Origin of the sequence: Bombella pollinis (assembly GCF_026385485.1) — a bacterium.
In the GTDB taxonomy this organism is placed as follows: Bacteria; Pseudomonadota; Alphaproteobacteria; order Acetobacterales; family Acetobacteraceae; genus Bombella; species Bombella pollinis.
The window spans coordinates 1-56,885 of record NZ_JANIDX010000004.1; the positions used below are offsets into that span (position 1 = coordinate 1).

Genomic DNA, 56,885 nt, shown 5'->3' on the forward strand with positions numbered 1-56,885 from the left:
TGGGGTGGATAAAATTGCTTTTGTCTCTTGAGAGAGGCATTTTGCTGATTTTCTTCCAGACAAAGGAACAAAGGAATACCTTGTTTAATGATATATCATACCTATTTATGTATGGCTATTATAGAAAATATCTTAGATTGACATAAGCTTTAATACATTCTCTATCTTAGGACAGGGCGTTTTTTAACGGTCTATCTTTATAGCGTTATGGCTTCAGCTTACTAAAAAACATGAGTAGGGGATATAAGATGACAAAAAAGACCATATCAAGGGATGAGGCTCTACATAATTTACGAAAATATATAGGCCATGATTTAGGGCTTTACGCTGAGAAATATAACATTACTATAGAAAAAGATGGAAAGATTAATAAAGGGTGGAAAGGGCAGGTTTTAGAACAGTTAGCGGGCTTGGATAATAACAATATTAGGGCACCAGACGGAGGAGATTTTGAGTTAAAATCTGTAGTGCATACAAGAAAAGGCGATAAATGGGACCCCAAGGAAACAATGGCCATTACGATGATAGATGAAGCGTCCTTAGCGAAAGAGGATGATTTTTATAAAACTCATCTATGGAGCAAGTTAGAAAAATTAATATGCTGCGCTACCTCTTTTGAGGGGAGCGGGGCGAAGACAAGTAAATTATTAAGCGTAACCTCTTTTGAGTTTTTAGATGGTGATGAGACAATAAAGGAGATAAAGAAAGACTATGAGGATATTAGAAAGAAATCTATAAAAGATGGTTTCCATAGTTTAAGTGGAAAAGATGGAACATGGATTCAACCAAGAACAAAAGGTCAAGGAGGGGTTAATCCAAGAACTGGGCAGCCTAACCCTAAGACCCGTGCATTTTATGCGCGCAAAGATTTAGTGAGGAAACTCTTCGAGCCTAATGCCAAGGCTAAGTCTTCCTTACATAAGGTCTCTGGCGCGCAAATAGGTATCCCACTAACAGATGACGAATAAACGCACTGACTCCCCGTTGGGGGAAGGGGCCGCTTAAAGGCGTGTTTAGTCTGTATGACGGGGAGGGTCGCCTTCTAGCGGTGTGAAGCCGAGGCTTTGCAATAAGTGCTTAAGGGCGGCCCCTGCATGGGAGACGGCTTGGTCATCATACCCTTTGGCTACAAGAGCCACGCCGCGTTTTGGGCCGGCATCAAAGGGGTAAGAGCCAATATCTAGCATAGGGTAGTCATGTTGCAGGGCAGTGAGGGGCTCAGCAAGGTCGCCTTCATACACATCATAGCTATACCAGCTTACGCTGGATAAAGGGGAGCCTGCCTCTAATTGCGGGATGAGCCATGAGACCATGGCTTGAAAAATACGCGGCACCCCCGCCATGACATGGACATTGCCTAAAGAGAAACCCGGCGCGGTGGAGACGCTGTTTTTAATAGGCGTTGCTCCTTGGGGGAGCCACGCCATACGCTGGCGGGCTTTATTAAAGCTCCCGGCAGGGAAAAGGGCTTCAAGCTGGCGGAAGCTTTCCTCATGGCATATCAGCGGGACGTTAAACGCCTCGGCAATGCACGCGGCGGTAATATCATCATGGGTGGGGCCAATGCCCCCGCTTGTAAAGAGGAGGTCGAACCGGGCGCGACATTCATTAACCGTTGTGATGATATGAGCAGGAATATCGGGGATGACACGGACCTCTACCAACCGAATCCCTTGATGATTGAGGGCTTGAGCAAGGACGCGCACATTTGCATCTTGTGTGCGGCCGGAGAGAATCTCATTACCAATGACAAGAAAACACGCTGTACGGGAAGCCATAAGCTTAGAATTACCTTATAATAGCCACATCCCCATAGGTTGTAGGGTGTCCTATCAGCCTAGGGACGTGATGAAGGATGTATGAACCACCCTCACTATGGGCCTATTACGGTGGTAAGAAAAGGAGTGTTCGCTATGGAGCTAGAATATCACAAACCTGTTTGTCTCTCGGACCTCCGCGCCATGCTAGGGGAGGGACCAGTTTGGATAGCGGCAGAGCAGTCCTTTTATTTTGTGGATATTCATAGCCATCGTGTCCATCGCTATTGCCTTGCAGATGCTACGCTCAAGAGTTGGAATGCCCCTAATCGGATTGGCTTTCTCCTCCCTGTCAGTGATGGCACATTTTTGGCGGGGTTGCCTGATGGGTTGCATCGGTTTGATGTTAAAACCGGGTATTTTGAACATGCGTGCACGATAGAGGCAGAGGATCCCGATAACCGCCTTAATGATGGCTGTGTGGACCAAAAAGGGCGCATCTGGTTTGGCACGATGGATGAAGGCGAGAGCCGGGAGAGTGGTGCCCTTTACCATGTTGAGCATAAAAAGGGTCAACTTAGCGTGTCTCATTGGGATAGTGGCTATACGGTCTCAAACGGGCCAGCACTCTCACCTTGTGGCAAGGTACTTTATGCTTGCGATAGCCCGCGCCAACGTATTTATGCGTTTGATATTACAGAGGCAGGCGAGCTTAAAAATAAGCGTATCTTCGCAACCCTGACGAAAGGGTATCCCGATGGTGTGGTGACCGATAGTGAAGGTAATCTATGGTGCGGCACATGGGCTGGTGGTCAGATTACGCGTTTCCGGCCTGATGGAACGATGATGGAGCCTATCGCTTTGCCAGTCTCTAATGTAACGAAGGTTGCTTTTGGGGGCGTGGATTATAAGACCGTTTTTGTAACGACCGCACGGAAGGGCTTAGCCCCTGGTATGGCAGAGGCGCAGCCTCAAGCGGGGGGGATTTTTGCCTTCCGTACCGATATTGCTGGTAACCCCCAACATAGCTTCGCGCTGGAGCCGCTATAAGGCGGCGTCTCAGCCATTATGCCCGCTATTAGTGAGTGAGCAATTCTTGGATGTGGGGGATGAGGGGCGCATCCGCCTTTGGCATAGGATACGTCCCTAAATCTTCAGCAGAGACCCAAGCGAGGGTTTGCCCTTCCCGCCCGATAGGGTCGTTCTCCCATTGCCGGACGACATATAGCACCATGAGGAGATGGAAGGTTGCGCAATCCTCACTCACAAAAGTAAGGGGCTTTAGGGCTTCTGGTGCCACAATGAGGCCCAGCTCCTCATGGAGTTCGCGCACTAAGGCGGCCTCTGGTGATTCGGGGACTTCGACCTTCCCACCGGGAAACTCCCATAATCCTGCAAAGCTTTTGCCCTCTGGACGTTGGGCCAGCAGGACCGTGCCATTATCTTTTATGAGAGCGGCTGCTGTGACGAGTAAGGTACGGGGACGGAAGGGTGTCGTCATGCAATATTCCCATTAAGATGGACTGACCAGAGGAAAGATAAGGTTAAAATGCGCCTTTTATGCCACAGGGAAAAGAGGAAAAGTTAAAAAAAGGATAGAATCCTTGGCGTAAGCGCAGTAGGCCGGTAAGGAAACCGGCCTGTTATGAAAGGATAATCATCGGTTATTCTGTAACAGTGTGTGGCTAGTTTATCACCATTGGAATATGCGAGGGATTTGAGCATAGTGCGCCGTCATCTTCTTTTATCGTCTGTTGTGATGTCTGTTGGCTTGGGGGGCGCGTCTGCTTTTGCACAGACAAAGCCGCAGAAGCCTGCTTTAGCACATGGAACAGCAGGCAAGAAGCTGGCGTCCTCTATGGCTGCGCATCCGGCAAAGAAGGGGGCTGCGCCTGCCCAGCAGGCGGGGGTTCATGCTGCTCCAGCTCATCATAAGCCGAAATATGTTTCCGCAAAAGGCGTGCAGACGCTCTCTGTTCATGCAGGGCATGTTAGCCGCGCGGCAGAGATGGTGGTGCCGAAAAGCGTGATGAAGCAATATGTCCCCGGTACCAGCCCCTATAAGGCGTTGGACCGTATGCCGGGGGTTAGTTTTACCTCGACTGACCCTTTCGGTGTGGATAGTTTTGGGGCCAATCTTTACGTCCGTGGTTTCTTTATGAATCAGCTAGGCGTAACGCTTGATGGCATCCCGCTAAATGACCAGACCTATCAATCGGTTAATGGGTTGAGCTTGGCTTCTGCTATTATCCCTGATGATATTGATAGCATCACTATGTCCCAAGGTGGGGGTGGGGTGGATGTCCCCTCGACCAACACGCTGGGCGGGACAATTCGTTTTACCTCAAGCGACCCGGCCGATAAATTGGGGGGGAAGGTTAGCCAAGCTTTTGGGAGCTATGGCTCCTATCGGACTTACGCACGGTTTGATTCTGGACGGCTGAATGAGTCGGGGACGAAGTTTTACACCTCTTATGCGCGTACAGATGAGGGAATGTGGGAAGGGAAGGGTGATCAGTTCCTCCAACAAGTGAATGCGAAGTTAGTACAACCTGTTGGTGAGCGTAGCAAAATCTCTGCTTTTTTTGACTGGACAGACCTGCAACAGCAAAATTACCCAGACCTCTCCTTGGGGATGATTCATAATCTGGGATGGCGTGTGCCTCATCTCTATCCTGATTACAAAAAAGCCTATCAATGGGCGCAGCAATGCAATAATAGCCCGAATAATTTTCTCGCTTATCCGGGGTCTAATGGGCAGGTCAATGCATGCCAAATGCCGTATTATGACGGGGGGCAGCGTGAGACAAACTTTTTAGGTGGGTTGAACTTCGATTTCGCATTAACTGACCATCTCACATGGCACACAACTGTTTATGGGCATGGGCAGTCGGGTAATTATAGCTACACAGCCGCCGCCTCTGCTGCTTCGACCGACCCGGACCTCCAAGTAGCAACACCTAATGGTGTACCGCTTTATCAAGAGGTGTGGAAGAATAGCCAGCAGCGTTTTGGGGTTAATAGTAGCCTGCAATATCGTATTGCTCATCATAAAATTGAGACCGGTATTTGGTATGAGAATAATAACCAAACAGCAGGTTTATATAATTACCTAGAGCCAGAATTAGGGGCGGGGAATCCTGTTAAAGCCGTTGGGCCATATAATGTGTATGGCCCAGCTGACCGGGTATATAACTTCCGCTGGCGTACCAATGTGGTGCAGACGCATCTACAGGATATTTATAGCATCACGCGTAATTTGACGCTGACAGCGGGCTTCCGTTCTCTTATCTCCCAGACATCTGGTGGTGGGCATGAGAATGATAATTCATGGGCTGCGCTGGATGCAGGGGGGCTGCCTTCTGGCTCCTTACATGCGACAGGGGCATTTTTGCCGCATTTCAATCTTGATTGGCGGGTGAATCGCCATCATGAGTTCTATATTGATGTCTCTAAGAATATGCGTGCTTATGAGGTCTCCGGTACAGGGGTGGCAAACTCCCTCTTTTCCGTCCCGAATCAGCAGGAGTTCCTACGGCAAAAGGCGCAGAGCAAGCCTGCAAGAGCATGGACCTATCTAGGGGGGTATCGTTTTACGACCTCCATTGTGCAGCTAGATGCTACCGTTTATCACTCCACCTTAATGCACGAGCTTCTCGCTGGGGCACGCGGGACGATGTTTAACCCGATCTCTGAGGAGTTTGACTTCGGGCGTATCTCTATGACGGGGGCGAATGGGAGTATTGCCATCCGTCCATTGCCGGGCTTGGTGATTACCAATACGCTTAGCTATAATAGGGGGCGATATGAGCGTAATATTACCTCTAGCGCGGGGAATTATTATCCGCTCAAAGGTAAGAGCATCGCTAATTACCCAACATGGATGTATAAAGCCTCTATTGCCTATACATGGCATGGATTGAACGCGCATCTTGATGCGAATTATTTCGGCCGGCGTTATTATAGCTTTATGAATGATACCTCTATTGGTGGTTATTGGCTGGCCAATACAGGGGCTAGCTATACGTTTAAGAAACTGGCTGGCGTGCGTGATGTTACAGTGAGTTTTAACGTCTATAACCTCTTAAATACAAAATATATTGCCATGATGGGTGAGAATAATAACCCACCTGTAGGGGATTATCAGTCCCTAGAGCGTGGGGCCACGCGGGAATATTTCGGGACGATTAGCGCAGCGTTTTAAGGGGAAGGTCCAGCCTGTATTATGAGAGGCTGGACCGATTGTGCTAGCGTTGTGCTGTTGCAAGCTCTGCAGCAAGGGCGGTTATAAACTGAGCGGCGACCCGGCCAGAGCGGCTTCCTCGTTGGATAGCCCATTGGAGGGCACGGCGGTGGAGGTCCTCCTGAGCGATGGGGAGGTGCCTTTCTGCGGCATAAGCATCAATGATGCTGAGATAATGCTCCTGCGTTGCCCCATACAGGCCAATCCAGAGGCCGAAGCGGTCGGAGAGGGAGAGTTTTTCCTCAATCGCTTCCCCCGGATTGATGGCATCTCCGGCTTCATTATCAATCATATGACGCGGCATAAGATGGCGGCGGTTAGAGGTTGCATAGACCAATACATGCTCTGGCCTGCCTGCAATGCCACCATCTAGGATGGATTTGAGCGATTTATAATCGGCATCTTGTGCCTCAAAGGAGAGGTCATCACAAAAGAGGATGACCCGGCGGGTGCTACAGCGCAATAGGGCGAGAAGCTGCGGGAGAGTGTGGAGGTCATCGCGGGGGATTTCGATGAGGGCGAGGGAAGGCTGGCCTGCCTTGCGCTGCTCCTCATTCACCCGGAGAAGGCAAGCTTTGACGAGGGAGGATTTCCCCATCCCGCGTGCGCCCCATAGCATGACATTATTTGCCGCTAAGCCTTGGGCAAAAAAGCGCGTATTGGCCAGCACTTTTTGCATTTGCTGGTCGATCCCTTTTAACAAAGAGAGTGGGACGGTCTGCATAGCTTTAAGTGGTTGTAGGTTGGCTGTTGTGCCTTGCCAGAGGAAGATGTCGCTGCGTTCATCCTCTAATACGGCAGGGTCTGCTGGGGGTGGGGCGATGCGCTCCAAACTCTCGGCGATGCGGGTTAAAAGGGGGAGGAATGCAGCGGAAGGCATGGTCTTTTCCTAGAATGAAGGTTGACGTGTGGTGTCGGCACTATATGGTCGCCAAGCGTTTCTCCCTAAGATGGAACTAAACTGACTTATGAACAATCTTCTTTTCTCTACAGCCTATGCGGCTGATGCAGCAGCTAGCCCGTTTAGTGCAGCGGGATTGGTGCAATTTGCTCCAATCCTTTTGGTGTGTGTTGTGTTCTATTTCTTGCTGATTCGCCCTCAGCAAAAACGCCAGCAGAAGCTGCGTGAGGAGCAAAGCAATTTGCGCCGTGGTGATCGCATCGTGACCTCGGGCGGTATTGTGGGGACTGTGCAAGCAACCCGTGATGATTCGCAGGAAGTGGATGTGGAGATTGCCCCCGGTGTGAAGGTGAAGGTCATCCGCAGCACGATTAACACCGTCCTTTCACGCGAAGGCAAAGCGGCTAACGATTCATAATCGTTATAAACGATGCCCTAAAGAAACCCCGCCACGAGTAATCATGGCGGGGTTTCTTTTATAGATGCCGTGGGGCAGGAGGTTTAGGCCCCTTTAAGGCAGGCCTCGGCATAGTCGTAATTAGCGAGCTTATCGAGGAAGTTTGTCACATAATCAGGGCGGCGATTGCGGAAGTCCAGATAATAGGAATGTTCCCACACATCTAGCCCAAGGAGTGTACGCCCTTCATCCTCGGAGAGGGGGTTGGCGGCATTAGCGGTTTTGGTAACCTTCAGCTTGCCATCAGAGCCTAAAACCAGCCACGCCCAGCCGGAGCCGAACTGCGTTGTTGCGGCTTGTTTAAAGGCGGCCTTAAAAGCATCGACAGAGCCGAAATCCTCAACTAGCTTCTTCTCTAACGCACCGGGGATGCGCCCGCCTTTAGGGCTGAGGCAGTTCCAGAAGATGATGTGGTTCCAATGCTGGCCAGCATTATTAAAGACTGGAGTGAGGGCGGAATCTGTATGGGAGAGGGCGATAATTTCCTCAAGGGATTTACCAGCAAGTTCTGGTTTACTTTCAATAAACCCATTAAGGGCCGTAACATAGGCTTGATGATGTTTACCGTGATGCAGCTCCAGCGTTTCTTGGCACATGCCAGCAGCAGCCAAAGCATTTTCCGCATAGGGGAGTTTGGGGAGCTCAAAAGCCATTGTGAATCTTCCTTACTTATAGGAGAGGGGAGGCACGGAGTACCGACCCCCTCATGACGTCCCTTTAGCTATGGCGGCGGTGCGGGAACGTCAAGGGAGCGAGAGGAGAGATGGGCAAAAAAAGAGTAAAATGGTCCAAATAATCTTATAATTGAGAAATCGTACCAAAAAAGCCCCGCTCTAGCAGGGCGGGGCTTTTAGGGAGGGGAGAATTATTCCCCATCATCATAATCATCATCGACATCAGCAGGATGACGAATAGGCGGGCGGGAGCGGTTATCGGCATTGCGGCGGGTGAAATGATGGGCAATATCCGCTAATTCCACAAAATGGTCGGTCTGGCGGCGGAGGTCATCACCAATCATTGGGGGGGTGGTTTTAACGGAGGAGATGACTGTCACACGGACACCACAAGCTTGCACCGCCTCTACAGCACGGCGAAGGTCGGAATCGCCACTGATGATGACGATGTGGTCCAACCGTGGGGCCTGCTCGATAAGGTCCACAGCCAGCTCGACATTCATATTCCCTTTGATGCGGCGTTGGCCAGATTGGTTGGTGAACTCCCGTGCTGTTTTAGTGACGAGATGGTAGCCATTATAAGCAAGCCAATCTGTCAAGGGGCGTAGGGGGGAGTAATCCTCTGTCTCTGGCATAGCAGCGTAATAAAAGGCGCGTTGAAAGGCTGATTGCTGCTCAAACAAATCCCGCAGTGCTAGGAAGTCCACCTCAAAGCCAAGATTGCGGGCTGCATGGTGGAGGCTGGCCCCGTTGATGAAAAGTGACGTGCGATCGTTTTTGCGTAGCAGAAGGTTAGACATATAGCTCACTATAGGATTTTAAGTTGATGGGGTTATGCTAGGAGGAACGTCCTGTTTGCTCAGGTTTAGACCGTCAAATACTCTTGGCTTATGTGGTGGTAAACACCTTTTTCTTTCCCTGCTCCATAAATGGCTTTTGTGATGATGTAGCATCATCTGTGGTAAAGGCATGCCGCATGGAGGACAGGACAGCCCCTATGCCCCTTCTTACAGCTTTACGTTGCATCAATAAAGAGATTTATGATAGTTGCTCGCACAGATTGTGCGATAGGTGGGTGTGATGCCATTCTTTTCGTGCTAGGCTGGGGCGGTTTTGCGAGAGAGCAAAGTCTGCTCGGTGTGATATTACAGGGGGAGAGCCAGTTTTATGGCACGTGTGACCGTAGAGGATTGCATTGAGAAGGTTTCAAACCGTTTTGACCTCGTATTGCTGGCTGCTCAGCGGGCGCGTGGTCTCTCCCGTGGGGAGGGGTTACAGGTCCCACGCGATAATGATAAAAATACTGTTGTAGCCCTGCGTGAAATTGCGGAGGACCATGTCAGCCTTGAAGGGCTGAAGAATGGGATTGTCCGCTCCATGGGCCATCAGCCAGAAGTTGAGCCTTCGGATGAGGAAGTGCTAGATTTGATCCCAACAGACCAGAATATCTTTGGTTTGCAGGATGTCTCCGCTGAGGAAGAAGCCGCTAATATGGCTGCTGATGAAGCTGGTTCTGGCCGGAGACGTCGCTAATCTTTAAAAGGCCGCCTCCTCTGTAAGCGGGAGAGGGGGTTGTTCTCGCACTGTTCTCCCAATTAGGGGGCTAGCGGGATGGAATGGAGGCGGGGTCGTGGGTGGTGAGTCGTTGCTTTCATCTGGAGGTTCAGAGGGAAAAACGGGTGAGACGGCCAACCCCGCGCCTAAAGACTTTCATCCGCCGATTCATGGTCTGTTAGAGCGTATTCGGCAATATGATGCTTATGCCGACCTTGCCCAGATAGAAAAAGCCTATGACCTAGCGGCAAAAGCACATGAGGGGCAATGCCGTGATAATGGCGACCCTTACATCACGCACCCTATCGCCGTAGCGAATATTTTGGCGGGGTTTCATATGGACCCTGTCTCCATCATGGTGGGTTTGCTCCATGATACGGTGGAGGATACGGGCGTTACGCTGGAGAGCTTAACGCAGCAATTTGGTAAAGATGTTGCTGCTATTGTGGATGGCGTAACCAAGCTTACGCGTTTGGAGCTGCAATCCGACCGGACAAAACAAGCAGAGAACTTCCGTAAGCTCGTTTTGGCGATGTCGCGTGATATTCGTGTCCTCATCGTCAAATTGGCCGATAGGCTGCATAATATGCGGACCTTGCATTATGTGCAGCGGACGGATCGCCGCCAGCGTATTGCGCGTGAGACGTTGGATATTTACGCTCCCCTTGCCGAGCGCATCGGTATGGACCGCGTTAAGACAGAATTGCAGGATGTCGCTTTTGCGAATCTGGAGCCTGATGCTGATGCGACTATTCGCGCCCGGTTGAATTATCTGCGTGGCCAAGGCGCGGATATGATTGAGCAAATACGTTGTGAGTTGCTTACTCTTTGTAAAGAAGCTGGGGTAGAGGGGGCGGAGGTTGTTGGCCGAGAAAAGACGCCTTATTCCATCTGGGAGAAGATGAAGCGGCGTAATGTCGCCTTTGAGCAGCTCTCGGATATCATGGCCTTTCGTATCCTCGTGCCTACGCGGGAGGCATGTTATGCGGCCCTGGGGGCTGTGCATGGGGCTTACCCGATGATTGCCGGGCGGTTTAAGGATTATATCTCCACGCCGAAAACAAACGGTTATCAATCCTTGCATACAGGGGTGACGCTTTACCGCCCTCATAGCCAAAAGATTGAAGTGCAAATCCGCACGCCAGAGATGCACGACCTTGCCGAAAATGGCGTGGCCTCGCATTGGAGCTATAAAGATGGCTCTAACCCGAGTGAATATGAAACGGCTGTCTTGTCTGAGACCTTCGGGGCTTACACGCGTAAGCTGCGTTGGGTGCAAGATTTGTTGGATATTTTGGAGGATAGCCAAGGCCCTGATGAGTTCTTAGAGAATACGAAGTTAGAGCTTTATCAAGACCAAGTCTTTTGCTTTACCCCCAAAGGGCAGCTTATCTCTCTCCCGCGTGGGGCGACCCCGGTGGATTTTGCCTATGCGGTGCATAGCCAGATAGGGGATCGCTGCGTTGGGGCTAAGGTGAATGGTAGGCTCGTCCCGCTAAAGCATATTTTGCAAAATGGGGACCAAATCGACATCATGACCGCACGGGGGGGCACACCTTCACCCTCGTGGGAGCGGTTTGTCGTTACCGGCAAAGCGCGGGCGCGTGTACGGCGGTTTGTTGCTCTCCAACAGCGGCAGAATAATGTAGAAAATGGCCGTGGTGCGGTGGCGCGGGCCTTCCGTCAAAAAGGGGTGGATGGCTCTGAAAAGGTGTTGGAGGGTATTTTAGGCACCTTAAAGCAGAATAGCCTTACAGATTTATACGGGGCTGTTGGGGCGGGTCATATAGACCCGAAAGATGTTGTTGGGGCGGCATATCCCGAGCTTTCCCGCCAAGGGCGCGCCCCGCGGATTGTCCCCGGCTTATCTCCGCGTTTGGAGGAGCGGTTAGGCCAGCGGTCTGCACCACTCAAACCCCTTAATAGCCATGATAGCCCCTTGATTGAGGGCATCGGGAGTGGGATTGAGATTAATTTCGCGGGGTGTTGTCGCCCTCTGCCGGGGGACCGGATTGTCGGGATTATTGCACCCTCAAAAGGGGTGACGGTGCATCGGCGGAAATGTCATAATCTCAGCATGTTCTCCGACATGCCGGAGCGTTTTTTGGAGATTTCGTGGAGCGATGAGGCTATGGGGCGTGTCGGGCGGGATGCCCCCCGCTATATGGCGCGGCTCTCTGTTGTGGCAGGGAGTGACCCGGCTGTTCTTGCGGCTCTTACCAATCTCGCAACGCGGCATGAGGCGAGTGTGGTGAATTTGCGGATTGTGAATCGTCAGCTCGATTTTATGGAGATTTTGGTGGATTTGGAGGTCCGTAATAAAGGCCATCTTGCTACGGTATTAGCGAGTTTCCGCTCCGAGAAAGGCGTCCTCCAAGCAGAGCGGACGAAGGGATAACCCGTATGATTTTGGGTATTGGGGTGGATGTCTGTGCCATAGCGCGGATAGAGGGAGCCTTGGCGCGGCATGGGGAGGCGTTTTTGCAGCGTGTTTTTACGCCAGCGGAGCAATCTTACATACGCAGCCTCGCCCCTACGGCCCAAGCGGGGGCTTGTGCCAAGCGTTGGGCCGCAAAGGAGGCTTGTGCTAAAGCTTTGGGGACAGGCTTTGCCGAGGGCGTGCAGATGCAGGATATAGCCGTGGAGCGTAACGCGAAGGGTGCGCCGCTTATGAGTCTCTCTGGTAAGGCTGCGGCTCTTTTGCAAAAGCGTACGCCAGAGGGTCATTATGCTGAGATTTTGGTGAGTATGAGTGATGATGCCCCTCTCGCAATGGCACAGGTTTTGATACAGCTTGTCCCTATAGGTGATGTAGAGAAAAGCGCAGCACGGTAAATTAACGCATGACCCCACAGGCCAAGCAGGCTATGCCGGGTGGGTTAGATTTAGGATATAGAGAGATATGAGCGCAGAGACATCATTAGAGCCATCAGAGCAGAAGGAGAGCCTTGGGGCCTCTATTCGGCAGATTATCTTATGGATTGTGCTGATTGTGGCTGTGCGGTCTTTATTGGTGGAGCCTTTTAATATTCCCTCCGCCTCGATGGTGCCTACGCTGCAAGTGGGGGATTTTGTTGCTGTCTCTAAGATGAGCTACGGCTATTCCCGCTATTCCTTCCCGATGTCGCCTTCTTTCATCTCTGGGCGTTATTTTGCCAGTATGCCTCATCGTGGGGATGTAGCGGTGTTCCGTTATACGCAGAATACCTCCATTGATTATATCAAGCGTATTGTTGGCTTGCCGGGGGACCGGATTCGTATGGAGGAGGGGCGGCTCTTCATCAATGGGCAGGCCGTGCCAAGGCAGGATAAAGGCCCTTATAGCGTGCAGGATGAGCGCGGCTATGTGCTTTCTGGCACGCGTTATCGTGAGGTGATACCGCGGGAGGATGGTCGCGTTGTTGCGCATGATATTTTGAAAATGCGTGACCATGACCTCGCTAATAATACGCCGGAATATATCGTCCCGCAGGGCTGTCTTTTCGCTATGGGGGATGATCGAGATGATAGCTCTGATAGCCGCTTCCAAGGGGGGCGTGAGACAGGGGCGTGTGCGGCCCCACCGGGGAATGCGTATCTCAGCGATAGTAGCGGGCATGACCTCGGATTCGTCCCTGTAGGAAATCTGGTGGGTAAGGCGAAGATTGTTCTTTTCTCTGTAGAGATGCGCCATCCAGCATGGCAATTTTGGTACTGGCCTGTGGAAATTCGGTGGGGCCGCTTTTTACACGGTATCGACTAATGATGACACGAGAGGACGCCGTTCGCCTTGTGGAAGCTAAGCTGAATCATCATTTTGAGGATTCAGCTCTGTTGCATGAAGCTTTGACCCATCGCTCTGCCGTGCCTCGGCGGGCAGGGCGGAATCGGGGACAGAAGAAGGACCAAAAGGGCGTAAAGAAGCCCCGTGGGCAAGGCTCTAATGAGCGGTTGGAGTTTATAGGTGACCGTGTTTTGGGCTTGCTCATGGCTGAATGGCTGTTTGAGCGGTACCCAGAGGAGCAAGAAGGGGCCTTAGGGGCGCGCCATGCACATTTGGTCTCACGCCCTGTTTTAGCCCGCATTGCGGAGCGGATTGAACTTTCTGAGGCTATACAAATTGCCCAACATGAGGAACATGCCGGGATTCGCGAGTTAGCGAGTGTCCTTGCCGATGGGATGGAGGCCCTTTTAGGGGCGTTATATCTTGATGCTGGGCTGGAGCCTGCACGGCATGTTGTCCGCCGCTTATGGGATAGGGATATTGAGCGGAGCGGCCAGCCGCATAAAGAGCCTAAAACGTTATTACAAGAGTTTTTGCTAGGCCGTGGGGAAGCTTTGCCGCATTATGAGCTGACGTCTGCTGAGGGGCCATCTCATGCGCCTGTATTTTGTGTGGAAGTGCATGCGCTAGGGCAGGTCGGTGTTGGGCAGGCGGGCAATAAACGCGCGGCAGAAAGTGCTGCTGCAAAAGCGTTGTTAAAGCAGTTAGGACGGGAGGTGGACCATGACTGAGGCTTTTACCCATCCAGAGACATTATCCCCCGCTCATGATGGTGTGGCTCGTTGCGGGTTTGTGGCTCTAGTAGGGGCTCCTAATGCTGGTAAATCCACCTTGATGAATTATATCGTGGGGACCAAGCTTTCCATCGTTAGCCCTAAAGCACAGACGACACGCTTTCGGACTTTAGGCATTGTCATGCGTGGGGCAGCGCAGATTGTGTTTGTGGATTTGCCGGGGATTTTTAAACCCCGTCGGCGGTTGGACCGCGCGATGGTAAAAGCGGCTTGGAGCGGTGTGCAAGATGCTGATTTAAGCCTTTTATTGATTGATAGCCGCATTGGTTTGACGGATGAAATCCGCGACATCATCACCACGCTAAAGGAAAGCAAACGTCCTGTCTGGTTGGTGCTGAATAAAACCGACCTCATCGCCCATGATCAGCTTCTCCCCCTGACTAAAGCCGTTACGGATTTGCTGCGGGTGGAGGAGGTGTATATGGTCAGTGCGCGCTCTGGTGACGGGGTGGATGGGTTGTTAGATGGGCTGGCCAAAGTCTTGCCTGCAGGGCCATACCATTATCCAGAGGATGACCTAACGGACCTGCCTGACCGTTTTCTTGCTGCTGAGATTGTGCGGGAGCAGGTGTTTTTACAGACCCATGAGGAGATTCCTTATCATGCCACTGTGGAGACGGAATCGTTTAAAGTGCGGCCTGATGGGTCAATCCGTATTGATGTAACAGTTTATGTCTCGCGGTCTGGTCATAAAGCGATTTTGATTGGCGAGCGCGGCCAGCGCATCCGGGAGATTGGGATGCGGGCGCGGAAGCAGCTATCAGGCTTGCTTGGCGCGCCGTGCCATCTTTTCCTGAATGTGAAGGAACGTGCAGCATGGGATGAAGAAACAGCCCGCCTCCGTGCCCTTGGTCTTGCTGAGCATAGCTGAGGGTTATGAGTTTTTCTTGTTTGCTGAGAGTTGGCTCTGTATGAGAGGGCTGACAAATATCCGGACACCCCTAAGCTAGAGAGCCGCTACGATTATGAGTTCCGCCCCACAAAACCCTTCCTTCCCTTACAAACGTGTTCTCCTCAAAGTGTCTGGTGAGGCCCTCATGGGCAAAGGGACAGCCGGTGTAGACCCGGAGATGGTGGATATGGTCGCGGCCGATATTGCCGCCGTGGTTGCGATGGGAGGGGAGGTGTGCCTTGTTGTTGGGGGCGGCAATATCTTTCGCGGGTTAGCCGCAGCAGCCAAGGGGATGGACCGCGTACAGGGCGATTATGCCGGGATGTTGGCAACGGTTATCAATGCGCTCATGTTGCAAAATGCGTTGGAGAAGCGCGAGGTTGAAACCCGCGTGATGACGGCTATTCATATGGCGTCTATCGCTGAGCCTTACATCCGGCGGCGTGCTTTGCGGCATATGGAGAAGGGGCGAGTTGTTATTTTCGCTGCGGGGACGGGTAATCCTTTCTTCACGACCGACACCGCCGCGGCGTTACGCGCAAATGAGATGGAGTGCGATGCCCTCTTTAAAGGGACGCAGGTTGATGGTGTTTACTCTGACGACCCACGCCGCAATCCTGAAGCCACGCGGTATGAGCAGCTTACCTATATGGATGCTTTAGCACGCAACCTGAAGGTTATGGACGCTGCCGCTGTGAGCCTTGCGCGAGAGAATACGCTGCCCATTATTGTTTTTAACATTCATGCACCGGGTGCCTTTGCTGCGGCGATGAAGGGGGAAGGACCCTTTACGCGCATTGTTGAAGGCTGAGGTAAGACGCGCTAAGCGCGTTTAAAAGAATGGTTTTTGAGGAAGCATGTTATGAGTACAGAATTAAACACCCTGTTAGATGACCTAAAACGCCGCATGGAAGGCGCGATAGAGAGTTTGCGGCGAGACCTCTCCGGCCTGCGTTCTGGTCGGGCTAGCCCTAATTTGTTGGAGCCGGTGCGGGTGGAGGTTTATGGCTCTGTTGTGCCGCTCTCGCAGGTTGGCTCTGTCGCTGTGCCAGAAGCGCGTATGCTAACAGTCTCCGTATGGGATGCTAGCGTTGTGTCCTCTGTTGAGAAAGCGATTCGCGATAGCGGGCTGGGGCTGAACCCTGCCGCTGAGGGTCAGACGATTCGTGTACCCATCCCTCAATTGACGGAAGAACGCCGCAATGAGATGGCCAAAGCCGCGGCACGCTATGCCGAAGGCGGACGTGTTGCTGTGCGTGGTGTCCGCCGTGATGGGATGGATAAAGCCAAAGGGCTAGAGAAGGATGGCGATATCAGCCAAGATGACCTGAAGGTCTGGACAGCTGCCATCCAAAAACTAACCGATGATTATATTGGCCGGGTTGATACGCTGCTTGCTGATAAAGAGCGTGATATTAAGCAGGTCTGATCGCTAGAGTCGTGGTGGCTTCTTCCCTCTCATCATCTGCTAAGGATGTTCCCGCCGTGCCGCGCCATATGGCTGTGATTATGGATGGTAATGGGCGTTGGGCGCAGCAGCGCGGCTTACCTACAGTGCAGGGCCACCGCGCTGGTGGGGAGGCTGTGCAGCGTTGTGTGCGGGCTGCCATACAAAATGGGGTGAAGTATCTCACCCTTTATGCTTTCTCCTCCGAGAATTGGCGGCGCTCTGGTGATGAGATCAAGGACCTTACCGGTCTGATGCAATTTTACTTGCGCCATCGCTTTAAGGAGCTGGATGAGCAAGGGGTACGGCTGCGGATTATTGGTGAGCCTGAGCGTTTTGGGGCAGCTTTTTGTAAAGAGTTACGCCGTGCGGAAGATAAAACCGCACAGAATACGCGGCTAACGCTAATTTTGGCTTTGTCTTACGGGGGGCGTGCAGAAATTGCCGCAAGTGCGCGCGCTTTGGCAGAGCAAGTAAAAGCCGGGACATTACAGCCAGAAGCGATTGATGAGGGCCGCTTTGCCTCCGCTTTGCAGACACATGATGTCCCAGACCCGGATATTGTGGTCCGTACAAGTGGAGAGGCACGCCTGTCCAACTTCCTCTTATGGCAGTCTGCCTATGCGGAACTGATTTTTCTTGATGTGTTCTGGCCGGATTTTAGCGAGGCTGATTTTGCAGAGGTTCTCCAGCATTATAAAAGCCGCCAACGGCGGTTTGGAGGACGGCCATCATGACGGAGCTGCAAAAGCGTATTCTCTCTAGCCTCGTTTTAGTGCCTATCGTGCTGTTTTGCTTATGGTCGGGCGGATGGGTGTACCGGGCATTAGTGCTTCTGGTTATGATAGGTCTGGTCTGGGAGGGTGAAAGCCTGCTCGGCCAACGGATGAAAACTCTGCGTGGTGTCTTGTTGATGTTATGGCCGCTTTGCGCGGGGTTGATCGCGATTAAGGGGCAATGGTTGGCTGTGGCGTCTTTGGTGGGGGCGAGTCTTTTGTTTGGTCTCCCCACTTGCGGGCCGGTGTTGGTCTCCATTTTTGGGGGGATTGCCCTTTTATGGCTGCGTAGTCGCCCAGAAGGCTTGTATGAGACACTCTTTGTCATATTTGCCGTGATTGCGAGTGATAGTTGCGCTTATGCGACAGGCCGTTTGATTGGCGGGCCTAAGCTTGCCCCAGCGATCTCCCCCGGTAAGACCATTTCTGGCTCTATCGGAGGGATTATAGGAGCTGTGGTGATGGGCGGGGTCATTGCTCATGCTGCGGGGGCGGGTTGGTCTGTTAGTGCCTGTCTTATGGGGGGCATTTTAGCCATTGCGGCCCAATGTGGGGACTTGATGGAAAGTGTCTTTAAGCGGCGTTTAGGAGTAAAGGACTCGGGTAAGCTGATTCCCGGTCATGGCGGGTTGCTAGATAGGCTAGATGCGCTGTTACTGGCAGCCCCCATTGCGGCGTTATGTGCTCTATGCAGCGGTCAGGCAGCCTTGTGGACACTATTTTAGACTTATTTCTTTAAGGATTTGGTGGGTGATCTGCTATAGGGCAGAGGCTTTTATGCGAGATGATGGAACAATTAAAGGAGAGGGTGTTTATGGGTGGAGGTTCTGAGCGGCGGCGGGTCAGCGTATTAGGCAGCACGGGCAGTATTGGTGTTTCTACCGTTGACCTTTTAAAAACGCAGGCAGAGTCCATCCAAGTGCGGGCTCTGGTAGGCGGGCGGAATGCGGCTCTTTTGGCAGAGCAAGCGCGTGCGTTAAATGCGGAGCTAGCCGTCTTAAATGATGAGAGCCATTATGCCGAGCTTAAAGAGCGTCTAGCCGGGACATCTACAAAGGTCGCAGCAGGGCGGCAAGCTGTGATTGAGGCAGGCGCGCTAGAGGCAGATTGGACCATGGCCGCCATCACAGGGGCGGCGGGTCTCGCCCCTACATTGGCAGCGGTGCAAAATGGGCATCAGGTCGCTTTAGCCAATAAAGAAGCCCTCGTTTGCGCGGGGGATGTCATGCTCAAGGCCGTGCGCGATGCCGGGGCAGAGTTGCTGCCGGTTGACTCCGAGCATAATGCGATTGTCCAATCCCTCGGCGGGGCGGATATGTCTTTAGTGGAGAAGATCGTCCTTACCGCTTCTGGCGGGCCATTCCGCCGGGCGAGCAAGGAGGAGATGGCCAAAGCCACGCCAGAGCAGGCTTTAAAGCATCCAACATGGTCTATGGGGGCGAAGATTACGATTGACTCAGCCTCTATGGCCAATAAAGGGTTAGAGGTCATTGAGGCCGCACGCCTCTTTTCGCTGCCGGAGCATCAGATAGATGTTCTGGTTCATCCGCAATCGGTCGTGCATGGGATGGTGTGTTTTCGGGATGGGAGCTTCGTAGCCCAGATGGGTACGGCTGATATGCGGATTCCCATCGCTCACACATTAGCGGCCCCTACGCGGATGGAGACAAAATGCGAGCGGTTGGATTTTGTAAAGCTTGGCCGGATGGAGTTTGAGGCCGTTGATGAGGACCGTTTCCGCCCTCTCGGTCTAGCTCGCCAAGTATTGCGAGCAGGCGGTGTGGCCCCAACGGTGTTCTCCGCAGCGAATGAGATTGCCGTTGAGGCGTTTTTAGCAGGGAAGATTCGTTTCCTCGGTATTGGCCAGCTTATTGAGGCAAGTTTGCAGGCTATGCCCGAGAATCCAGAGCCAACCTCTTTGGAGGATATTTATCATTGGGATGAACGTGGTCGCGTCCTCGCCCGTGAGCAAATGGAGCGTATGAGCTGATGATGCATACCGTATATACGGTTATTGCCGGGTTAGTCGTTTTTGGGATTGTCGTGTTCGTTCACGAGATGGGGCATTATTTGGCCGCGCGCTGGCGTGGGGTGCAGGTGGATGTATTCTCCATTGGTTTCGGCCCAGCTCTGACATCATGGCAGGACCGGGTAGGGACAAAATGGCAAATTAGCCTCTTGCCACTGGGGGGATATGTTAAGCTGCATGGCTTTGAGAAGCACCCTGATGCCCCCGCTGAGGAAGGCGATGAGAACGCCTTCAACCGCAAGTCCGTTCTCTCCCGTGCGCTTGTAACTGTCGCAGGGCCGGTGTTCAATTTCTTACTGACCATCATATTATTTGCTGTTTTGCTTTCATGCTTCGGCAAACCAGAGGCAAAGCCCGATATTGGTAGCCTCGCTGCTAATGGTGCCGCTAGCCGTGCGGGCTTAAAGTTGGGGGATGAGATTACCAAGCTGGATGGACATCGTATCCTCAGCATTGGTGATATTCAGACGCAAGTAGCGGCTCATCCGGGGGCAGTGATGCAGGTCAGCGTGATGCGGGAGGGCAAAGAGCTAGAACTCCCCGTGACGTTGGATCGTCTCACACAAGATGGGCATGAGGTCGGCCGTTTAGGCGTGGGCTTTATGTTGAAGCATGGGGCACCTTTGCCTGTTTACAAGGCTATTCCCGCAGCGTTTGGGCAAACATGGGATATGTGCGCTAATATGCTGGAGGGCATTTGGCAGATTGTCAGTGGGCAGCGGAGCGCGAAGCAGCTCTCGGGGACGATAGGCATTATTCATATGTCCGGCCAAGCGGTGGACTATGGGGTGGCGAGCGCAGTTGGGTTTGTGGCACTTTTGTCGCTTAATTTAGGTTTGATTAATCTGTTCCCCGTGCCGATGCTTGATGGCGGGCATTTGCTGTTTTATGCCTGCGAGGCTGTCTTAGGTCGTCCTTTATCAGAACGGACACAAGGTTACGCGCTGCAATTTGGATTATTGCTCGTTGTGGCTCTTTTTGTCTTTTCAACAGTGAATGATCTCAGGGGGTTGGGTGTTTTTCACTGGTTGTTTGCACATGGGGGTTGATTTTTGCCCCCTCAATGAGGGAAAAGACCATACTTGGGTAGCGTATTATAACTAAAATAAGTGGGTCTTTGGTCATTATATGGTTAAAGAGCTGCGGTGGGTTGCGCTATGCGTATAGGACTGTGTTGAGCGGCTTGCATCGGAATGATGTGGGATGGCTGTTCGTAGAACTTTGAGACGAGGAATACCGGTTTTGTCAGGATTGCGTACAAAAAGCTTTCGGCCAATGGCCGTTCGACTGGCTCTGCTGGCGTCTGTCTGTACGGCACCAACCCTGCTTAGTGCTGCACAGGCTGCGCCTCTGGGAGGTCATGGGCGTGGGGGGCATGCTCATCCCGTAGCGAATCAGGCCGAGCCGGGGGGGCTCGCCTTAGGGGGGATGATTCAGTCTATTGATGTTCGTGGGAATACGCGGATTGAGACCAGCACCGTCCTATCATATTTAGTGGTGCAGCCGGGCGATAGCTTTAACCGCGATGCTCTTAATCGCTCCTTAAAAACATTATACGCAACGGGTTTGTTTCGGGACGTTACTTTGCAGCGTCAAGGCAGCACGTTGATTGTCAATTTGGTAGAAAATCCGGTGGTGAATCGGATTGTTTTTGAGGGAAATCATACCCTCAAAGATGCTGATTTGAGAAAAGAGATTAGCTTGCGGACGCGTGCGGTCTTCTCAACACAAATTGTTGCCGCAGACCGTCAGAAGATTTTGAATATGTATGCTGCCCGTGCCCGCTACGGGGCAACGGTGGTCCCGCAAGTGATTCGGCTATCGCATAATCGTGTTGATGTCATTTTTAATATTAACGAAGCGCAGCAGACGCTAGTGCGGAAAATCTCCTTTGTGGGGAATAATACCTATAGTGAGGCTGTATTATCGCATGCGATCTCCTCCAAGGAATCTGCATGGTATCGCTTTTTCTCATCCTCTGATGAGTATAATCCAGAGCGCGTCCGGTATGATGCAGAGCTGTTAAGGCGGTTCTATTTGCATAATGGTTTTGTGGATTTTCATCTTGTTGATTCCACAGGCGAGTTGTCACCGGATCATAAGAGTTTCTATATCACCTTCACGATCCATGAGGGACCACGTTATAAGCTGAATAAGATTGGCGTGCGCTCTAATGTGCATCATGTCACCCCAGAGATGGTGAAGAAGCATATCGAGGTTTATAAAAACCAGTATTATGACGGCACAGCCGTGCAAGATAATGCGACCGATATGCAGGAATGGTTGCAGGCAAACGGTCATCCCTTCGCGATGGTCCGTCCAGAGATTGCTCGCAACCCAGAAAAGAAGGTGGTTGACCTCCTTTTTGATATTGTGGAAGGTCCACATGTTTATGTGGAGCGGATTGATATCAACGGCAATACTGTCACGCGTGACCATGTCATCCGCCGTAATCTGCCTATGGTCGAGGGGGATGCTTATACGCCCTTCAACCGCAAATATACAAAGATGGCCCTGCAAGATATGGGCTATTTTAGCAGTACAAATGTGGATCAAAGCCAAGGCTCTGCTCCAGATAAGGTTAATGTCAGTGCTAATGTGGTGGAGAAGCCAACAGGGGAGTTCTCCCTTGGTGGTGGGTACTCGACAGATGCCGGTGTGATGGGGAATGTGGGCCTCAAGCAGCATAACCTTTTAGGGACAGGTGTGGATGCTGGGTTCTCCGGTACGGTTGCGTATTACGAGAAGCAGGCGGATTTGTCTTTTACAGACCCTTACTTTTTAGGGCGTAACTTTGTTGCTGGGTTTGATATTTATACGGTTCAGAATAATTATCAAACGTATCAGAGCTATAATGAGGGGCAGTATGGTGCCTCTATCCGTCTAGGCTACGCTTATAACCGCTATCTTTCCCAGTCGTGGACTTACACGGTGGTGGATCGTCATGTGGGTAATGGCGTGCCGAATCAAGATTATGCAGGGTGGCAGGATGATACGCCTTCTGTCTATGTGCGTAATGCGGCGGGTTGGTCTCTGCTATCGCAGATTGGTACTACGATTACATATGATCGGCGCGATAACCGCATGAACCCACGCTCTGGTTATGTTGTGAGCGCGGGCGGGGAGTTTGCTGGCTTAGGGGGTAATGAGAAATATTACCGCGTAAAGGCAAATGGTGCGTATTATGTACCGTTGGATGATTTGACAGGGACGCATAATTGGGGCCTCCAATTTAAAGGTGGCGTGGGTTACATGCATGACTGGAGCTCTAGCGGGGATAGAAACATCGTTGATAACTTCTATCTCGGTGGTGAGAATCTGCGCGGCTTCCTGCAAGGTGGTGTGGGGCCGCGTAGCTCCCACTATCCTGCACCCTGTCATCCAACCGCAGCGAATAATACGCTCGCACAAGCGCGTAATGGTTATTGCCCCGGTGCTGGGCAGGATGACCTGTTAGGGGGTACTTTCATGTACACAGCCTCAGCGCAGGTGAACTTCCCGCTGCCATTTGGCGAGAGTCTCGGTATTTCTGGGCGTGGCTTTATTGACGCAGGTAGCCTCTCTGGCAAGCGCGTGAAGGACCGTAGCCATTATCGTAATTTTAATGACCCCTATTATACGCCAATCGGTGGTAGCACGATGACGCCGCGTGTCTCTGGTGGTTTGGGGATTTCATGGAAAAGTCCTTTCGGATTGGTTAATATTGATGGTGCTGTGCCGATTCGGCGTGAGAGAGGGGACCGCCTGTATCCAATTCGCTTTGGCTTTGGGCAGCAATTTTAAAATCTGTTGAGCAGTCTTTTCGTTACGCTAGGACTTTTTGGATAAGAGGGTTTCATGTCACGCTTTTCCGTCTCTTTGATGCTCGCCAGCACGGTGGCTCTTTTGCCGCTAGGGCAGGCTGTTGCTGCTGACAATAATGGAAGTGGGGCATGGTTCGTGCCGAAGGCGGCTCAGCCAGCCACCCCAGCAGTGCATCACCATGCTGCGGCGGCTCCTACGGTGCCTGTGGCTTCACAAAATGCCGCTGGTGTGGATGATGGAGCCTCTGATGAAGGTGAGGGTGATGCACCACAGCAGGCCCCGGCTATTTTGCCACTTCCTGCTGTGCCTAGCTCACCAGCTGTTCCACGGGAGGATGCTCCACCACCGCTTACATTGGGGTTGATTAGTGTCCAAGGTGTGATGCAGCTTTCTACAGCAGCGCAAGAGATGCAGCAGGTCCTTGGGGCACGGCGTGATCGCCTCGCACAGCAGGTCCAAAAGGAAGAAGCGGCATGGCGGGAGGAGCAGCAGAAGCTCCAAGTGCAAGCGCGTAGTCTGACATCCGACCAACTCCAGCTGCGTGTACGGCATTTGCAAGAACGCCGCGCGAAGGATCAGCATGATTTTGGCAATCAAGCACGAATCATTCAAGAGGCTTATCAAGTGGCCTTCCATCAGATTGAGCGGGTGTTGGAGCAACGCGATGGCATTATTGCCAAGGTTGCGGCTGCCCATGGCATGAATCTCATCCTCCATGCGGAGCAGGCAGTTCTTCATGTTGATGGTCAGGATATTACCGAGGAAGTGGCAGACCGCTTGAACAAGGTTTTGCCCCATGTGTTCATCCCTGCTGATGGTGTGGACCCGGAGGTTCTGGCAAAATCTGGTAAAATGCCGACTACTGCTGATGAGGAGCGTATGATGCAGGCTGCACAGCAACCACCTGCACTTGCGCAAACACCAGCAGCAGGCTCTGTAGTACGGCGTCACTAAAACCAGAGGGCGGCGGCCATGGGGGCGGATGCACAGAAAACACAATTACCGGGTGATTCTCGTTTCTTCACGCGTGCTGGGCCGTTTTCTCTAGATGAGTTGGTGAAGGCCACCGGGGCGGAGGCAACGGGTCCTGCTGGGGGAGGAACCCTCTTTGAGGGGGTTGCTCCGCTCCATGCAGCAGGGCCGCAGCATGTTAGTTTTTGTGATAACCGCCGTTATCTGCCTTTGTTAGAGAAAACGGGGGCGGGTCTGGTCGTGCTAGGGCCTGCTTTTGTTGATAAAGTGCCTGAGGGCTGTACCGCGCTGGTGAGTCGTGAGCCTTATTTGCTCTGGTCCCGTGTTGCGCGTTTATTCCATCCTTTACCGCCTGTTCAAGCCAAACGGCATCCTACTGCCGTTATTGGGCAGGATGTTACGATTGGGGAGCGGGTGGAGATAGGGCCGTTCGCTGTTATTGGTGATGGGGTGAGCCTTGGGGATGGCTGTGTGGTTGGCGCGCATGCTTCGGTGGGCGACCATGTTGTTATAGGGGCAGGGTGCCGGATTGGGGCGCATGTTTCACTTAGCCACGCCTTGTTGGGGGAGCGCGTGGTTTTGTATCCCGGTGCGCGGATTGGGCAAGATGGTTTTGGCTTTGCCGTGGGGCCGGAAGGGTTTGAGACGGTCCCGCAGCTAGGTCGTGTTGTGCTGGGTGATGGTGTTGAGGTTGGAGCGAACTCAACTATTGATCGTGGATCAATGCGTGACACGGTGATTGGGGCGGGGACACGCATCGATAATCTGGTGCAAATAGGCCATAATGCACAGCTTGGCCGTTGCTGTATTGTTGTGTCCCAAGCGGGTGTATCTGGGTCCACCGTGATTGAGGATTTCGTAACGATTGCCGCGCAGGCGGGTCTGATTGGCCATATTCATATTGGCCGTAAGGCGCGGATTGGTGCGCAATGCGGCGTTATGAATGATGTGGAAGCGGGGGCCGATGTGATTGGTAGCCCCGCGATGCCTTTCCGAGAGTTTTTTCGCAATGTGGCGACATTAAGGAAGTTGTCGCGCAAATAACATTCCCGGATTGGTTTTTGGGGATTTTTTTGGTAAAAGGGGCAAAGATTGCTCCCTTCATCCTAAGGTGATGAGGGCTGGTCGCGTTTTGTCAAAAAAATCCGGGAGATGAAATAGGTGGGAGAGGCTGCTGAGCAGACACATCAAGTGCCAGAGAGCGTTGATGTCATGCAGATTATGAAGGCGATTCCGCATCGCTATCCTTTCCTCTTGCTGGACAAGATGGAAGACATTGAGGCAGGGGAATCCGCTGTCGGCATTAAGAATGTGACAGTTAATGAACCTTTCTTTCAGGGGCATTTCCCGGCGCGGCCTGTTATGCCAGGTGTTCTCATCATTGAGGCCATGGCGCAAACAGCGGCAACCTTGGTGGTGCTAACCCTCGGGAAGGCTTTCGAGGGGAAGTTGGTTTATTTCATGACGGTGGAGAACGCGAAGTTCCGCCGTCCTGTTGGTCCGGGCGACCAGTTGCGGATTCATGTTAAAAAAGAGCGCGCACGGGGGACTGTGTGGCGTTTTCGTGGGGTGGCAAAGGTTGATGATGTCGTTGTGGCTGAGGCATCATTCAGCGCGATGATTGTGGACTGACTTTGATGCCAGAACCGGGACATCTCCCTAAAAAGACGGAGATTCACCCCACCTCCTTTGTGGACCCACAAGCGACTTTAGGCCGAGGGGTACAGATAGGCCCTTGGTGTGTGGTGGGTCCGCATGTGCGTATGGGCGATGATGTCCGCCTGCATGCGTCTGTTATGATAGAGGGGCATACTGTTGTGGAGGAAGGGGTGGAGATTTATCCCTTCACGACAGTGGGGTATCCCCCGCAAGACTTAAAATATAAAAATGAGCCGACACGGTGCCATATTGGGGCGCGGACCATCGTGCGGGAGAGTGTCACAATTCATCGTGGTACAGCCCAAGGCGCGGGGGAAACCCATATCGGGCGAGATTGTCTCATCATGGCCAATGCCCATATCGCGCATGATTGTGTGTTGGGTGATGGTGTTATCATTGTCAATAATGTGGTGATGGGCGGTCACGTGATTATTGGGGAGCAAGCACGCATTATGGGATCGGCTGCGTTGCATCAGTTTGTCCGCATTGGCCGTGGGGCCGTTGTGGGGGGGCTGTGCGGTGTGGAGATGGATGTTATCCCCTATGGGAGTGTTTTAGGTAACCGTGCTCGTCTCGTAGGGCTTAATTGGGTAGGGCTGAAACGTGCGGGGGTGGATGCAGGGGAAATCCAGAAGATGCGTCTTGCTTTTCGGGAATTATACCCTCGTATTCGTGGAGGGGACGCCCTTTTAGGGGAGCGTGTGAAGGCTGTTCGCCAAAAATATGGGCATATTGAGCGTGTGGCGGAGATGCTCCACTTTATGGAGGCCCCAACGCGCCGCGGTCTGACCCGCCCGGGGAGAGGGGCTGCGTGGGAAAAGGATGATGAGGGGTGAGCCAGCAAGAGCGGGTTGGGATTTTAGCCGGTGGTGGTCCCTTGCCTGCTCGTGTTGCTGCGGCCCTACGCCAGCAAGGGCGTGAGCCGTTTCTTATCGGTTTTCAAGATTTTGTAGATGAGGCGTTGCTTACGCCCTACCCTCATGAGGTTATACGCCTCGGTGAGGCTGGGGCGATTCTGCGCGCTTTGAGGGCGCAGCATTGCCGAGAGCTTGTTTTAATAGGCCCAATTAAGCGACCCTCATGGCGGGCTTTACGGCCTGATGCAGAGGGGATGCGCTTGATAGGCCGGTTAGGCCGCGCCCTCTTTGCGGGGGATGATGGCCTTCTTGCTGCGATTGTACGCCTCTTGGAGGAGGAAGGCTTTCGCATCCGTGGGGCGCATGAGTTTCTCACACCGTCATGTTGCCAGAAGGGAGCATGGGGCAGGTTTCAGCCTGATGAACAAGCGTTAGCGGATATAAAGCAAGCGGTGCATATTTTATCCGTGATGGGACCGCTAGATATTGGGCAGGGCTGTGTTGTTCAGCAAGGGCTGACCTTGGCGGTAGAAGCTCTGGAGGGGACAGATGCGATGCTCCAGCGTTGTGCGGCTTTGCAGCAGGAAGGGGCGGGCGGGGTGCTCGTTAAAATGCCCAAAGCGGGGCAAGAGCTGCGTGCTGATATGCCAACAATCGGTCCGATGACTCTTGTAAGGGCGGCAGAGGCTGGGTTGCGTGGGGTCGCTTTTCCCCCACAGCTGACCTTGGTGCTGGATGAGAAGCACTGTATAAGAGAGGCAGACCGTTTAGGATTATTTCTTTATGGCTTGGGGGCGGAAACACCCTCTTTATAGGGAGTAGGACGAAAGAGATATGAGCATTTATCTTCACACAATGGTTCGTGTACGTGACCTTGAGCGTAGTTTAAGCTTTTACCGGCTGCTAGGCATGCGTGAGCTGCGGCGGTTAGAAGTGCCAGAGGGGCGGTTTACGCTGGTTTATATTGGCTATGGCGGCAATGAGCATGGTGAAGCGGAAATTGAGTTCACCTATAATTGGGACCAAACAGAAGATTATACTCACGGCACGGGCTTCGGGCATTTTGCTGTTGGGGTGCCAAATGTTGCGGAGGCGGTAGAGGTTGTTCGCCAGGGAGGTGGGCGCGTTACGCGTGAGGCTGGGCCGATGGGCAATACGGGCATTGTGATTGCCTTCGTGCAGGACCCTGATGGCTATAAGATTGAGCTGATTGAGAAAGCTGACGCTCCGAAGCCTGCCTAAGTTCTAATGCCTTATAAGCAATGAGTGGGCATTGTAGGATTGACAGAGCAGGGCCAGCCCCTTAAAAGCCACCCCTAAGTGGAGGGGCGTTATTGGGTGCGTCCTGTTCTAAAACGTGCCATTGAGCATGTTCTAAAGATTAGAGGATAGAAAGAATGAAGCGCACATATCAGCCTTCCCGTCTGGTTCGTAAGCGTCGTCACGGCTTCCGTACACGCTCCGCTACTGTTGGCGGGCGTCGCGTGCTGGCTAACCGCCGTGCAAAAGGTCGTAAGAAGCTTTCTGCCTAATTATGGAGCGGCTTGACCGTCTCAAAAAGCGGTCGCAGTTTCTATATTTAGCCCGTAAGGGGCAGAAGGTCGTGTCTCCCGGTCTCATTGGGCAGGTTCTGCCGCGAGAGGGGGATGTGGGGGTGCGTGCTGGTTTTACCGTAACGAAAAAGGTCGGTAATTCTGTTGTGCGTAATCGCACCCGCCGCCGTCTGCGTGAGGCTTTACGTGTGAGCGTGAAGGAGGAGGGCTGCCCTCCTTCTGGTGACCTTGTTTTGATAGGCCGTGCTGCAACGAGGCAACGGCCTTTCTCTCTTTTAAAGAAAGATGTTCGGAAAGTCCTCCGCGCCTTAGAGGGTGAGGGGAGATGAGGCATGTGCTTAGTGTCTTTTTGGTCGGTTTAATAAAGCTGTACCAGATTTTGCTAGGGCCGCTTATGGGTGGGCGTTGTCGTTTTTACCCGTCTTGCAGTGCTTATGGTGAGGAATCGATACGCCGATATGGGCCGTTTTATGGCTCTTGGTTGACGATACGCCGTATTTTAAAATGTCATCCCTTTCATCCGGGGGGTGTGGATCATCCCCCTTAGCAGCCTATTTAATAAGGGCGGGATGGATAAAAAAATGAACCCGGCTATTGTTTTAGGGATGATTTTACGCCAGTGAAGGGCCATCTACCCTTCCAGTTCAACGAAAGAGCGGCTCTAGCCCGATGGAAAGTAGCAAAAGATTTATCCTCGCTTTTGGCTTATCAGCGTTAATTCTGATTGGCTTTAATTTTCTTGTGCCGCAGAAAGCGCATAAGCCAGAGGCCGCGCCCCCACCGGCTCCGGCCTCTGTTGTGGCGAATCAATCGCCCGCTGTTACGACTCCTATGGCCTCTCCGGCTGTGGCAGAGGCAGCACAGGACGACCACAAAGAGCATCGTCTAGCGGTGCGGAGTCCTGATGTGCAAGGCTCCTTCAATCTGCGCGGGGCGCGGTTGGATGATTTGGAGCTTACGCGCTATCGCGAAACGATCGCCCATGATAGTCCGCTCGTGCGGTTGCTGGATAAAGCAGGCAGCAAAATGCCGACCTATCTTGTGTTAGGCTGGCAGAATGGGGAGGGGGATAAAACCCGTGTGCCTGATGAGCAATCCCTCTGGCAGGTCGATGGTGGGCAGGAGGCCCTTACACCAGAGCAGCCCGTGACGCTTTATTGGGATAATGGCGCGAATGTGCGCTTCATTATTCATTTAGCGCAGGATCGTCACTATATGGTGACGGTACGGCAGGAGGTGGAGAATCACTCTGGCCAGCCTGTCTCACTTTATCCTTTCCAACGGATACAGCGTGATTATCTGCCGCAAAACACAGGCTCTTTAACAGAGTTTGAGGGCCTTGTTTCCGTCATGGAAAATGACCTGACACGCAATGGGTATAAAGACATTCGTGGTGATGCTGGCAAGCCGAATCATGTCTCGTGGGAGGCCACGAGCAAAGGTGGTTGGGGTGGCATTACGGATAAATATTGGTTAGCAGCCATCGGGGCGGATTCGGCTTTGCCTGTCCGTTTGCAAGAAAGTTATCTCCCACAGAGCGGCTCTTATCGCGCAACCTTTACCCCACAAGAGCCGATGGTCATTCAGGATGGTGCGCGGCTAGGGCAGGGGAGTTACCTGTTTGCTGGTGCGAAAGAACCCGGATTGCTGCGTTATTATGGCCGCAAGCTAGGTTTGCCCCGCTTTGATGATAGTATTGATTTCGGTTGGAGTGCTTTCTCCTACCTGAATAAGCCCATCCTTTTCGTGCTGCATTGGCTTTATATCCATATTGGTAATTTCGGCCTTGCTTTGATGGCTTTAACGCTGTTGGTGAAGATTGTTCTCTTTCCCTTGGCGTCTAAAGCGGCACAATCATCAGCACGTATGCGGCTCGTGGCCCCTAAAGTCACGGAGATACGGCAGAAATATAAAGATGACCCGGTGACGATGAATCAGAAGGTCATGGCCTTGTATAAGGAGGAGCAAATTAACCCGGTTGGGGGTTGTTTGCCGATGCTTATCCAAGCTCCTATCTTCTTCTGCTTGTATAAGATGCTGAATCTGAGCATTGATGAGCGGCACGCGCCCTTCTTTGGGTGGATTAAGGACCTCTCCGTCCCAGACCCAACAAATCTGTTTAACTTATTTGGTCTCTTGCCGTTTGACCCAACCCATATTTTCTCCTTCTTGCATCTTAGCGTCTGGGGAGCGGCATTGGGCATTACCTTCTGGCTGTTGCAGAAGCATAGCATGATTCAGATGGACCCAGCACAGGCACGGATTATGCAATTCATGCCGCTGGTGTATGTCTTTGTGATGTCGAGCTTTCCTGCTGGTCTGCTGGTTTATTATACATGGAACAACGTGCTGACCTTCCTCCAGCAGCATTATATCGAGCGGCGGACGGCCCTGCCTGTACCGTTGATGAAGCTGGGCGGGCGCGCTTTGCGTAAACGCTTTGGCAAGAAGAACGAGCCGTGATGCCACATCATATCCCTGCTCTGAGTGAGGAAGAACTTGAGGAAGGTCGGCGGCTTTTTGCAGGCCCTTGTGACTTCTTCTTCGGCGCGCAGACGATCGAGCAGCTTCCCCCGCCAGAGCGGGCAGAGGTGGCGTTTGCAGGACGCTCTAATGTAGGCAAATCCAGCATCATTAACGCTTTGACGGGGCGGCGGGCTTTGGCCCGTGCCTCATCAGAGCCGGGGCGGACAAAGCAGCTTAATTTCTTCGACCTCGGCGGGCGTCTTTCTTTGGTGGATATGCCGGGTTATGGCTTTGCTAAAGCCTCCAAAGCGGTGAAGGAAGATTGGCAGAGGACGATGTTCGCCTATTTGCGTGGCCGTCCGAATCTGGCCCGTGTGATTTTGCTGATTGATGGCCGGGTTGGCCTTAAAACCTCTGATAAAGAGGTTTGTGCCCTTTTGGATAAGGCGGCGGTTGTCTTTCAAATCGTGCTGACAAAATGCGATGCTTTATCCCCCACGGTTCTAACAGAGTGTGTGAAGGAAGTGGAAGCCTTGGCGAAAAGCCATGCGGCAGCCTTCCCCCATATTGTGGCGACAAGTAGTACAACTGCGTTGGGTATTGCGGAATTGCGTGGCATAATAGCGCAGTTTGCTGAACCCGCTATTGGGCGTCCTTGAAAAATAGTGTCTGAGAGTGAATGGTCATGTCTTCTTCATCTTCCCTTCCTATGCCACTCCCAGAAGAATTTCTGGCGTCCGATAAATTAAGCGAGCAAGAGCAAGCGGCTATTCTTGCAAGGGCCTTGCCTTATCTGCGCCGCTATGCCGGTGATACTATTGTGGTGAAATATGGCGGCCACGCAATGGTTGAGAATGACCTTGCCGCGACATTTGGGCGCGATATTGCCTTGCTCAAGCTTGTGGGGATTAACCCCATCGTGGTGCATGGCGGGGGGCCACAAATTAACGCTATGATGAAGCGTCTGGGGGTTGAATCCCAGTTCGTGGATGGGCTGCGGGTGACAGACCGTGAGATGATTGATGTCATCGAGATGGTCCTCTCCGGTACGGTCAATAAGCAAGTGGCAGACCTTATCAGCCATGCAGGGGCCTTGGCCGTTGGGATTTCCGGCCGGGATGGGCGTTTGATTCAGGCCGAGCGGTTAGTCCATTATCGCCGGGGTGATGCGGCACATCAGGAGGCTATAGACCTCGGCTTTGTCGGCACGCCTGTGCGGGTGGAGCCGCGCGTTCTTTATGCGCTTTTAGGGGCGGGGTTGATTCCCGTTGTTGCTCCTTTAGGGGCCGGTAAGGAAGGCGAGATTTATAACATTAATGCCGATACAGCCGCCGGGGCCGTAGCGGGGGCTGTGCGGGCCTCTCGTCTATTGATGCTGACCGATGTACCCGGTGTTTTGGATGAGCATGGTAAGCGCATTGAGGAGCTTACCGCAGCAGAGGCACGCCGGCTTATTAAAGAGGGGCATATCACAGGCGGGATGATTCCGAAGGTGGAGACATGCCTTAAAGCCGTGCAAGCAGGGGCTAAGGCTGCGGTTATTTTGGATGGTCGCGTGCCTCATACATGCTTGCTAGAGCTGTTTACCCGCGCCGGACCGGGCACGCTCATCAAGGCAGAATGAGGAAAAGGGCACGCTATTTGCCCTCATGATGGTTGTTAAAAAGGAATGAATTATGGACCACGCAACGCTGCGTAAGCATGTAGAAACTTTGTGGGAGGACCGTGCAAGCCTCTCTCCTCAAACCAAAGGGGAGGCGCGCGATGTCGTAGAGGCTGCTCTGGCAGGGTTGGATAACGGGACCTTCCGTGTTGCAGAGCAAAAGGGCGAGGAGCGTATTGTTCATGAATGGCTGAAGAAGGCCGTTCTTATGTCCTTCCGTCTTTATGAGTCCGAGCCTATGGCTTATGGCTGTGGTGGTGCCCCGGGCTTTGATAAAGTGCCGCTCAAATTTGCTGGTTGGGGCAAGGCTGAGTTCGAGAAAGCAGGCTTCCGCGCTGTACCGGGGGCTGTTGTACGGCGTTCGGCTTATATTGCGCCGGGTGTGGTTTTGATGCCCAGCTTCGTTAATCTCGGTGCCCGTGTGGAAAGCGGCACAATGGTTGATACATGGGCCACAGTGGGCTCCTGCGCTCAAATTGGGAAGAACTGCCACATTAGTGGTGGGGCAGGGATTGGCGGGGTGCTGGAACCCCTCCAAGCCGCACCGGTGATTATTGGGGATGATTGCTTCATCGGCGCACGCTCTGAGGTGGCTGAGGGCGTCGTGGTCGAGCGTGGCTCTGTTCTCTCCATGGGGGTTTTCCTTGGGGCCTCCACGAAGATTGTGGATCGCACAACAGGTGAGATTCATATGGGCCGTGTCCCGGCTTACTCTGTTGTTGTGCCGGGTACATTGCCACCCAAGACACCGGGTGGGCCTTCTTTAGCTTGCGCGGTCATCGTGAAGCGTGTGGATGAGCGGACACGCTCTAAAACATCCATCAATGAGCTCTTGCGCGACTGAGTGACCTTATGAGCCTGTCATCTTCCCTGCGGGACCCGCTTGCCCTTTTGCAGGCCCTTCTTCGTTGTCGTTCTGTCACCCCGGCTGATGACGGGGCTTTGGGCGTCGTGGCAGAGGCGTTGGAGATGATGGGCTTTACCGTCAGAAGGTTGGCCTTTGGCCCTAAGGGGGAGGAGACCCCCAATCTTTATGCGCGGTTAGGGGAGGGTCGTCCCTGCCTTTGCTTTGCTGGTCATACAGATGTTGTGCCCCCCGGTGAGGGGTGGAGCAGCGACCCATTTGCGGGGGAGGTGCGCGAGGGTCGTATTTATGGCCGTGGTACAGCGGATATGAAAGGCGGCGTAGCGGCCGCTCTGGCCTCTGTAGCGCGCCGGCTGGAGGCCGGGCCTCTTAAAGGAAGCCTTGCCTTCCTGATTACAGGGGATGAGGAAGGCCCCGCGCATTACGGCACACGCTCCGTGTTGGAGTGGATGAAAGAGCAAGGGGAACAGCCTGATTTCTGCCTCCTGGGTGAGCCGACCAACCCAACGGAGATGGGGGAGGTGATTAAGATTGGCCGCCGTGGCAGCATGAATGCCGTCATTACGGTGCGTGGGGTGCAGGGGCATGTGGCCTATCCACATTTGGCAGATAACCCCACCCATCGGCTTGTGAAGATTTTAAGTGACCTAACAGCGCGTGTGCTGGACCAAGGCAATGAGTGGTTCGCGCCCTCATCTTTGCAAATTACCAGCATTGATGTCGGTAATTCTGCAACGAATGTGATTCCCGCTACGGCACAGGCGCGGGTGAATATTCGCTTTAATGACCTCCATACGGGGGAAAGTCTTTCGGGCTGGATAGAGGATGTTGTGGCGTGCCATACAGCGCATGGCACGGTGGATGTCTCCATCAGTGGGGAAGCCTTTCGCACTATAGCGGGGGCGGAGGTAGAGCATCTCTCCCAAGCGGTGGAGGCTGTAACAGGGCGGACGCCGAAGCTCGATACTGGCGGGGGCACGTCCGATGCCCGTTTTATCACGCATTGCTGCCCTGTGGCGGAGTTCGGTCTCGTGGGGGCAACGATGCATAAATGTGATGAGCATGTCTCCCTCGCTTCATTGGAGGAGCTAACCCAGATTTACGGGGAGTTCATGCAGCGTTTTGGTGTTTAAGCGGGTGGGGCGTTAAGGATAGCCTGCCCCGCGCTATAGATATGATACAAGCTGCTAGCGGGCATATGGTCCGTTGCGCTGTTGCCTGCTTCATCTAGCCGGTCAATCCACCCACCAAAGAGCGTAGCAGGCGCGTATTGGGTGAAGAAAAGTTGGCTCATACGACATAGACGTTGATACCGCGTAGCAGGATCAGCGGGCGCGTGTTGAGCGAGCAGGCGCATCATCTCCGTTTGGGGCCAGATGCGTGTTGTGGCCTCTAGTAGGGTACCATCATCATATAACGCATCGGGCAGGAGTGGACCGGGAACAGTTTGGTGGAGGCGGTCATAGAGCTTATGTTGGGCCTTGCGTGCAGCAGTGGCGTGCGCACCTGTTGGGGCAAGACGATGATACTCTCCTAACAGCCAGCACCATTCGGCTTGATGGCCGGGTTCGACACGATTGCGCCCATAGGGTTCTTCTGGCGTCCAAGCGGGGGTAAAGAACTCTAACAGCGCATCTGTCCCTTGGGGGATGAAGGCGCGCAGGGCCAGAGCCAGAATAGCTTCTGCATGATGGAGAAAAACCTCCCTTTGTGAGACTTCAAAAAGGGTCAGGCAGGCTTCCAGAAGATGCATATGCGGGTTTTGGGAATGTCGCTCAGAGAGGGCAGGAATAGCGTCACGATACCCCCCTTGAGGGGATGGAAAGAGGGCATCAATCTCAGCAAGGCTTTTCTCAGCTATGGTAAGGAGGGCTGTATCCCCGCTAAGGCGATAGGCCCATCCATGGGCAAAGAGGATGAAAGCATGGCCGTAAAGGTCGCGCTTGGTGTCAGAGGGGGCAAGGTCCGGCCCTAAAGCAAAGACCCATCCCGCTTGACCATCAGCACGATGATAGCGTTTGGTGAGTTGTGCCAAACAGGCCAAAGCGCGTTCTCCTGCTTTATAATGGCCGTTTAAAGCCGCTTGGCAATAAGTCGCAACCTGACGTGCTTGGACCATCAAACGGCGATGAGGGAGGGGGATGGGAGCTCCTGCAAAGGTGAGGCGTTCATGATACAAGCCAGCTTGTTCATCAAAACCAGCTTGGTCCCAGAGGGGCAGGGCCTTCTGGCATAACCATGAGTACCATTGTGTTTGCTCTGTTGTGAGAGACGGCATTAGGGAACGTCCTTTAAAGGGTGCGTGTCATCCATGATTTTAACGATGCGGCTTGTGGAATGGCCATCTAGCAGTGGAGCAAGGCAGACCCGTCCGCCATAGGCCTTGACGAAATCTCCCCCTACGACTTCATCCTCTTTGTAATCAGCCCCTTTAACGATGATGTCCGGTTTAAGGGCGGTAATGGTCTCAAGGGGGGTGTCCTCATCAAATAGAACAACAAGATCGACATGGCGTAGGGCGCGTATAACCGTTGCGCGGGCTTGCTCATGCTGCAAAGGCCGCCGTGGACCTTTGAGCCGTTTGATAGAAGCATCGCTATTGAGGGCTACAATGAGTTTATCACCTTGCCCTGCAGCATATTGAACAAGGGCAACATGGCCGGGATGGAGCAAGTCAAAACAGCCATTCGTAAAGACGACCGAAGCCCCATGACGCTTCCACGTCTCCACAATCGCACAGGCATCAGTAAGAGGGAGGTAAGAGCCGTTATCGGCAATTTCCGCGAGGAGATGCTGATGCAATTCCTCATGCGTCACATAGGCTGTGCCTAATTTGCTCACCGCAATAGCGGCGGCTGTGGTAGCCATAGTGACCGCACTGGGGAGGGCATGACCATCGGCCAACGCGCAGGCGATTGTGGCGATGACCGTATCGCCCGCGCCAGAGACATCATACACCTCTGAAGGATGAGCTTGGCAATGGAGGGGGGCGGCCTCTTGCTGCCAGAGGGTCATTCCTTTCTCGGAGCGTGTGAGGAGGATATCGCTACCTGTAAGAGAGGCTATGGCTGTGCAGGCTTGTTCAATCTCTGCCTCCTCATCTAAGGCCCATTCATGTCCAGTAGGCGGGCGGATAGAGGCGGTTTTTAACGCGGTGCGCAATTCTTGCCGGTTGGGTGTTAAAAGGCTTGCCCCGCGATAGGCGGATATATCAGCCCGTTTAGGGTCCACTAAGATAGGAATGTCCCGTGCGCGAGCGGCGGCAATAACATGTTGCAGCACATAATCAGACAGCACACCCTTGGCGTAGTCGGAGCAAATGAGGATGCGGCTTGTCTCTAACGCGGTGAGCGTTGCAGCAATGAGGGCATCCTCAACCGCACGGGGGAGGGGGTTCAGTTTCTCTTGGTCTAAGCGAACAATTTGTTGCCGCCCGCTAAGAACACGGGTTTTGGTAATGGTTGTCCAGTTAGGATCGGTGATAAGGCCCGTTAAAGCGATGTCCGACCATTGTGCTAGGGCCTGACGGAGTGTTTCTGCCGCAGGGTCCTTGCCTACAACTCCGATGAGATGGACCGGATGGCCAAGAGCCGCTGCATTCACCGCGACATTTGCGGCCCCACCGGGGGTTACATGCTCTTGAGTGTGCAATAAGACGGGGACGGGGGCCTCTGGGGAGATGCGATTGACCTCACCGCTAATATATTGGTCTAAAAGCAGGTCGCCCAGAATGGTGATGGTGCGGGTTGTTACAGGCTTGGACAAAATACATACCCCTTCATAGAAGTCATAGGATGTTAGCGCGTTTGGGTTGCGAAGGGATTATCAGGATAACCAACATCCATCAGGCATAGCCCATCAGGTGGAGCCGTAGGGCCTGCTTTGCAGCGATTACGGGCCTCTAAGGCTGTTTTTACACGCTCGGGGGACCATTGATGATGGCCAACTAACGCTAACGTTCCCACCATATTGCGGACTTGATGATGGAGAAAAGAGCGTGCTTGTGTATCAATATACACAGCCTCTCCCGAGCGTGTGATGGTCAGCTCATCCAAGGTGCGGAGGGCATCACGCGCTTGGCACGCGACAGCACGGAAGGATGTAAAATCGTGACTGCCGAGGAGGTGATTGGCCCCTTCCTGCATTGCCTCAATATCGAGCGGGGCGCGAATATGCCAGACAAAGCCCTCCTGCATCGCAGGCCGAGCCGGGCGGTTGAGGATGGTGTAACGATATCGCCGCCATGTTGCAGAGAAGCGGGCATTCCATCCATCCGGTGCGGGGGCAGCCTCTAAAATGGAGATAGGGTGGGGTTTGAGGTGATAGCCCAGCGCATCACGCACAGCTTTGCGGCTGAGCGGGGCATCTTCTGGGAAGTCTAAATGCGCGACAAGCCCCGCTGCATGCACGCCCGAATCCGTCCGCCCTGCCGTTACGCTGCTGACCTTGCGGCCCTGTGTGAGATGCTGCGCAGCTTCTTCAATCAGTTGTTGGACGGAAAGGCCGCTCTTTTGCCGCTGCCAGCCTACAAAGGGCCGTCCATCAAACTCAACACGAATAGCCCAGCGGCTAATACCGGGGGGAGCAGCATCAAACAAAGCGGGTCCCTTTGCTAAGCGTGGTACCGCGGAGGAAGGCGTCTCGTGCCATCATGGCTCGCCCCGGTTTTTGAATTTGCTCAATACGCAAACAGCCTTGCCCGCACGCAATGGTTAAAGCGTTATCCAATATGGTGCCCGGCATAGGGGATGCAGCGGTGAGAGCAGTGGCTTCGGCGTCATCCACTAGCGTTACGGCCCCAATGCGATAGCTTTGCTCATCCAATAAGGCATAGCTTCCTGGCCAAGGGATAAAGGCCCGGATTTGCCGCTCAATCTCATGGGCGGGGCGTGTCCAATCGATATGCCCATCTTTGCGTTCTAAGCGCGGAGCGTAGCAGCTTTGGGCATCATCTTGCGGGCGAGGGGTGGGGTGCTCGGCTAAAGCACGGACGATTAAACGCCCACCACTCTCCGCTAATTTATCATGCAAGCTCCCAGCGGTATCCGTGGGGGTGATGGGTGTGGCCTCGGAGAGAATGACCGCCCCCGTATCAAGCCCTTTATCCATCTGCATAATGCAGACACCGCTTTTTTCATCCCCAGCGCGAATGGCTGATTGGATGGGCGAAGCCCCCCGCCAACGCGGCAGGAGGCTGGCATGAATATTTAAGCACCCAAGGCGGGGAGCATTAAGAATCGCCTCTGGAAGAAGCAACCCATAGGCCGCCACAATCGCCGCATCTGCGTTGAAGGATTGGAAGATAGCCAGCTCTTCCTCATTATGGCGCAGTCTTTCTGGGGTGCGAACAGGAATGTTTAGCGCATCTGCGGCCTCATGCACGGGTTGCCGGCGTAATGACTTCCCCCGGCCTGCGGGGCGTGGGGGCTGGGTATAGACGGCCACAATATCATGGCCCGCTTTTATAAGCGCATGAAGGGCAGGGACGGCAAAATCCGGCGACCCCATGAAGATGAGGCGCATGGGTTTATCGTCTCCGTTTTTGTTCCTTCGCTAGACGCCGCATAATCATATTGCGTTTTAGCGAGGAGAGATGGTCCACAAATAAAATACCATCGAGATGGTCAATCTCATGTTGGATACAGGTGGCCAGTAAGCCCGATGCCTCTTGCTCAATGGTTTCACCAGCTAAATTACGATAGCGCACACGGATGGATTCCGGGCGGATAACCTCAGCATATTGGTTAGGGAGGGAGAGGCAGCCTTCCTCTCGCGCGGCGAGTGTCTCAGCAGAATCGATGATTTCTGGATTGATGAGGACCATCGGGTCGCGTGGTTCATCTTCGCGGGCAACATCGACAAGGACAAAGCGTTGGCTTAGGCCCACTTGTGGGGCCGCAAGGCCAATACCGGGGGCCTTATACATAGCCGAGAACATCCCCGGCAGAGCCTCACGAATCCCGCTCATATCCTCTGGTCGTACCTCATGGGCGACACGGCTGAGAACAGGTTGCGGCGCAACAAGAATTGACGTTGGGGCTATATCATCAAGCCGCTCAAGAAAATCTAAGTCTTTCATACGGCTATGTTAGCGGCTGGGCGGTGTTAATTCCAGCGTCTTCTTTGTATGCCTAATGAGGGAGGGCTTGCATCTTAGGAGGTGGATTATCATATCATGCAGCGTGGGGGATGCCTTTGGTAGGGTCGCCTGCTTGTTATCACGTCTCGCTCCTTGAGGAGGCCGTTTCGCTTATGTCGTCAGGACGTCTTTTTACATCCCCCATGTTTTTGGGGTTTGACCATTTGGAACAAATGCTTGAGCGTGCTTCAAAAACAGCATCAGACGGTTACCCGCCGTATAATATTGAGCAGTTAAGCCGTACGGCTCTGCGGATTACCCTTGCTGTGGCAGGGTTTGTGATGGATGATTTGCAGATTACCCAAGAGGATAATCAGCTCGTCATTCGTGGTCGCCAAGCTGATGACGCGCAGGGCCGCGTGTTCATCCATCGCGGGATTGCAGCGCGGCAGTTTCATAAAGCCTTTGTCTTAGCAGAAGGCATTGAGATTGCTGGGGCGTGGCTTGATAATGGCTTGCTGCATATCGACCTCCATCGCCCAGAGCCAGAGGTGCGGATAAAACACATCACCATCCAGCAAGGCAGTGCTGAGCTTGCCACTGCGATGCCCGATATAGCCCGCCGGGATGATGTAAGCCCCGCGCGTGACCTATCCCCTGTGATGGAGGAGGGGCCGTTTGGGCGGGAGTAAGAAGGGGAAGCCCACTCAAACTAAGTCCGCACATGATGTTATAGAGGAGATGCACGCCCGTGCCCGTGCGATGACAGGTGCGGAGCTGCGGGATTGGGGTCTGACAGAGGTCGCTTATCTGCGGCCTCTCCCCTATGAGGGAGCTTCCCTTGTGGCAATTTATGCCGCTGATGGCACACCCGTAGCGATTGCTGAGGATGAAGCCAGCGCGGTTGATGCCATCCTCGAGCAAGATATGGTGCCGACCTTCCTGCATTAGCTCTGGGATTAGAGGGAGAAGTTCTCCCCCAGATAGACGCGGCGAACGTCCTCGTTAGCCACAATGGCTTCCGGTGTGCCTTCCATTAAGACGCGCCCGCTATGGAGGATATAAGCGCGGTCAATCACTTCCAGCGTTTCGCGGACATTATGGTCAGTAATTAACACGCCAATGCCGCGATCTTTTAGGTGCGAGACAAGGTCGCGAATCTCACTTACCGCAATAGGGTCAATCCCCGCTAGAGGCTCATCTAGGAGGATATAATTAGGCTGGCTAGCAAGAGCGCGGGCGATTTCTAGCCGCCGCCGCTCACCCCCTGATAGAGCAAGGGCAGGGGACCGCCGCAGCCGTGTAATACCAAACTCTGCAAGCAGGCCATCTAGCATAGCGTGGCGTTTGTCGCGGTCTTTCTCCACTGCTTCGAGCGCGACAAGAATATTCTGCTCAACATTTAACCCACGGAAGATGCTGGCTTCTTGGGGGAGATAGCCAACGCCTAAGCGTGCCCGGCGATACATGGGGAGGGGGGTAATATCAGCACCATCAAGGGTGATGCTGCCCATATCGGCCTGCACAAGACCAACAATCATGTAAAAGCTGGTGGTTTTCCCTGCCCCATTCGGGCCAAGCAGCCCTACAGCCTCACCTCGTTGCACATGGAGGGAAACATCATGCACAACAGTGCGCTTTTTATAGCTCTTGGCAATGCCATGTGCGGCTAAGCCGGGGGTCTCGCTGATAAGGTCGGTAGTCATTGCTTGGTCTCATTTGGGACAATTAGGCCCTGTACAGGGTCACTAGAGCCAGAGAGCATGTGGGAAATGCCTGTTTTAAAATCCACAATCGCTTGGGAGCCGTTATTTTGATTCTGCCCTTGGGTGACATGCACATTACCCACCATACGGGCAAGTTGCGGCCCAGCTAGATACACCCCTCGGTCCCCCGTGGCGGTTTGTCGCTCGGTGCGGACGACCACATGCCCCCAACCGTAAGCGCGGTCTAGATTTGTGTCTTGTTGGTCAGAATTGTTAGCACTCTGCCCCTTTTGGCTGGCACGGTTAGCCGCCTTCTGGGCATCAGTGAGCTCAAAAGCTTGCATAATATCGGCGGTGATGCGTTTGCCGTCACTCGTATTGACAGTAGCATCTCCCCAGCCGATGGAGACGCGCGTATGGGGGTAATATTCCACAAGGTCGCGTGCGGTGAGGAGATGGCGTGGGCTTGTGAACTTCATGGCTTTGCCAGTCATCAGCATGACGCCTTTATCGACATCATAAAGCCCGTGATCCCCCCATCCTTGGTCCACAAGGTTATAGATATGGACATGCCCAAAGGCCTCTACGCGGTAAAGCTCCATATTCCCCGTATCGCTCTCTGTAGTTTGTGCGCTTTGGGGTTTGGGGCGGAGATAACCAACCAGCGTATCTGCATCCACAGTCATATCACCACGCTGGGCACGCGCTCCACCTGTGAGGGTAACGGTCTGGCGGTTATGGTCGTAAATCTCCTCCTTCTTCCAAAAGAGATGCACAACTTGCCCGTGTGATTGGTCGGGCATGACAGTATCAGCCGCATGAGCAGAGCAAGGGGCTGCAAGAAGGGAGGTGGCGAGTGTTAACCCGGCCACTGCCAGAGGAGTATAAGAGCGAGAGAGGACAGAAAAACGCATCATGCCCTCCTTATGGGCTTTTTACGGGTTTGGGAGAAGAGGGGGTGGGCGATAAATCAGCAAAATGATTCGTCTTTCCTGCCCCGATGAACTGAATCGTATTTGTTTGTTGGTCCATAAAAGCCCCTTCAGCGTCCTGTGTGCCAAAAGGCCCTTCTGCATGGACCCAATCATGCGTGGCGACAATTTGTTGTGGCAGGTCGATATCAGCCGTAGGGCTATTCAGCAATAAGCCATCACTGCGATAAAGGACAACATGGCCGGTTAGGGTCAATGTTTGTTCATGCTGGAGGTACATCCCTATATCAGCCCTCACATGAATCCATTGCCCGTTATGGAGCATAATATCGGCCACGGGGTCGGTCATATCAATGCGGTTATGCTCGCTTTGCTGGGCGATGCGCGCGGTGAGCGTGTAGGGCCGTTCATGCGAATCAATATCGTGATAAATAGCATGTTCCATCATACCGCTATCAGTATGGGTATGGCGCATCATCTCTAAGATAGCTTTATTTTGGTGGATGAGATGATTGATCTCCGGCCAAATGGCAATGCAGAGCAGCATAAGGAATGCAAAAGTTGGCAATCCCCATTTCGCCCGTTTAAACAATAAGCGGCGGCGGGCCATTGCGGCGGCAGAGGGCGGTGTGCGCCGGCGCGCGAGGGCCTCTTGCCGTAATTGGGCTAGTTGCTGCGTTTTTGCTGCGCGGTCTGGGTCAAAATCATCTCGATTAGGAGGGGGAGCCTTCATGAGAGACCTGCCCGTAAAAGGTCATGGATATGGAGGATACCAAGAGGCCGGCGTTCTTCATCCAAGACGAACAAGCTGCTCACAGGGGTGGGACGGTGGCTCATAAGATGTTGCACCTCCTGTGCGCGAGCATGTGCTGTTGTGGTGAGCGGGCTGCGATTCATAATATCGGCTGCATAGGTTGCATCAAGGTCGCGCTCCAAAGCGGGGCGGAGGTCACCATCGCTGATAAAGCCACTCAGGCGGCCAGCTTCATCTAAAATGCCGATACAACCAAAGCGTTTGCGCGTCATTTCTAAAATGATAGAACGCAGCGGCATGGTCTCTTGCCCGAGAGGCATCTCATCGCCGCTATGCATAAAGTCACTTACAGGGCGTAAGCGTGCGCCTAATGTGCCAGCAGGGTGCAGTTGGTGGAAATCGTCTTGATTAAACCCCCGGCGGCCTAAAAGGGCAATCGCTAGAGCATCACCCAGAGCGAGTTGCAGCAGGCAAGAGGTCGTAGGGGCTAGGCCCATTGGGCAGGCCTCGGGCACTTGTGGGAGGATAAGCGGAATCTGCACAGCACGAGCAAGGGTAGAGTCGGGATTGCTGGTGAGGGCAATTTGCACCAACCCCAATCGCGTCGCATGGAGGAGAATCGGGGCTAATTCATCCGTCTCGCCGGAGTTGGAAAGATAGAGGATGACATCGCCACGCTCGACCATGCCGAGGTCCCCATGTGCTGCCTCAGCAGCATGGAGAAAGAGCGAGGGGGTTCCCGTGGAGGCTAAGGTCGCGTTGATTTTACGCCCAATATGGCCAGACTTCCCCATCCCTGTGAGGACGAGGCGGCCTTTCATAGTGAGGATAGCCTCTAAAGCCGCCTCAAACCCTACCTGCATAGGCCCTTGCAAAGCGGCTTCAAGCTGCTCAAGCCCCTGACGCTCCATCAATAAGGCGTGGTAGGCTGTTGCGAGGGAGGGAGAGGTCATGAAGCAGTCGTATCAAGCGCGGTGAGCAAAAATATCCGACACATCATAGCCGAGAAGGTCTAGCTTTGCACGGGTGGGCAGAAACTCATAACAGTCCTGAGCAAGCTCACGCCGCCCTTCGCGGATGAGCATAGCTTCTAGCTTCTCCCAAAGGGCATGGAGGTACAACACATCAGAGGCTGCATAGCGGAGCTGCTCCTCTGTTAAATGCGGGCTCCCCCAATCGGAGCTTTGTTGCTGTTTGGACATCTCAATACCGAGAAGCTCCCGGCTGAGATAGGCAAGGCCATGCTTATCGGTGAATGTATAAACAAGCCGTGCGGCGATTTTTGTGCAGATGATTGCGTTAAGCGTGATGCCCAAATAATGCTGCAATACAGCGACATCAAAGCGGGCAAAATGCATCAGCTTGGTGACAGAGGCATCTTGCAATAAGGCTTTGAGATTCGGGCAATGATGATAGCCGCGCCCGCCAAGATGTTCCGGGATGAATTGGACAAGATGTGCCTGCCCATCCCCGCTTGAGAGTTGAACAAGACATAGCCTATCGCGGTGAGGGTTAAGGCCCATTGTCTCGGTATCAATCGCGACAATTTTCCCTAGGTCCAATCCGTCCGGGAGGTCGCCCTCATGAAGATGAATGGCGTTGTGCGGAGTACTCATAAAACCACCGGATTGTCTAAGGGGAGAACACATCCCCCCACATGAGCGGGGAGAAAGCCTTGGTGCCCAGAAGAAGACTCGAACTTCCACGTCCTTGCGGACACAGGCACCTGAAGCCTGCGCGTCTACCAATTCCGCCATCTGGGCTTGAGGAGGGTTCTAAGAGGAACTGGTCTTTTTTGCAAGATGCTAAACAAGGCAGAGAGAAAAGGTCCGATTCGGAACTATTTTATAAAGAGAAATAAGTTAAGAATCATTCTTAGTAAGAATAGGAAGATAAAATTAGTCAGCAATGCTGTCTATTTTTCTATTTCGCATCTGTTTATGAAAAGAGCTTAGATTATATAGCGAGGGATGGGGCGTAAAATGGCTGAGCAGATGTTGCAATTTGTAAAATGGTCTCAAAAACGCCCCACAAAACGCTCTGCTGCGGAGAGACGCCGGGATTTTAGGGAGATTTATGAAGGTTTCCGCTCGGACGCTGCACGGGAGCAAGCCTCTCGTTGTTCGCAATGCGGTATCCCTTATTGCACGGTGCATTGCCCGTTAGGCAATATCATCCCCGAATGGTTGCGCTTAGCGACAGAGGGACGGTTACAGGAGGCTTATGCGCTGTCCTCCCAAACCAATAGCTTCCCTGAGATTTGCGGGCGTATTTGTCCCCAAGATCGCCTTTGTGAGGGGAATTGCGTCATCCAACCCGGCTTTAAGAGCGTGACCATCGGGGCAGTAGAGCGGTACATTACCGAGACCGCTTTTGAGGAAGGCTGGGTGCAACCACGCACACCGCGCCATGAGATAGGGCAGAGTATCGGGATTGTTGGCTCTGGCCCGGCAGGTTTAGCCTGTGCCGAGCGGCTGCGCGCGGCGGGGTATGAGGTGCATGTTTATGAGCGGCAGGAGAAGCCCGGCGGGTTGCTCATGTACGGCATCCCCGGTTTTAAGCTAGATAAAAGAGTGGTGGAACGCCGCTGGAAGTTGCTGGAGGCACAAGGCATTATCTTTCATCTAGGCCAAGCGATTGGGCATGGTGAAGGGGCGATTGCGTTAGAGACCTTACGCCAGCAGCATGATGCTGTGTTTCTAGCGACAGGTGTGTATCGGGCGCGGCAGGTCAAAGCCCCCGGTGTGGGTTTAGCCAATGTGATGGAGGCCCTGCCTTATCTTAAAGCCTCCCAAAGTGATGAAGCCACAACAGAGAGCCTTACAGCGCGGGGGAAGCGCGTTGTTGTGTTAGGTGGTGGTGATACGGCAATGGATTGTATGCGCACCGCTATTCGGCAAGGGGCGGCGGATGTGGTCTGCGCGTATCGGCGGGATCGTGACAATATGCCCGGCTCTCGCCAAGAAGTGCTCAATGCCGAGGAAGAAGGCGCGCGGTTTGAATGGATGCTCACTCCAGAGGCCTTCTTAGGCGATGGGCATGTGGAAGCTGTGCGGCTGCGTGAGATGCGCCTTGGCGCGGCTGATGAGACAGGCCGTCGAGCCGTCGAGCCGACCGAGCAGGTGAGAGACCTTAAAGCCGATATGGTGATTTGCGCTTTGGGGTTTGAGGCAGAGCCTCTCCCCACCTTATGGGCAGAGCCAGACTTAGCGGTGACATCGTGGGGGACATTAGCTGTGGGGGAGCGTGGCTATGAGACGAGCCTACCCGGTGTGTTTGCTGGGGGGGATATTGTGCGCGGGGCGAGCTTGGTTGTGTGGGCTATTCGTGATGGGCGAGGGGCGGCAGACGCCATCATGAAGCATCTTTCTGCCTGCTCTGTGAGTGAAGAACCATCCGTTGGGGAGTGTGCCTAATGTCAGCCTCTTACAAACATTCTAAAAGCGCATCCTCTTCAGCCGAGACAGCGCAGGGTTTTGTGGCTTCTTATCAGGCGAATCTCCAACGGTTGGAGGGGTTGTACGACCCTCGCCAAGAGCATGATGCTTGCGGTGTTGGGCTGGTCGCAGCGATGGATGGCAAACCCAGCCGTGCCGTGGTGAAAGCGGGTATCGAGGCGTTAGGTAATATTTGGCATCGCGGTGCAGTAGATGCCGATGGCAAAACCGGGGATGGGGCGGGGATTCATGTCGAAATCCCGCAGAACTTCTTTGAAGATGCCATTCATAATGCGGGGGATTTACGGATTCAGGGCCGTATTTCTGTCGGGATGGTCTTTCTGCCTCGTACAGACCTTGCCGCGCAGGAGCGGTGCCGGCAGATTATTGAGACAGAAATCCTTAAATTTGGGTACGGGATTTATGGCTGGCGGCAAGTGCCGATTAATACAGCCTGCATTGGCGAAAAAGCGAATGAAACCCGCCCCGAGATTGAGCAGATTATGATTCGTAACGCGCTGGGGCGTGATGAGGAGACGCTCGAGCGTGACCTTTATATCATCCGCCGGCGTATTGAGAAGGTGGCCACACAGGCGCATGTGGATTTATATATCTGCTCTCTCTCATGCCGTTCTTTGATTTATAAGGGCATGTTCCTTGCGGAAAATCTGACGGATTTTTACCCTGATTTGCTTGATGAGCGTTTCATCTCTCGCTTTGCGATTTACCATCAGCGTTACTCCACCAATACCTTCCCAACATGGAAGCTCGCGCAGCCCTTCCGCAAGATTGCTCATAATGGGGAAATCAATACGCTTTCGGGCAATGTGAATTGGATGCGCGCGCATGAGACGCGCCTGAGCAGCCCTAAGCTTGATGCTTATATGGACGCCCTAAAACCGGTTGTGCAGGTTGCAGGTTCCGACACTGCGGCGTTGGATAATGTGTTCGAGCTGCTGACATTTGCGGGGCGTCATGCGCCTTTTGCTAAAGCGTTACTTATCCCCGCTGCTGCGGGGGCGAACTCGTCCCTCTCTAGCCGGGCGAAGGCGTTTTACCGCTATTGCAATGCCGTTATTGAGCCATGGGACGGCCCTGCGGCCTTATGTGGTACAGATGGCCGTTGGGTGATTGCGGGGTTGGATCGGGCAGGTCTTAGGCCCTTGCGCTACAGCCTCACAAAGGATGGGTTGCTGATTGTTGGCTCTGAGACGGGGATGGTCCGCGTGCCTGATGAGGCCATCGCACAACGGGGGCGGCTAGGGCCGGGCCAAACCCTCGCGCTCGATTTGGATGAAGGGCGTTTTTACACACCTGATGATGTGCAAGAGCAGCTCATCACACGGCAGGATTATGAGGGCTGGATTAAAGAGGGCATCCAAGACCTTGCCCCTATAATGGCACAGGTGAGTGAGCCTGAGGGCATCGACCCTGAAACACTCCGCCGCCGTCAATTAGCGGTCAACCTCACTTATGAGGATATGGAAGCCACACTTCACCCGATGGTGGAAAATGGGAGCGAGGCCTTGGCCTCTATGGGCGATGATACGCCCTTGCAGGTGCTCTCGCGCTATTATCGGGGCCTATCGCATTATTTCCGCCAAGGCTTTAGCCAAGTTACTAACCCCCCGATTGATAGTTTGCGAGAGACGCGGGCTATGAGCCTTGTGACCCGCTTGGGGAATCTGGGCAATATCCTTGCGGAGGAAGCAAGCCAATGCCGGCTTCTTCAACTCTCTAGCCCGATTTTAACCAATGGGGAGTTCCATCGCCTTCAGGAGATGTGCGGTTCGCAGGGGGCAACGATTGATTGCACCTTCCCCGTAGCAGATGGGGAGGAGGGCATGCGCGCGGCTTTGACCCATCTATGCCAACAGGCTGAGGAGGCCGTGCGCGGCGGTTGTGCGCATCTCTTCCTCACAGATGAGCATAGTACGGCAGAGCGTGCCGCCGTGCCGATGGTGCTGGCTGTAGCGGCGGTGCATGTGCATCTCATCACGCATAGTTTGCGGACCTTCACCTCCGTGAATGTACGAGCCTCAGATGTGTTGGATGTTCATAGTCTAGCGGTGATGGTCGGTGTTGGGGCCTCGACTGTGAATCCGTGGTTGGCTCAGCAAAGCATTGCAGAGCGTCTCCGCCGGGGCCTGTTTGGCAAAATGACCCTTCGCCAAGCGATGGAGCAATACCGTAAGGCCGTGGATAAAGGCCTTTTGAAGATTATGTCCAAAGCGGGGATTTCGGTCGTCTCGGCTTATCGTGGGGGCTATAATTTCGAGGCAATTGGCCTGTCGCGTGCTTTGGTGGCGGAGTTCTTCCCCGGTATGGCCTCGCGTATTTCGGGCATTGGGCTGCCGGGCATCGCGCGTAATGTCATCAAGGCGCATAAACGCGCATGGCAAGCGGCGAATATTTCGCCCCTGCCCATTGGGGGACGGTATAAAATTCGCCCCGGTGGGGAGGCTCATTCCTTCTCGGCGAGTGCTGTGCATATGCTGCAAACGGCAGTGCAGGCCAATAGTTACAAGCTCTTTCGCCGTTATGTTGAGACGTTGGAAGCCCAAGAGCCTGTTGCTCTGCGTGACTTGTTGGATTTCCGCTCCACCGCGCGGCCTATTGATGTTGATGATGTTGAAGGCATCACTCAAATTCGCCGCCGCTTGGTGGCACCGGGTATTTCCCTCGGGGCTTTAAGCCCTGAAGCGCACGAGACCTTAGCCATCGCCATGAATCGCATCGGTGCGAAGTCTGATTCCGGCGAGGGGGGGGAGGACCCGGCGCGGGCGATGCCGCGGCCAAATGGGGATAATGCGTCCTCTGCGATTAAGCAGGTTGCCTCGGGGCGTTTTGGTGTTACGGCAGAATATCTCAATAATTGCCGCGAGCTGGAGATTAAGGTTGCTCAAGGGGCAAAACCGGGGGAAGGGGGTCAGCTTCCGGGCTTTAAAGTGACGGAGCTGATTGCACGCTTGCGCCATGCAACACCGGGTGTGACGTTGATTTCTCCACCCCCGCATCATGATATTTACTCCATCGAGGACCTCGCCCAGCTGATTTATGACCTCAAACAAATCAATCCAGAGGCCAGCGTGACGGTCAAGCTTGTGGCACGGACAGGCATCGGCACGATTGCTGCTGGTGTGGCGAAAGCCAAAGCGGATGCGATTTTGATTTCTGGTCATTCAGGCGGGACAGGGGCGAGTGCCCAATCCTCCATCTATTATGCAGGCTTACCATGGGAGATGGGGTTGAGTGAGACGCATCAGGTGTTGATGCTTAATCGCTTGCGTCATCGGTTGAAGTTGCGTGTGGATGGCGGGATTAAAACCGGGCGTGATGTCGTCATGGCCGCGATGTTAGGGGCGGAGGAGTTCGGCATCGGTACGGCGGCTCTGGTAGCGATGGGCTGTATCATGGTGCGGCAATGCCATACCAACACCTGCCCTGTTGGGGTATGCGTGCAGGATGAGGAGCTGCGTAAGAAGTTTGAGGGCACACCAGAGAAGGTGATTAACCTCTTTACCCTCATTGCCGAGGATGTTCGTAATATCCTTGCACGTTTAGGCTTCCGCTCCCTTGATGAGATTATCGGGCGGACAGATTTGCTGCATCAGGTCTATCGTGGCTCGGATTATTTGGATGATTTGGACTTAAACGCGCTGCTCGTACAGGCCGATACGGGTGGTTTTGCCCGCCATTGCACCCTAGAGGGCCGTAATGAAGTGCCTGATACGCTTGATGCGCAGATTATTGCTGATGCTCAACCGCTCTTTGAGCGGCGCGAGAAATTGCATCTTCATTATATTGTCCGCAATACACATCGCGCGGTGGGGACGCGTCTTTCCTCCCTCATCACCCGCCGCTTTGGGATGGCAAGTCTGCCAGAAGGGCACCTCACATTGTCGTTGCGCGGCTCTGCGGGGCAATCGCTAGGGGCTTTTGCCGTGCAAGGGCTACGCATCGAGGTAGAGGGGGATGCGAATGATTATGTCGGCAAAGGCCTCTCTGGGGCGACCTTAGTGCTGCGGCCTAGCAAAGCCACACCTTGTGCGACAGAGAAGAACGCCATCATCGGTAATACGGTGCTGTATGGGGCCACGGCGGGGGCATTATTTGCCGCTGGGCAAGCGGGGGAGCGATTTGCTGTGCGTAACTCCGGTGCTATTGCCGTGGTGGAGGGCTGTGGCTCTAATGGTTGTGAATATATGACCGGCGGGACAGTCGTTGTGCTGGGTAAAGCGGGCGATAATTTTGGGGCAGGCTTTACCGGTGGAACAGCTTATGTGCTGGACCGGGAAGGGGACTTCCTCAAACGGGTGAATCACGACACGGTGATGTGCCAGCCCGTGACAGCACAACGCTGGAAGGACGAGCTACGCACCCTTGTAGAGCGGCACGAGCGTGAGACAGGCAGTGCCTATGCAGCGGACTTACTGCACCATTGGGATGAGATGATGCCGCATTTTTGGCATGTCGTGCCGAAGGATTATGCCCGCATCATTGGCTATGAGGAGGCGGATTTAAAAAATCTTTCGGCCTAATTTAGCCTAATGAGGTTGGGAGAGTGATAAAGGGTGTTTTCAGAGGCTGCTTGCTTGCGGTAGTCTGACAGCATGATGACATCTTTTCTCACCTCGCCTTCGTCTGTCTCAGCCTCTGGCCCGGTTGCGGCCCCACGCTGGGATTTGTCAGACCTCTATATCTCACCAGAGGACCCAGCCCTTGAGTCGGACTTCATCCGCTTAACAGCGGAGGCTCAGAGCTTTGAGACCCGCTGGAAGGGTAAACTTGGCAAAGCCTCCGCTGCGGAGCTGGCCCATGCCCTGCAAGGGTATGAGGTGATAGAGGAGGGGCTCGGGAAGATTGGCTCTTATGCTCAGCTTCTCTTTGCGGCCCATACGACAGAGGCCAGCGTAGGGCGGTTTGCCCAGAGCGTGCGTGAGCGTCTAACGGCTCTTTCGGCTCATCTGCTCTTTTTCCCCTTGGAGCTAAACCGGCTTGATGATGCTGTTTTAGAGGCTGGCTTTCAGGAGAATAAAGACCTCGCCTCATGGCAATCTTATCTGCGGGATTTACGCGTCTTTCGGCCTTATCAGCTCTCTGATGAGGTAGAGCGTGTATTGATGGATATGGCCGTGTCTGGTCGTAATGCGTGGGTGCGTCTTTTTGATGAGACCATGGCCGGGCTGATGGTCCATTTTGAGGGGAAAGACCAGCCCCTTGGTGATGTGTTCAATTACCTTACCGATAGTCAGCGTGAGCGGCGGGAGGCCGCGGCAAAGGCCATTAGTGCGACATTAGCAGCGGAGAATAAGCTGCTTGTTGGCATTACCAATACCTTAGCAAAGGATAAAGCCACAACTGATGCCATGCGCGGTTATCCGCGCCCTGTGAGCAGCCGTAACCGGGCCAATATGGTGGAGGATGAGGTTGTTGATGCGCTGGTGGATGCTGTGCAGGCGGCTTTCCCGCGTTTATCGCACCGCTATTACAGCATGAAGGCCCGTTGGCTGGGGTTAGAGCAGCTGGAGCATTGGGACCGTAATGCCCCTCTGCCAGATGTTCAGGATAAACGACTAAGCTGGGATGAGGGCAAGGCTATTGTTCATCGCGCTTATCAGGATTTTGATGAGGAGATGGGCCGTCATGCTCATAGTTTTTTGAGCAATCCATGGATTGATGCGGCAGCAGTGCCGGGTAAGTCCTCCGGGGCGTTTGCGCATCCTGTTGTGCCGTCTGTCCATCCTTATTTATTGATGAATTATCATGGCCGCCCGCGCGATGTGATGACCTTAGCCCATGAGATGGGTCATGGGATTCATCAGATGTTAGCAGGGCAGAAGCAGGGCTATTTACGCTCCAACACGCCTTTAACGTTGGCAGAGACAGCCTCAGTTTTTGGGGAGATGTTGACTTTCCAATCCCTATTGGATGGGGAGAGTGACGCTAAATGCCGCCATCATCTCCTCGCGTCCAAAGTGGAGGATATGCTCAATACTGTGGTGCGGCAAATTGCCTTTTACCTCTTTGAGGTACAGGTCCATGATGAACGCCGCAAAGGGGAAATCCCTGCCGAGCGTTTAGGGGAAATCTGGCGTGATGTGCAAACGCGCAGCTTAGGGCCGGCCTTCCATTTCACCCCGGATTATGACCTTTATTGGTCATATATCCCACATTTCATTCATTCGCCTTTTTATGTCTATGCTTATGCGTTTGGTGATTGTTTGGTGAATGCCCTTTATGGTGTGTACCAGGATAGTCCCGCAGGTTTTGCCGGTAAGTATAAGGAGATGTTGGCCGCTGGGGGGACGTTGCGTCACCAAGAGCTGCTCGCTCCTTTTGGGTTGAATGCGGGTGAGCCATCCTTCTGGACGCGTGGGTTGGATGTGATTTCTGGCCTTATTGACCAGCTTGAGGCCACGCCTCATTCCTAAAAGGTCATTCCCCGCCCTCATGGGCAGAGTAAAGAAGGATGATGAGCATGGCGCGTGAACGTGACATCGATAAGACCGGCTTTGTCGATAACATGCAGCGTATGTTTCAGGCATCTGGTATGGTGGGCGGTGTTGCAGTGCGCATGGCAGGCCATAAGCTGGGGCTGCGCAGCAATAAAACGAGCCATGCGGAGGAGTTACGCGCTGTTTTAGGCTCATTAAAAGGGCCGATGATGAAAGCCGCGCAGCTTCTCTCCACCATCCCCGGGGCTTTGCCGGATGAATATGCGGAGGAGTTAGCACATCTCCAATCCAATGCGCCGCCTATGGGGTGGAGCTTCGTGCAACGGCGGATGAAGGCCGAGCTAGGGCCGGGCTGGGAGGGGCATTTCCGCTCTTTTAGCCATGAGGCTGTTGCAGCGGCATCATTAGGGCAGGTGCATCGCGCGGCTTTGGCCGATGGGCGCGAGGTTGCATGCAAACTGCAATATCCCGGTATGGCCGGCGCGATGGAGCAGGATTTAAAGCAGCTTAAACGCGGTTTAGGGGTCTTTAGTCTTGTGGGTAATGCCATTAGGCAAGATGAGGTCTATACCGAGCTTGCGGAGCGGATGCGCGAGGAGTTGGATTATATTCGTGAGGCCAGCCATGTGCGGCTTTACCAGCATATGTTGGCCGATGTGCCAGAGGTTACCGTCCCTCATCCTGTGGCAGAGCTAACAACAGGGCGACTTTTGACGATGGATTGGGTGCCGGGTCGCTCCATGAAGTCCGTTTTGGCTGAGCAACGCTCCCAAGAGGAGCGCAATGCGATTGCGGTAGCGTTGTTTAAAGCATGGTACACGCCCTTTTATCGCTATGGGGTGATTCATGGTGACCCGCATATGGGTAATTTTACCGTGCGAAAAAATGGCGGGTTGAATCTGTTGGATTTCGGCGCGGTGCGGATTTTCTCGCCTCGTTTTGTAGAGGGTGTCCTTGCGCTTTTTCATGCTCTGCGGGATGGGGATGAGGAGCGCGCTTATGAGGCTTATTATGCTTGGGGCTTTAAGGATATTTCCCGCGAGCGTGCAGCGGTGTTGAATGAATGGGCACGCTTTTTCTACCGCCCTTTGATGACGGACCATGTTTGTGATGTAGGGGAGAGCAATAACCCCCAAGAGGCCCGTAAAGTGTTAGAGCGTGTTTATGAGGGGTTAAAACGGACGGGCGGCATCACCTTACCGCGTGAGTTCGTGATGTTAGACCGCTCTGCCATTGGGTTAGGCAGTGCCTTCTTACGGTTGGGGGCGAAGGTGAATTGGCACCGGCTCTTTATGGAGCTTACGCAGGGCTTCACGGTGGAAGCCCTCACAGCCCGCCAAAAAGAGGCCTTGGAGAAAGCGCAGGTTAGTCCCGCTCAGTAAAAATAAGGCCCAACGCGCTTAATACGTGTTGGGCCTCATCATAATGCAGATTATGGCCGGTCCTTACCGGAGGAACCTCTTTAGCAATGCGCCACCAATCTCTTGGATAACATCTTGCTGAAGAGACTTGCCGAAGTTTGCGACATCGCCGCCTTGCTCCCCAGAGCTTGCCCCGTCTGTCTTTTCACCAAGATGGCTAACAAGCCCAGCAAGCTGCCCCACAAGGTCGCCCGCATGGCCTTGACCATTTTGGAAGATGGAGGAAATTTTCTGGAGGCTCTCGGCCCATTCACCAGCTTGCGCATCGCCATTTTGGGAGGCTTCCTGCATTTGGCCGGTTAACCGGTCAATGAGTTGAAAAGCCTCTTGCGCTGTGTTGCGAAACTGCGTGTAGCTCCGCGTAATTTGTTCAATATCCATAAGGGTCCAACCTTTTTAGAGATGTGACGTTTGAAGAAGCGGGCTCGCGGTAAATAATCTCTCAAGAGCTACTAGTTTTATAGGGATGGAGCAGCCCGAGGAGGGCGAGCCATTTATTCCGTCATTAGCATCTTGTGATAGCAGAAAGATAGTCCCATTTTAGGGGGCATGGTAGTCTCATCCTCTCGTAAGAAGAAAAAACCTATCGCCCCGCGTCAGACGGATTTTTTCCCTGAACGCCAACCGGCAAAGCCAAAGCTAAAGCGGCTTGTTGTGCAGTCGGACTATGAGCCTTCTGGTGATCAACCCCAAGCGATTGCAAGTTTGGTAGAAGGGTTGGCCGCTGGAGAGCGGGACCAAGTGCTTATGGGCGTGACAGGCTCTGGTAAGACCTTCACCATGGCGAAGGTGATTGAGGCCGCCCAACGCCCTACGCTCATCATGGCCCCCAATAAGACCTTGGCCGCCCAGCTTTATAGCGAGATGAAGCAGTTTTTCCCCGATAATGCGGTGGAATATTTCGTCTCCTACTATGATTATTACCAGCCAGAAGCTTACGTTCCGCGCTCAGATACGTTCATTGAGAAAGATAGCCAGCGTAATGAGCGCATCGACCGGATGCGCCATGCCGCCACACAAGCATTGTTGGAGCGCAATGATGTCATCATCGTAGCGTCTGTCTCTTGTATTTACGGTATTGGATCGCCCGAATCATATGCGCGGATGAAGATTCGCCTCGTGCCGGGGGAGATTATCGACCGTGACGACCTCATCCGTCATTTGGTGGAGCTGCAATATCAACGCAATGACCTCGCTTTTGAGCGTGGAACCTTCCGTGTGCGGGGGGAGCAGGTGGATATTTTCCCCATCCAGAATGAGGATCGTGCTTGGCGTGTAATGCTCTTTGGTGATGAGGTGGAGAGTATTACAGAGTTCGACCCGTTAACAGGGGAGAAAACGGCAGAGTTGGAGGAGGTAAGCCTCTATGCCAGCTCTCATTACGTCACGCCCCGGCCAACGCTGAATCAAGCGATGGTGAGCATCAAAGATGAGTTGCAAGAGCGGATTCGGTATTTCCAAAATGCGGGGAAACCGCTGGAGGAGGAGCGCATCCTCCAACGGACCAATTTTGACCTTGAAATGCTAGAGACAACAGGCGTGTGTAAGGGGATCGAGAATTACTCCCGCTATCTCTCTGGGCGTAGGCCCGGTGACCCGCCACCAACCCTCTTTGAATATCTCCCCGAAGATGCGTTGCTCATTGTTGATGAGAGCCATGTGGGCGTGCCGCAAATTGGTGGGATGGAGCGAGGCGACCGCGCACGGAAGGAAACGCTGGCGGATTTCGGCTTTCGTTTGCCATCATGTTTGGATAACCGGCCTTTATCTTTTTCGGAGTGGGATGCGTTCCGCCCGCAAAGTATCTTCGTTTCCGCCACGCCAGGGCCGTGGGAAATGGAACAAACAGAAGGGGCCTTTGCTGAGCAGATTATCCGCCCCACAGGCTTAACAGACCCGATAACCATCATCCGCCCGGTAGAAGGGCAGGTGGATGATTTGTTGCATGAGGCCAAAGCCACGATTGCCGAGAATGGTCGTGTTCTGGTCACAACCCTCACAAAACGCATGGCCGAGGATTTGACAGAATATCTCTCTGAACATGGCGTAAAGGTTCGCTATCTCCATTCCGATATTGATACGTTGGAGCGCATGGAGATTATTCGAGATTTGCGGTTAGGCGCGTTTGATGTGCTGGTGGGCATTAACCTCCTGCGGGAGGGGTTGGATATTCCCGAATGTGCCCTTGTGGCGATTCTTGATGCGGATAAAGAGGGCTTTTTGCGCTCGCGTACTTCGCTTGTGCAGACTATTGGCCGTGCCGCTCGTAACGTGAATGGCCGTGTCTTACTTTATGCGGATAAGGAGACCGATAGCCTACGTTATGCGATTGAGGAAACCGCCCGCCGCCGTGAGAAGCAAATGGCGTGGAATGAGGCCCACGGCATCACCCCGCAAACTGTGCGAAGCCGTATTAGTGATACGCTCTTTCAAGAAGAAATCGCGGGCAAGGAGCCTTCTGCCGAGGCAGACCCACAGCTTACCCTTGATGAATTGCGTAAAAAGATGCGAGAAGCCGCAGCAGAGCTTGACTTCGAGCAAGCAGCGGCCTTTCGTGATGAGATTCACCGGCGGGAGGCAAGTGATATTGGCTTGGTAGCTCCCCCCATGCCCGCCAAAGCCGCCCCCCAAGGGCCAGCCCGTAAGACGACCAAACGGACAAGCAAACGCAGAAAGAAGGATTAGCCATGTTAACCCTAAAGAGAGACGAGCAGAGCCTTACTATCCTGCCTGATGTCGGGGCCGCTTTGGTGCAATGGCAGGTGCGGGGGCATGATATTCTTCGCCCTGTCGCTAATGAGGCTTTACGCGGGCAAAAGGGTATAGCGGTGGGGGCTTACCCGCTTCTGCCTTATGTGAATCGTCTTGCGAAGGGGCAATTCGCTTTTGGGGGGGAGGCGCATCAGCTTGCTTTGAATATGGAAGGCTGCCCTCATTCTATCCACGGTAATGGGTGGGAGCATGAATGGCAG

The 56,885-nt window shown here is 53.6% G+C and carries 54 protein-coding genes, 1 tRNA gene and 1 pseudogene (1 of these 56 running past the window's edge); 39 read left to right on the forward strand and 17 right to left on the reverse strand.

Annotated features, from left to right (window positions below):
* Window positions 1–248: 248 nt before the first annotated feature.
* Window positions 249–968 carry a MutH/Sau3AI family endonuclease gene (locus NQF89_RS04600; protein ID WP_266137632.1) on the forward strand — a complete coding sequence of 240 codons (720 nt, stop codon included), beginning with the start codon at window positions 249–251 and terminating at the stop codon, window positions 966–968.
* A 45-nt stretch (window positions 969–1,013) separates the two neighbouring features.
* Here NQF89_RS04600 and NQF89_RS04605 read toward each other — a convergent pair whose 3' ends face one another.
* Window positions 1,014–1,778, reverse strand: a complete 765-nt coding sequence (locus tag NQF89_RS04605) for a competence/damage-inducible protein A (RefSeq protein WP_266137633.1) — start codon at window positions 1,776–1,778, stop codon at window positions 1,014–1,016.
* 135 nt (window positions 1,779–1,913) lie between these two features.
* On the opposite strand from NQF89_RS04605, the gene NQF89_RS04610 reads away from it, so the two are divergent.
* Window positions 1,914–2,807, forward strand: coding sequence for an SMP-30/gluconolactonase/LRE family protein (locus NQF89_RS04610; RefSeq protein WP_266137721.1), 894 nt, complete (start codon window positions 1,914–1,916; stop codon window positions 2,805–2,807).
* 28 nt (window positions 2,808–2,835) lie between these two features.
* Here NQF89_RS04610 and mutT read toward each other — a convergent pair.
* Window positions 2,836–3,243, reverse strand: a pseudogene (mutT, locus tag NQF89_RS04615) (8-oxo-dGTP diphosphatase MutT); the annotation flags it as partial.
* A gap of 240 nt (window positions 3,244–3,483) precedes the next feature.
* Between mutT and NQF89_RS04620 the strand changes: the two are divergent.
* The gene (locus NQF89_RS04620) at window positions 3,484–5,961 is read left to right on the forward strand and encodes a TonB-dependent receptor (protein WP_323670732.1); all 2,478 of its coding nucleotides are present in this window, start codon (window positions 3,484–3,486) and stop codon (window positions 5,959–5,961) included.
* Between the two features lie 43 nt (window positions 5,962–6,004).
* Here NQF89_RS04620 and NQF89_RS04625 read toward each other — a convergent pair whose 3' ends face one another.
* Window positions 6,005–6,880 (reverse strand): ATP-binding protein, encoded by an 876-nt coding sequence (locus NQF89_RS04625; protein ID WP_266137634.1) that lies wholly within the window; start codon window positions 6,878–6,880, stop codon window positions 6,005–6,007.
* 88 nt (window positions 6,881–6,968) lie between these two features.
* On the opposite strand from NQF89_RS04625, the gene yajC reads away from it, so the two are divergent.
* Window positions 6,969–7,319, forward strand: a complete 351-nt coding sequence (yajC, locus tag NQF89_RS04630; RefSeq protein ID WP_099026118.1) for a preprotein translocase subunit YajC — start codon at window positions 6,969–6,971, stop codon at window positions 7,317–7,319.
* Window positions 7,320–7,402: 83 nt separating this feature from the next.
* On the opposite strand, the gene NQF89_RS04635 is transcribed toward yajC, so the two are convergent.
* Window positions 7,403–8,011 (reverse strand): superoxide dismutase, encoded by a 609-nt coding sequence (locus NQF89_RS04635; protein ID WP_155572937.1) that lies wholly within the window; start codon window positions 8,009–8,011, stop codon window positions 7,403–7,405.
* Window positions 8,012–8,223: 212 nt separating this feature from the next.
* On the reverse strand, window positions 8,224–8,832 hold the full coding sequence (locus tag NQF89_RS04640) for a LabA-like NYN domain-containing protein (RefSeq protein ID WP_099026116.1): 609 nt from the start codon (window positions 8,830–8,832) through the stop codon (window positions 8,224–8,226).
* 367 nt (window positions 8,833–9,199) lie between these two features.
* Between NQF89_RS04640 and rpoZ the strand changes: the two genes are divergently transcribed.
* The 27 genes from rpoZ (at window position 9,200) to dapE (ending at window position 34,259) form a co-directional block, all read left to right on the forward strand.
* Window positions 9,200–9,565: a DNA-directed RNA polymerase subunit omega gene (rpoZ, locus tag NQF89_RS04645; RefSeq protein ID WP_266137635.1), complete on the forward strand. Its 366-nt coding sequence runs from the start codon at window positions 9,200–9,202 to the stop codon at window positions 9,563–9,565.
* A gap of 112 nt (window positions 9,566–9,677) precedes the next feature.
* Entirely contained in the window at window positions 9,678–11,984 is a 2,307-nt protein-coding gene (locus NQF89_RS04650; protein WP_407652351.1) for a RelA/SpoT family protein, read from the forward strand.
* A 5-nt stretch (window positions 11,985–11,989) separates the two neighbouring features.
* The gene (gene acpS, locus NQF89_RS04655; protein WP_266137636.1) at window positions 11,990–12,421 is read left to right on the forward strand and encodes a holo-ACP synthase; all 432 of its coding nucleotides are present in this window, start codon (window positions 11,990–11,992) and stop codon (window positions 12,419–12,421) included.
* Window positions 12,422–12,488: 67 nt separating this feature from the next.
* Window positions 12,489–13,328: a signal peptidase I gene (gene lepB, locus NQF89_RS04660; protein WP_266137637.1), complete on the forward strand. Its 840-nt coding sequence runs from the start codon at window positions 12,489–12,491 to the stop codon at window positions 13,326–13,328.
* Complete coding sequence (gene rnc, locus NQF89_RS04665; protein ID WP_266137638.1) at window positions 13,328–14,080, forward strand: ribonuclease III; 753 nt, start codon at window positions 13,328–13,330, stop codon at window positions 14,078–14,080. The genes lepB and rnc overlap by 1 nt, the downstream gene beginning before the upstream one ends.
* Window positions 14,073–15,014, forward strand: coding sequence for a GTPase Era (era, locus tag NQF89_RS04670; protein ID WP_155572942.1), 942 nt, complete (start codon window positions 14,073–14,075; stop codon window positions 15,012–15,014). Before rnc ends, era begins: the two co-directional genes overlap by 8 nt.
* Before the next feature lie 94 nt (window positions 15,015–15,108).
* Window positions 15,109–15,846, forward strand: coding sequence for a UMP kinase (gene pyrH, locus NQF89_RS04675; RefSeq protein ID WP_155572943.1), 738 nt, complete (start codon window positions 15,109–15,111; stop codon window positions 15,844–15,846).
* A gap of 51 nt (window positions 15,847–15,897) precedes the next feature.
* Window positions 15,898–16,464 (forward strand): ribosome recycling factor, encoded by a 567-nt coding sequence (gene frr / locus NQF89_RS04680; protein ID WP_099026109.1) that lies wholly within the window; start codon window positions 15,898–15,900, stop codon window positions 16,462–16,464.
* Window positions 16,465–16,532: 68 nt separating this feature from the next.
* Window positions 16,533–17,219, forward strand: coding sequence for a polyprenyl diphosphate synthase (gene uppS / locus NQF89_RS04685; protein ID WP_155573489.1), 687 nt, complete (start codon window positions 16,533–16,535; stop codon window positions 17,217–17,219).
* Window positions 17,216–17,983, forward strand: coding sequence for a phosphatidate cytidylyltransferase (locus NQF89_RS04690; RefSeq protein ID WP_266137639.1), 768 nt, complete (start codon window positions 17,216–17,218; stop codon window positions 17,981–17,983). Before uppS ends, NQF89_RS04690 begins: the two co-directional genes overlap by 4 nt.
* 89 nt (window positions 17,984–18,072) lie before the next feature.
* Window positions 18,073–19,248, forward strand: coding sequence for a 1-deoxy-D-xylulose-5-phosphate reductoisomerase (gene dxr / locus NQF89_RS04695; RefSeq protein ID WP_155572945.1), 1,176 nt, complete (start codon window positions 18,073–18,075; stop codon window positions 19,246–19,248).
* Window positions 19,248–20,336, forward strand: a complete 1,089-nt coding sequence (gene rseP, locus NQF89_RS04700; protein ID WP_323670733.1) for an RIP metalloprotease RseP — start codon at window positions 19,248–19,250, stop codon at window positions 20,334–20,336. Before dxr ends, rseP begins: the two co-directional genes overlap by 1 nt.
* Before the next feature lie 226 nt (window positions 20,337–20,562).
* Window positions 20,563–23,070, forward strand: coding sequence for an outer membrane protein assembly factor BamA (bamA, locus tag NQF89_RS04705; protein WP_155572946.1), 2,508 nt, complete (start codon window positions 20,563–20,565; stop codon window positions 23,068–23,070).
* Window positions 23,071–23,124: 54 nt separating this feature from the next.
* Window positions 23,125–24,045, forward strand: coding sequence for an OmpH family outer membrane protein (locus NQF89_RS04710; RefSeq protein ID WP_266137640.1), 921 nt, complete (start codon window positions 23,125–23,127; stop codon window positions 24,043–24,045).
* Window positions 24,046–24,063: 18 nt separating this feature from the next.
* Window positions 24,064–25,107, forward strand: coding sequence for a UDP-3-O-(3-hydroxymyristoyl)glucosamine N-acyltransferase (gene lpxD / locus NQF89_RS04715; RefSeq protein WP_155572948.1), 1,044 nt, complete (start codon window positions 24,064–24,066; stop codon window positions 25,105–25,107).
* A 168-nt stretch (window positions 25,108–25,275) separates the two neighbouring features.
* Window positions 25,276–25,695: a 3-hydroxyacyl-ACP dehydratase FabZ gene (fabZ, locus tag NQF89_RS04720; RefSeq protein ID WP_155573491.1), complete on the forward strand. Its 420-nt coding sequence runs from the start codon at window positions 25,276–25,278 to the stop codon at window positions 25,693–25,695.
* Window positions 25,696–25,700: 5 nt separating this feature from the next.
* A complete protein-coding gene (gene lpxA, locus NQF89_RS04725) occupies window positions 25,701–26,558 on the forward strand; it encodes an acyl-ACP--UDP-N-acetylglucosamine O-acyltransferase (RefSeq protein WP_155579168.1) in 858 nt (285 codons plus the stop codon).
* Entirely contained in the window at window positions 26,555–27,394 is an 840-nt protein-coding gene (locus NQF89_RS04730) for an LpxI family protein (protein WP_266137641.1), read from the forward strand. Before lpxA ends, NQF89_RS04730 begins: the two co-directional genes overlap by 4 nt.
* 19 nt (window positions 27,395–27,413) lie before the next feature.
* Window positions 27,414–27,821: a lactoylglutathione lyase gene (gloA, locus tag NQF89_RS04735; RefSeq protein ID WP_155572950.1), complete on the forward strand. Its 408-nt coding sequence runs from the start codon at window positions 27,414–27,416 to the stop codon at window positions 27,819–27,821.
* Window positions 27,822–27,976: 155 nt separating this feature from the next.
* Window positions 27,977–28,111 carry a 50S ribosomal protein L34 gene (gene rpmH / locus NQF89_RS04740; protein WP_018979184.1) on the forward strand — a complete coding sequence of 45 codons (135 nt, stop codon included), beginning with the start codon at window positions 27,977–27,979 and terminating at the stop codon, window positions 28,109–28,111.
* The gene (rnpA, locus tag NQF89_RS04745; RefSeq protein WP_266137725.1) at window positions 28,111–28,461 is read left to right on the forward strand and encodes a ribonuclease P protein component; all 351 of its coding nucleotides are present in this window, start codon (window positions 28,111–28,113) and stop codon (window positions 28,459–28,461) included. Before rpmH ends, rnpA begins: the two co-directional genes overlap by 1 nt.
* The gene (gene yidD, locus NQF89_RS04750) at window positions 28,458–28,679 is read left to right on the forward strand and encodes a membrane protein insertion efficiency factor YidD (protein ID WP_155572952.1); all 222 of its coding nucleotides are present in this window, start codon (window positions 28,458–28,460) and stop codon (window positions 28,677–28,679) included. The genes rnpA and yidD overlap by 4 nt, the downstream gene beginning before the upstream one ends.
* 122 nt (window positions 28,680–28,801) lie before the next feature.
* Window positions 28,802–30,595, forward strand: a complete 1,794-nt coding sequence (yidC, locus tag NQF89_RS04755) for a membrane protein insertase YidC (protein ID WP_266137642.1) — start codon at window positions 28,802–28,804, stop codon at window positions 30,593–30,595.
* On the forward strand, window positions 30,595–31,257 hold the full coding sequence (gene yihA, locus NQF89_RS04760; protein ID WP_266137643.1) for a ribosome biogenesis GTP-binding protein YihA/YsxC: 663 nt from the start codon (window positions 30,595–30,597) through the stop codon (window positions 31,255–31,257). Before yidC ends, yihA begins: the two co-directional genes overlap by 1 nt.
* A 50-nt stretch (window positions 31,258–31,307) precedes the next feature.
* Window positions 31,308–32,222 carry an acetylglutamate kinase gene (gene argB / locus NQF89_RS04765; RefSeq protein ID WP_266137726.1) on the forward strand — a complete coding sequence of 305 codons (915 nt, stop codon included), beginning with the start codon at window positions 31,308–31,310 and terminating at the stop codon, window positions 32,220–32,222.
* Between the two features lie 52 nt (window positions 32,223–32,274).
* On the forward strand, window positions 32,275–33,105 hold the full coding sequence (dapD, locus tag NQF89_RS04770) for a 2,3,4,5-tetrahydropyridine-2,6-dicarboxylate N-succinyltransferase (RefSeq protein ID WP_155572955.1): 831 nt from the start codon (window positions 32,275–32,277) through the stop codon (window positions 33,103–33,105).
* 8 nt (window positions 33,106–33,113) lie between these two features.
* Window positions 33,114–34,259 (forward strand): succinyl-diaminopimelate desuccinylase, encoded by a 1,146-nt coding sequence (gene dapE / locus NQF89_RS04775; protein ID WP_266137644.1) that lies wholly within the window; start codon window positions 33,114–33,116, stop codon window positions 34,257–34,259.
* Here dapE and NQF89_RS04780 read toward each other — a convergent pair.
* The 5 genes from NQF89_RS04780 to def are packed head-to-tail and all read right to left on the reverse strand — an operon-like array spanning window position 34,256 to window position 39,205.
* On the reverse strand, window positions 34,256–35,404 hold the full coding sequence (locus NQF89_RS04780; RefSeq protein ID WP_266137645.1) for an AGE family epimerase/isomerase: 1,149 nt from the start codon (window positions 35,402–35,404) through the stop codon (window positions 34,256–34,258). The genes dapE and NQF89_RS04780 overlap by 4 nt on opposite strands.
* Window positions 35,404–36,891: a D-glycero-beta-D-manno-heptose 1-phosphate adenylyltransferase gene (gene rfaE2 / locus NQF89_RS04785; protein WP_266137646.1), complete on the reverse strand. Its 1,488-nt coding sequence runs from the start codon at window positions 36,889–36,891 to the stop codon at window positions 35,404–35,406. The genes NQF89_RS04780 and rfaE2 overlap by 1 nt, the downstream gene beginning before the upstream one ends.
* A 32-nt stretch (window positions 36,892–36,923) precedes the next feature.
* Window positions 36,924–37,724: a tRNA pseudouridine(38-40) synthase TruA gene (truA, locus tag NQF89_RS04790; protein WP_266137647.1), complete on the reverse strand. Its 801-nt coding sequence runs from the start codon at window positions 37,722–37,724 to the stop codon at window positions 36,924–36,926.
* Window positions 37,717–38,649, reverse strand: a complete 933-nt coding sequence (fmt, locus tag NQF89_RS04795; RefSeq protein WP_266137648.1) for a methionyl-tRNA formyltransferase — start codon at window positions 38,647–38,649, stop codon at window positions 37,717–37,719. The genes truA and fmt overlap by 8 nt, the downstream gene beginning before the upstream one ends.
* A gap of 4 nt (window positions 38,650–38,653) precedes the next feature.
* On the reverse strand, window positions 38,654–39,205 hold the full coding sequence (gene def / locus NQF89_RS04800; protein WP_155572961.1) for a peptide deformylase: 552 nt from the start codon (window positions 39,203–39,205) through the stop codon (window positions 38,654–38,656).
* Window positions 39,206–39,378: 173 nt separating this feature from the next.
* Here def and NQF89_RS04805 point away from each other — a divergent pair, with 173 nt between their 5' ends.
* Window positions 39,379–39,897 carry an Hsp20 family protein gene (locus tag NQF89_RS04805; protein WP_230873253.1) on the forward strand — a complete coding sequence of 173 codons (519 nt, stop codon included), beginning with the start codon at window positions 39,379–39,381 and terminating at the stop codon, window positions 39,895–39,897.
* Between the two features lie 49 nt (window positions 39,898–39,946).
* Window positions 39,947–40,156, forward strand: coding sequence for a DUF1150 family protein (locus NQF89_RS04810; protein WP_155572962.1), 210 nt, complete (start codon window positions 39,947–39,949; stop codon window positions 40,154–40,156).
* A gap of 8 nt (window positions 40,157–40,164) precedes the next feature.
* Here NQF89_RS04810 and lptB read toward each other — a convergent pair whose 3' ends face one another.
* From lptB to NQF89_RS04840, 6 genes are all read right to left on the reverse strand, one after another.
* Window positions 40,165–40,911 (reverse strand): LPS export ABC transporter ATP-binding protein, encoded by a 747-nt coding sequence (gene lptB / locus NQF89_RS04815; RefSeq protein ID WP_155572963.1) that lies wholly within the window; start codon window positions 40,909–40,911, stop codon window positions 40,165–40,167.
* Window positions 40,908–41,828 carry an LptA/OstA family protein gene (locus tag NQF89_RS04820; protein WP_230873254.1) on the reverse strand — a complete coding sequence of 307 codons (921 nt, stop codon included), beginning with the start codon at window positions 41,826–41,828 and terminating at the stop codon, window positions 40,908–40,910. The genes lptB and NQF89_RS04820 overlap by 4 nt, the downstream gene beginning before the upstream one ends.
* A gap of 7 nt (window positions 41,829–41,835) precedes the next feature.
* On the reverse strand, window positions 41,836–42,576 hold the full coding sequence (gene lptC, locus NQF89_RS04825) for an LPS export ABC transporter periplasmic protein LptC (RefSeq protein ID WP_266137649.1): 741 nt from the start codon (window positions 42,574–42,576) through the stop codon (window positions 41,836–41,838).
* Window positions 42,573–43,550, reverse strand: coding sequence for a KpsF/GutQ family sugar-phosphate isomerase (locus tag NQF89_RS04830; RefSeq protein WP_266137650.1), 978 nt, complete (start codon window positions 43,548–43,550; stop codon window positions 42,573–42,575). The genes lptC and NQF89_RS04830 overlap by 4 nt, the downstream gene beginning before the upstream one ends.
* Before the next feature lie 12 nt (window positions 43,551–43,562).
* Window positions 43,563–44,213, reverse strand: a complete 651-nt coding sequence (locus NQF89_RS04835; protein ID WP_266137651.1) for a ribonuclease D — start codon at window positions 44,211–44,213, stop codon at window positions 43,563–43,565.
* 60 nt (window positions 44,214–44,273) lie between these two features.
* Window positions 44,274–44,360 (reverse strand) — tRNA-Leu (locus NQF89_RS04840).
* Between the two features lie 219 nt (window positions 44,361–44,579).
* On the opposite strand from NQF89_RS04840, the gene NQF89_RS04845 reads away from it, so the two are divergent.
* The 4 genes from NQF89_RS04845 to NQF89_RS04860 all read left to right on the forward strand — a co-directional run bounded on the left by NQF89_RS04845 (window position 44,580) and on the right by NQF89_RS04860 (window position 53,874).
* Entirely contained in the window at window positions 44,580–46,013 is a 1,434-nt protein-coding gene (locus tag NQF89_RS04845) for an NAD(P)-dependent oxidoreductase (protein WP_266137652.1), read from the forward strand.
* Window positions 46,013–50,575, forward strand: coding sequence for a glutamate synthase large subunit (gene gltB, locus NQF89_RS04850; RefSeq protein ID WP_155572968.1), 4,563 nt, complete (start codon window positions 46,013–46,015; stop codon window positions 50,573–50,575). Before NQF89_RS04845 ends, gltB begins: the two co-directional genes overlap by 1 nt.
* A 72-nt stretch (window positions 50,576–50,647) precedes the next feature.
* Window positions 50,648–52,468, forward strand: coding sequence for a M3 family oligoendopeptidase (locus NQF89_RS04855; RefSeq protein WP_266137653.1), 1,821 nt, complete (start codon window positions 50,648–50,650; stop codon window positions 52,466–52,468).
* Between the two features lie 47 nt (window positions 52,469–52,515).
* Window positions 52,516–53,874: an ABC1 kinase family protein gene (locus NQF89_RS04860; protein ID WP_155579180.1), complete on the forward strand. Its 1,359-nt coding sequence runs from the start codon at window positions 52,516–52,518 to the stop codon at window positions 53,872–53,874.
* 63 nt (window positions 53,875–53,937) lie between these two features.
* Here NQF89_RS04860 and NQF89_RS04865 read toward each other — a convergent pair whose 3' ends face one another.
* Entirely contained in the window at window positions 53,938–54,294 is a 357-nt protein-coding gene (locus NQF89_RS04865) for a hypothetical protein (protein ID WP_266137654.1), read from the reverse strand.
* Window positions 54,295–54,462: 168 nt separating this feature from the next.
* Here NQF89_RS04865 and uvrB point away from each other — a divergent pair, with 168 nt between their 5' ends.
* A complete protein-coding gene (gene uvrB / locus NQF89_RS04870; RefSeq protein WP_155572970.1) occupies window positions 54,463–56,598 on the forward strand; it encodes an excinuclease ABC subunit UvrB in 2,136 nt (711 codons plus the stop codon).
* A 2-nt stretch (window positions 56,599–56,600) separates the two neighbouring features.
* Window positions 56,601–56,885, forward strand: the 5' end (the start) of a protein-coding gene (locus NQF89_RS04875) for an aldose 1-epimerase (RefSeq protein WP_266137655.1). 621 nt of this gene lie beyond the right edge of the window; 285 of the gene's 906 nt are visible here — the first part of the coding sequence; its start codon is at window positions 56,601–56,603; its stop codon lies off the right edge, out of view.

What these genes read in the sequence shown, in the direction of transcription:
- lepB (WP_266137637.1), top strand. Translation starts at nt 12,489, where the DNA reads ATGAGCGCAGAGACATCATTAGAGCCATCAGAGCAGAAGGAGAGCCTT.
- pyrH (WP_155572943.1), top strand. Translation starts at nt 15,109, where the DNA reads ATGAGTTCCGCCCCACAAAACCCTTCCTTCCCTTACAAACGTGTTCTC.
- NQF89_RS04865 (WP_266137654.1), bottom strand. Translation starts at nt 54,294, where the DNA reads ATGGATATTGAACAAATTACGCGGAGCTACACGCAGTTTCGCAACACA.
- NQF89_RS04810 (WP_155572962.1), top strand. Translation starts at nt 39,947, where the DNA reads ATGCACGCCCGTGCCCGTGCGATGACAGGTGCGGAGCTGCGGGATTGG.
- NQF89_RS04860 (WP_155579180.1), top strand. Translation starts at nt 52,516, where the DNA reads ATGGCGCGTGAACGTGACATCGATAAGACCGGCTTTGTCGATAACATG.
- argB (WP_266137726.1), top strand. Translation starts at nt 31,308, where the DNA reads ATGCCACTCCCAGAAGAATTTCTGGCGTCCGATAAATTAAGCGAGCAA.
- gltB (WP_155572968.1), top strand. Translation starts at nt 46,013, where the DNA reads ATGTCAGCCTCTTACAAACATTCTAAAAGCGCATCCTCTTCAGCCGAG.
- frr (WP_099026109.1), top strand. Translation starts at nt 15,898, where the DNA reads ATGAGTACAGAATTAAACACCCTGTTAGATGACCTAAAACGCCGCATG.
- lpxA (WP_155579168.1), top strand. Translation starts at nt 25,701, where the DNA reads ATGCCAGAACCGGGACATCTCCCTAAAAAGACGGAGATTCACCCCACC.
- gloA (WP_155572950.1), top strand. Translation starts at nt 27,414, where the DNA reads ATGAGCATTTATCTTCACACAATGGTTCGTGTACGTGACCTTGAGCGT.
- uppS (WP_155573489.1), top strand. Translation starts at nt 16,533, where the DNA reads ATGGCTGTGATTATGGATGGTAATGGGCGTTGGGCGCAGCAGCGCGGC.
- uvrB (WP_155572970.1), top strand. Translation starts at nt 54,463, where the DNA reads ATGGTAGTCTCATCCTCTCGTAAGAAGAAAAAACCTATCGCCCCGCGT.
- yajC (WP_099026118.1), top strand. Translation starts at nt 6,969, where the DNA reads ATGAACAATCTTCTTTTCTCTACAGCCTATGCGGCTGATGCAGCAGCT.
- NQF89_RS04605 (WP_266137633.1), bottom strand. Translation starts at nt 1,778, where the DNA reads ATGGCTTCCCGTACAGCGTGTTTTCTTGTCATTGGTAATGAGATTCTC.
- NQF89_RS04690 (WP_266137639.1), top strand. Translation starts at nt 17,216, where the DNA reads ATGACGGAGCTGCAAAAGCGTATTCTCTCTAGCCTCGTTTTAGTGCCT.
- def (WP_155572961.1), bottom strand. Translation starts at nt 39,205, where the DNA reads ATGAAAGACTTAGATTTTCTTGAGCGGCTTGATGATATAGCCCCAACG.
- NQF89_RS04780 (WP_266137645.1), bottom strand. Translation starts at nt 35,404, where the DNA reads ATGCCGTCTCTCACAACAGAGCAAACACAATGGTACTCATGGTTATGC.
- dxr (WP_155572945.1), top strand. Translation starts at nt 18,073, where the DNA reads ATGGGTGGAGGTTCTGAGCGGCGGCGGGTCAGCGTATTAGGCAGCACG.
- NQF89_RS04845 (WP_266137652.1), top strand. Translation starts at nt 44,580, where the DNA reads ATGGCTGAGCAGATGTTGCAATTTGTAAAATGGTCTCAAAAACGCCCC.
- rpmH (WP_018979184.1), top strand. Translation starts at nt 27,977, where the DNA reads ATGAAGCGCACATATCAGCCTTCCCGTCTGGTTCGTAAGCGTCGTCAC.
- NQF89_RS04640 (WP_099026116.1), bottom strand. Translation starts at nt 8,832, where the DNA reads ATGTCTAACCTTCTGCTACGCAAAAACGATCGCACGTCACTTTTCATC.
- NQF89_RS04625 (WP_266137634.1), bottom strand. Translation starts at nt 6,880, where the DNA reads ATGCCTTCCGCTGCATTCCTCCCCCTTTTAACCCGCATCGCCGAGAGT.
- NQF89_RS04855 (WP_266137653.1), top strand. Translation starts at nt 50,648, where the DNA reads ATGATGACATCTTTTCTCACCTCGCCTTCGTCTGTCTCAGCCTCTGGC.
- fabZ (WP_155573491.1), top strand. Translation starts at nt 25,276, where the DNA reads ATGCAGATTATGAAGGCGATTCCGCATCGCTATCCTTTCCTCTTGCTG.
- fmt (WP_266137648.1), bottom strand. Translation starts at nt 38,649, where the DNA reads ATGCGCCTCATCTTCATGGGGTCGCCGGATTTTGCCGTCCCTGCCCTT.
- NQF89_RS04830 (WP_266137650.1), bottom strand. Translation starts at nt 43,550, where the DNA reads ATGACCTCTCCCTCCCTCGCAACAGCCTACCACGCCTTATTGATGGAG.
- era (WP_155572942.1), top strand. Translation starts at nt 14,073, where the DNA reads ATGACTGAGGCTTTTACCCATCCAGAGACATTATCCCCCGCTCATGAT.
- NQF89_RS04835 (WP_266137651.1), bottom strand. Translation starts at nt 44,213, where the DNA reads ATGAGTACTCCGCACAACGCCATTCATCTTCATGAGGGCGACCTCCCG.
- yihA (WP_266137643.1), top strand. Translation starts at nt 30,595, where the DNA reads ATGCCACATCATATCCCTGCTCTGAGTGAGGAAGAACTTGAGGAAGGT.
- lptB (WP_155572963.1), bottom strand. Translation starts at nt 40,911, where the DNA reads ATGACTACCGACCTTATCAGCGAGACCCCCGGCTTAGCCGCACATGGC.
- bamA (WP_155572946.1), top strand. Translation starts at nt 20,563, where the DNA reads ATGGCCGTTCGACTGGCTCTGCTGGCGTCTGTCTGTACGGCACCAACC.
- yidD (WP_155572952.1), top strand. Translation starts at nt 28,458, where the DNA reads ATGAGGCATGTGCTTAGTGTCTTTTTGGTCGGTTTAATAAAGCTGTAC.
- dapD (WP_155572955.1), top strand. Translation starts at nt 32,275, where the DNA reads ATGGACCACGCAACGCTGCGTAAGCATGTAGAAACTTTGTGGGAGGAC.
- NQF89_RS04600 (WP_266137632.1), top strand. Translation starts at nt 249, where the DNA reads ATGACAAAAAAGACCATATCAAGGGATGAGGCTCTACATAATTTACGA.
- NQF89_RS04805 (WP_230873253.1), top strand. Translation starts at nt 39,379, where the DNA reads ATGTCGTCAGGACGTCTTTTTACATCCCCCATGTTTTTGGGGTTTGAC.
- acpS (WP_266137636.1), top strand. Translation starts at nt 11,990, where the DNA reads ATGATTTTGGGTATTGGGGTGGATGTCTGTGCCATAGCGCGGATAGAG.
- lptC (WP_266137649.1), bottom strand. Translation starts at nt 42,576, where the DNA reads ATGAAGGCTCCCCCTCCTAATCGAGATGATTTTGACCCAGACCGCGCA.
- NQF89_RS04820 (WP_230873254.1), bottom strand. Translation starts at nt 41,828, where the DNA reads ATGATGCGTTTTTCTGTCCTCTCTCGCTCTTATACTCCTCTGGCAGTG.
- NQF89_RS04610 (WP_266137721.1), top strand. Translation starts at nt 1,914, where the DNA reads ATGGAGCTAGAATATCACAAACCTGTTTGTCTCTCGGACCTCCGCGCC.
- lpxD (WP_155572948.1), top strand. Translation starts at nt 24,064, where the DNA reads ATGGGGGCGGATGCACAGAAAACACAATTACCGGGTGATTCTCGTTTC.
- NQF89_RS04635 (WP_155572937.1), bottom strand. Translation starts at nt 8,011, where the DNA reads ATGGCTTTTGAGCTCCCCAAACTCCCCTATGCGGAAAATGCTTTGGCT.
- rnc (WP_266137638.1), top strand. Translation starts at nt 13,328, where the DNA reads ATGATGACACGAGAGGACGCCGTTCGCCTTGTGGAAGCTAAGCTGAAT.
- rpoZ (WP_266137635.1), top strand. Translation starts at nt 9,200, where the DNA reads ATGGCACGTGTGACCGTAGAGGATTGCATTGAGAAGGTTTCAAACCGT.
- dapE (WP_266137644.1), top strand. Translation starts at nt 33,114, where the DNA reads ATGAGCCTGTCATCTTCCCTGCGGGACCCGCTTGCCCTTTTGCAGGCC.
- NQF89_RS04710 (WP_266137640.1), top strand. Translation starts at nt 23,125, where the DNA reads ATGTCACGCTTTTCCGTCTCTTTGATGCTCGCCAGCACGGTGGCTCTT.
- rseP (WP_323670733.1), top strand. Translation starts at nt 19,248, where the DNA reads ATGATGCATACCGTATATACGGTTATTGCCGGGTTAGTCGTTTTTGGG.
- yidC (WP_266137642.1), top strand. Translation starts at nt 28,802, where the DNA reads ATGGAAAGTAGCAAAAGATTTATCCTCGCTTTTGGCTTATCAGCGTTA.